50 protein-coding genes and 1 riboswitch (2 of these 51 cut by a window edge) are annotated in these 57,671 nt (G+C 65.5%); of the genes, 19 read left to right on the top strand and 31 right to left on the bottom strand.

Features of this window, described 5'->3' with window-relative positions; translation table 11 throughout:
• A protein-coding gene (locus tag AC5Y5W_RS11235; RefSeq protein ID WP_500022302.1) for a MaoC family dehydratase crosses the window boundary here: on the bottom strand, positions 1–443 show its 5' portion. Its footprint begins 13 nt before the window's first position; 443 of the gene's 456 nt are visible here — the first part of the coding sequence; it begins with the start codon at positions 441–443; its stop codon lies off the left edge, out of view.
• 124 nt (positions 444–567) lie between these two features.
• Between AC5Y5W_RS11235 and AC5Y5W_RS11240 the strand changes: the two genes are divergently transcribed.
• The 3 genes from AC5Y5W_RS11240 (at position 568) to ag85C (ending at position 2,457) form a co-directional block, all read left to right on the top strand.
• Positions 568–741 (top strand): hypothetical protein, encoded by a 174-nt coding sequence (locus tag AC5Y5W_RS11240; RefSeq protein WP_500022303.1) that lies wholly within the window; start codon positions 568–570, stop codon positions 739–741.
• Positions 686–1,234: a metallophosphoesterase family protein gene (locus AC5Y5W_RS11245; RefSeq protein ID WP_500022304.1), complete on the top strand. Its 549-nt coding sequence runs from the start codon at positions 686–688 to the stop codon at positions 1,232–1,234. Before AC5Y5W_RS11240 ends, AC5Y5W_RS11245 begins: the two co-directional genes overlap by 56 nt.
• A gap of 230 nt (positions 1,235–1,464) precedes the next feature.
• The gene (gene ag85C / locus AC5Y5W_RS11250; protein WP_499891023.1) at positions 1,465–2,457 is read left to right on the top strand and encodes a diacylglycerol acyltransferase/mycolyltransferase Ag85C; all 993 of its coding nucleotides are present in this window, start codon (positions 1,465–1,467) and stop codon (positions 2,455–2,457) included.
• A gap of 63 nt (positions 2,458–2,520) precedes the next feature.
• On the opposite strand, the gene AC5Y5W_RS11255 is transcribed toward ag85C, so the two are convergent.
• Complete coding sequence (locus tag AC5Y5W_RS11255) at positions 2,521–3,378, bottom strand: LLM class flavin-dependent oxidoreductase (protein WP_500022305.1); 858 nt, start codon at positions 3,376–3,378, stop codon at positions 2,521–2,523.
• Positions 3,379–3,515: 137 nt separating this feature from the next.
• Here AC5Y5W_RS11255 and AC5Y5W_RS11260 point away from each other — a divergent pair, with 137 nt between their 5' ends.
• Positions 3,516–4,514, top strand: coding sequence for an Lrp/AsnC family transcriptional regulator (locus AC5Y5W_RS11260; protein WP_500009467.1), 999 nt, complete (start codon positions 3,516–3,518; stop codon positions 4,512–4,514).
• 58 nt (positions 4,515–4,572) lie between these two features.
• On the opposite strand, the gene AC5Y5W_RS11265 is transcribed toward AC5Y5W_RS11260, so the two are convergent.
• The 4 genes from AC5Y5W_RS11265 to AC5Y5W_RS11280 all read right to left on the bottom strand — a co-directional run bounded on the left by AC5Y5W_RS11265 (position 4,573) and on the right by AC5Y5W_RS11280 (position 9,685).
• Positions 4,573–5,262 carry a DUF1275 family protein gene (locus tag AC5Y5W_RS11265; protein ID WP_500009468.1) on the bottom strand — a complete coding sequence of 230 codons (690 nt, stop codon included), beginning with the start codon at positions 5,260–5,262 and terminating at the stop codon, positions 4,573–4,575.
• 176 nt (positions 5,263–5,438) lie between these two features.
• Positions 5,439–6,752 carry a maltokinase N-terminal cap-like domain-containing protein gene (locus tag AC5Y5W_RS11270; RefSeq protein ID WP_500009469.1) on the bottom strand — a complete coding sequence of 438 codons (1,314 nt, stop codon included), beginning with the start codon at positions 6,750–6,752 and terminating at the stop codon, positions 5,439–5,441.
• Positions 6,749–8,524, bottom strand: coding sequence for a maltose alpha-D-glucosyltransferase (gene treS / locus AC5Y5W_RS11275; protein WP_500009470.1), 1,776 nt, complete (start codon positions 8,522–8,524; stop codon positions 6,749–6,751). The genes AC5Y5W_RS11270 and treS overlap by 4 nt, the downstream gene beginning before the upstream one ends.
• A 90-nt stretch (positions 8,525–8,614) precedes the next feature.
• Positions 8,615–9,685, bottom strand: a complete 1,071-nt coding sequence (locus tag AC5Y5W_RS11280; protein WP_500009471.1) for a S1C family serine protease — start codon at positions 9,683–9,685, stop codon at positions 8,615–8,617.
• A 213-nt stretch (positions 9,686–9,898) separates the two neighbouring features.
• Here AC5Y5W_RS11280 and AC5Y5W_RS11285 point away from each other — a divergent pair, with 213 nt between their 5' ends.
• Entirely contained in the window at positions 9,899–10,306 is a 408-nt protein-coding gene (locus tag AC5Y5W_RS11285) for a TIGR03668 family PPOX class F420-dependent oxidoreductase (protein WP_500009472.1), read from the top strand.
• Between the two features lie 81 nt (positions 10,307–10,387).
• A complete protein-coding gene (locus AC5Y5W_RS11290) occupies positions 10,388–12,523 on the top strand; it encodes an elongation factor G-like protein EF-G2 (protein WP_500009473.1) in 2,136 nt (711 codons plus the stop codon).
• On the opposite strand, the gene AC5Y5W_RS11295 is transcribed toward AC5Y5W_RS11290, so the two are convergent.
• Genes AC5Y5W_RS11295 through AC5Y5W_RS11305 form a run of 3 tightly spaced genes read right to left on the bottom strand, consistent with a single transcriptional unit; the run spans position 12,520 to position 14,563 of the window.
• On the bottom strand, positions 12,520–13,146 hold the full coding sequence (locus AC5Y5W_RS11295; protein ID WP_500009474.1) for a 3-oxoacid CoA-transferase subunit B: 627 nt from the start codon (positions 13,144–13,146) through the stop codon (positions 12,520–12,522). The genes AC5Y5W_RS11290 and AC5Y5W_RS11295 overlap by 4 nt on opposite strands.
• On the bottom strand, positions 13,143–13,916 hold the full coding sequence (locus tag AC5Y5W_RS11300; RefSeq protein ID WP_500009475.1) for a CoA transferase subunit A: 774 nt from the start codon (positions 13,914–13,916) through the stop codon (positions 13,143–13,145). The genes AC5Y5W_RS11295 and AC5Y5W_RS11300 overlap by 4 nt, the downstream gene beginning before the upstream one ends.
• Complete coding sequence (locus AC5Y5W_RS11305) at positions 13,913–14,563, bottom strand: cysteine hydrolase family protein (protein ID WP_500009477.1); 651 nt, start codon at positions 14,561–14,563, stop codon at positions 13,913–13,915. The genes AC5Y5W_RS11300 and AC5Y5W_RS11305 overlap by 4 nt, the downstream gene beginning before the upstream one ends.
• A gap of 224 nt (positions 14,564–14,787) precedes the next feature.
• Between AC5Y5W_RS11305 and AC5Y5W_RS11310 the strand changes: the two genes are divergently transcribed.
• Both AC5Y5W_RS11310 and AC5Y5W_RS11315 read left to right on the top strand, forming a co-directional pair.
• Positions 14,788–15,543: a L,D-transpeptidase gene (locus tag AC5Y5W_RS11310; RefSeq protein WP_500009570.1), complete on the top strand. Its 756-nt coding sequence runs from the start codon at positions 14,788–14,790 to the stop codon at positions 15,541–15,543.
• 129 nt (positions 15,544–15,672) lie between these two features.
• Positions 15,673–16,611, top strand: a complete 939-nt coding sequence (locus AC5Y5W_RS11315; protein ID WP_500009478.1) for an NADP-dependent oxidoreductase — start codon at positions 15,673–15,675, stop codon at positions 16,609–16,611.
• A 27-nt stretch (positions 16,612–16,638) separates the two neighbouring features.
• On the opposite strand, the gene AC5Y5W_RS11320 is transcribed toward AC5Y5W_RS11315, so the two are convergent.
• Positions 16,639–18,381: an NRAMP family divalent metal transporter gene (locus AC5Y5W_RS11320; RefSeq protein ID WP_500009480.1), complete on the bottom strand. Its 1,743-nt coding sequence runs from the start codon at positions 18,379–18,381 to the stop codon at positions 16,639–16,641.
• A 98-nt stretch (positions 18,382–18,479) separates the two neighbouring features.
• Positions 18,480–18,665 carry a hypothetical protein gene (locus AC5Y5W_RS11325; protein ID WP_500009581.1) on the bottom strand — a complete coding sequence of 62 codons (186 nt, stop codon included), beginning with the start codon at positions 18,663–18,665 and terminating at the stop codon, positions 18,480–18,482.
• Between the two features lie 244 nt (positions 18,666–18,909).
• A riboswitch (M-box (ykoK) riboswitch) is annotated at positions 18,910–19,083 on the bottom strand.
• Positions 19,084–19,155: 72 nt separating this feature from the next.
• On the opposite strand from AC5Y5W_RS11325, the gene AC5Y5W_RS11330 reads away from it, so the two are divergent.
• A complete protein-coding gene (locus tag AC5Y5W_RS11330; protein WP_500009481.1) occupies positions 19,156–19,809 on the top strand; it encodes an O-methyltransferase in 654 nt (217 codons plus the stop codon).
• Positions 19,810–19,820: 11 nt separating this feature from the next.
• Here AC5Y5W_RS11330 and AC5Y5W_RS11335 read toward each other — a convergent pair whose 3' ends face one another.
• The 8 genes from AC5Y5W_RS11335 to AC5Y5W_RS11370 form a co-directional block, all read right to left on the bottom strand.
• On the bottom strand, positions 19,821–21,854 hold the full coding sequence (locus AC5Y5W_RS11335) for an acyltransferase family protein (protein ID WP_500009571.1): 2,034 nt from the start codon (positions 21,852–21,854) through the stop codon (positions 19,821–19,823).
• Between the two features lie 241 nt (positions 21,855–22,095).
• Positions 22,096–23,262: a CaiB/BaiF CoA transferase family protein gene (locus tag AC5Y5W_RS11340; RefSeq protein WP_500009482.1), complete on the bottom strand. Its 1,167-nt coding sequence runs from the start codon at positions 23,260–23,262 to the stop codon at positions 22,096–22,098.
• Entirely contained in the window at positions 23,255–24,232 is a 978-nt protein-coding gene (locus AC5Y5W_RS11345) for an SDR family NAD(P)-dependent oxidoreductase (RefSeq protein WP_500009483.1), read from the bottom strand. The genes AC5Y5W_RS11340 and AC5Y5W_RS11345 overlap by 8 nt, the downstream gene beginning before the upstream one ends.
• Positions 24,233–26,065 carry a flavin-containing monooxygenase gene (locus AC5Y5W_RS11350; RefSeq protein WP_500009484.1) on the bottom strand — a complete coding sequence of 611 codons (1,833 nt, stop codon included), beginning with the start codon at positions 26,063–26,065 and terminating at the stop codon, positions 24,233–24,235.
• Positions 26,062–27,417 carry an aromatic ring-hydroxylating oxygenase subunit alpha gene (locus AC5Y5W_RS11355; protein ID WP_500009485.1) on the bottom strand — a complete coding sequence of 452 codons (1,356 nt, stop codon included), beginning with the start codon at positions 27,415–27,417 and terminating at the stop codon, positions 26,062–26,064. The genes AC5Y5W_RS11350 and AC5Y5W_RS11355 overlap by 4 nt, the downstream gene beginning before the upstream one ends.
• A 25-nt stretch (positions 27,418–27,442) precedes the next feature.
• Complete coding sequence (locus AC5Y5W_RS11360) at positions 27,443–28,297, bottom strand: SDR family NAD(P)-dependent oxidoreductase (protein ID WP_500009486.1); 855 nt, start codon at positions 28,295–28,297, stop codon at positions 27,443–27,445.
• Positions 28,298–28,306: 9 nt separating this feature from the next.
• Positions 28,307–29,740: an aldehyde dehydrogenase family protein gene (locus tag AC5Y5W_RS11365; protein WP_500009487.1), complete on the bottom strand. Its 1,434-nt coding sequence runs from the start codon at positions 29,738–29,740 to the stop codon at positions 28,307–28,309.
• Positions 29,740–31,443, bottom strand: coding sequence for a thiamine pyrophosphate-binding protein (locus AC5Y5W_RS11370; protein ID WP_500009488.1), 1,704 nt, complete (start codon positions 31,441–31,443; stop codon positions 29,740–29,742). Before AC5Y5W_RS11370 ends, AC5Y5W_RS11365 begins: the two co-directional genes overlap by 1 nt.
• Positions 31,444–31,719: 276 nt before the next feature.
• Here AC5Y5W_RS11370 and AC5Y5W_RS11375 point away from each other — a divergent pair, with 276 nt between their 5' ends.
• The 5 genes from AC5Y5W_RS11375 to AC5Y5W_RS11395 are packed head-to-tail and all read left to right on the top strand — an operon-like array spanning position 31,720 to position 37,916.
• Positions 31,720–33,327 carry an SMP-30/gluconolactonase/LRE family protein gene (locus AC5Y5W_RS11375; RefSeq protein WP_500009489.1) on the top strand — a complete coding sequence of 536 codons (1,608 nt, stop codon included), beginning with the start codon at positions 31,720–31,722 and terminating at the stop codon, positions 33,325–33,327.
• A complete protein-coding gene (locus AC5Y5W_RS11380) occupies positions 33,278–34,060 on the top strand; it encodes a GntR family transcriptional regulator (RefSeq protein WP_500009490.1) in 783 nt (260 codons plus the stop codon). The genes AC5Y5W_RS11375 and AC5Y5W_RS11380 overlap by 50 nt, the downstream gene beginning before the upstream one ends.
• A 43-nt stretch (positions 34,061–34,103) precedes the next feature.
• Positions 34,104–35,666, top strand: coding sequence for an AMP-binding protein (locus AC5Y5W_RS11385; protein ID WP_500009572.1), 1,563 nt, complete (start codon positions 34,104–34,106; stop codon positions 35,664–35,666).
• Between the two features lies 1 nt (position 35,667).
• Positions 35,668–36,441 carry an SDR family NAD(P)-dependent oxidoreductase gene (locus AC5Y5W_RS11390; RefSeq protein ID WP_500009491.1) on the top strand — a complete coding sequence of 258 codons (774 nt, stop codon included), beginning with the start codon at positions 35,668–35,670 and terminating at the stop codon, positions 36,439–36,441.
• Positions 36,426–37,916, top strand: coding sequence for an AMP-binding protein (locus AC5Y5W_RS11395; RefSeq protein ID WP_500009492.1), 1,491 nt, complete (start codon positions 36,426–36,428; stop codon positions 37,914–37,916). Before AC5Y5W_RS11390 ends, AC5Y5W_RS11395 begins: the two co-directional genes overlap by 16 nt.
• Here the strand turns inward: AC5Y5W_RS11395 and AC5Y5W_RS11400 are convergent.
• From AC5Y5W_RS11400 to AC5Y5W_RS11415, 4 genes are all read right to left on the bottom strand, one after another.
• Positions 37,901–38,365 (bottom strand): SRPBCC family protein, encoded by a 465-nt coding sequence (locus tag AC5Y5W_RS11400; protein ID WP_500009493.1) that lies wholly within the window; start codon positions 38,363–38,365, stop codon positions 37,901–37,903. The two genes, AC5Y5W_RS11395 and AC5Y5W_RS11400, sit on opposite strands and share 16 nt — an antisense overlap.
• A gap of 6 nt (positions 38,366–38,371) precedes the next feature.
• Positions 38,372–39,205, bottom strand: coding sequence for an alpha/beta hydrolase (locus AC5Y5W_RS11405; protein ID WP_500009573.1), 834 nt, complete (start codon positions 39,203–39,205; stop codon positions 38,372–38,374).
• 181 nt (positions 39,206–39,386) lie between these two features.
• Entirely contained in the window at positions 39,387–41,003 is a 1,617-nt protein-coding gene (locus AC5Y5W_RS11410) for an AMP-binding protein (RefSeq protein ID WP_500009494.1), read from the bottom strand.
• Positions 41,000–42,673, bottom strand: a complete 1,674-nt coding sequence (locus AC5Y5W_RS11415) for an AMP-binding protein (protein ID WP_500009496.1) — start codon at positions 42,671–42,673, stop codon at positions 41,000–41,002. The genes AC5Y5W_RS11410 and AC5Y5W_RS11415 overlap by 4 nt, the downstream gene beginning before the upstream one ends.
• Positions 42,674–42,743: 70 nt before the next feature.
• Between AC5Y5W_RS11415 and AC5Y5W_RS11420 the strand changes: the two genes are divergently transcribed.
• The 3 genes from AC5Y5W_RS11420 to AC5Y5W_RS11430 all read left to right on the top strand — a co-directional run bounded on the left by AC5Y5W_RS11420 (position 42,744) and on the right by AC5Y5W_RS11430 (position 49,252).
• Positions 42,744–43,664, top strand: a complete 921-nt coding sequence (locus AC5Y5W_RS11420) for an alpha/beta hydrolase (protein WP_500009497.1) — start codon at positions 42,744–42,746, stop codon at positions 43,662–43,664.
• An 8-nt stretch (positions 43,665–43,672) separates the two neighbouring features.
• Positions 43,673–44,311: a class I SAM-dependent methyltransferase gene (locus AC5Y5W_RS11425; protein WP_500009498.1), complete on the top strand. Its 639-nt coding sequence runs from the start codon at positions 43,673–43,675 to the stop codon at positions 44,309–44,311.
• A 114-nt stretch (positions 44,312–44,425) separates the two neighbouring features.
• Positions 44,426–49,252 carry a cation-translocating P-type ATPase gene (locus tag AC5Y5W_RS11430; protein ID WP_500009499.1) on the top strand — a complete coding sequence of 1,609 codons (4,827 nt, stop codon included), beginning with the start codon at positions 44,426–44,428 and terminating at the stop codon, positions 49,250–49,252.
• Here AC5Y5W_RS11430 and AC5Y5W_RS11435 read toward each other — a convergent pair.
• Genes AC5Y5W_RS11435 through AC5Y5W_RS11445 form a run of 3 tightly spaced genes read right to left on the bottom strand, consistent with a single transcriptional unit; the run spans position 49,249 to position 52,560 of the window.
• Positions 49,249–50,820 carry an AMP-binding protein gene (locus tag AC5Y5W_RS11435; protein WP_500009500.1) on the bottom strand — a complete coding sequence of 524 codons (1,572 nt, stop codon included), beginning with the start codon at positions 50,818–50,820 and terminating at the stop codon, positions 49,249–49,251. The two genes, AC5Y5W_RS11430 and AC5Y5W_RS11435, sit on opposite strands and share 4 nt — an antisense overlap.
• The gene (locus AC5Y5W_RS11440) at positions 50,817–51,686 is read right to left on the bottom strand and encodes an SDR family NAD(P)-dependent oxidoreductase (RefSeq protein WP_500009501.1); all 870 of its coding nucleotides are present in this window, start codon (positions 51,684–51,686) and stop codon (positions 50,817–50,819) included. Before AC5Y5W_RS11440 ends, AC5Y5W_RS11435 begins: the two co-directional genes overlap by 4 nt.
• Positions 51,670–52,560, bottom strand: a complete 891-nt coding sequence (locus AC5Y5W_RS11445; RefSeq protein WP_500009502.1) for an alpha/beta fold hydrolase — start codon at positions 52,558–52,560, stop codon at positions 51,670–51,672. Before AC5Y5W_RS11445 ends, AC5Y5W_RS11440 begins: the two co-directional genes overlap by 17 nt.
• 69 nt (positions 52,561–52,629) lie before the next feature.
• Here AC5Y5W_RS11445 and AC5Y5W_RS11450 point away from each other — a divergent pair, with 69 nt between their 5' ends.
• Positions 52,630–53,373, top strand: coding sequence for a methyltransferase domain-containing protein (locus AC5Y5W_RS11450; protein WP_500009504.1), 744 nt, complete (start codon positions 52,630–52,632; stop codon positions 53,371–53,373).
• Between the two features lie 5 nt (positions 53,374–53,378).
• On the opposite strand, the gene AC5Y5W_RS11455 is transcribed toward AC5Y5W_RS11450, so the two are convergent.
• Entirely contained in the window at positions 53,379–54,269 is an 891-nt protein-coding gene (locus AC5Y5W_RS11455; protein ID WP_500009505.1) for an SDR family NAD(P)-dependent oxidoreductase, read from the bottom strand.
• Between the two features lie 81 nt (positions 54,270–54,350).
• On the opposite strand from AC5Y5W_RS11455, the gene AC5Y5W_RS11460 reads away from it, so the two are divergent.
• Entirely contained in the window at positions 54,351–54,794 is a 444-nt protein-coding gene (locus AC5Y5W_RS11460; RefSeq protein ID WP_500009506.1) for a nuclear transport factor 2 family protein, read from the top strand.
• A 43-nt stretch (positions 54,795–54,837) separates the two neighbouring features.
• On the opposite strand, the gene AC5Y5W_RS11465 is transcribed toward AC5Y5W_RS11460, so the two are convergent.
• The 4 genes in view from AC5Y5W_RS11465 to AC5Y5W_RS11480 are tightly spaced (at most 32 nt apart) and all read right to left on the bottom strand, a layout consistent with a single transcriptional unit that may run on beyond the window.
• Positions 54,838–55,221 carry a type II toxin-antitoxin system VapC family toxin gene (locus tag AC5Y5W_RS11465; protein WP_500009507.1) on the bottom strand — a complete coding sequence of 128 codons (384 nt, stop codon included), beginning with the start codon at positions 55,219–55,221 and terminating at the stop codon, positions 54,838–54,840.
• The gene (locus AC5Y5W_RS11470; protein WP_500009508.1) at positions 55,218–55,481 is read right to left on the bottom strand and encodes a ribbon-helix-helix domain-containing protein; all 264 of its coding nucleotides are present in this window, start codon (positions 55,479–55,481) and stop codon (positions 55,218–55,220) included. Before AC5Y5W_RS11470 ends, AC5Y5W_RS11465 begins: the two co-directional genes overlap by 4 nt.
• A gap of 15 nt (positions 55,482–55,496) precedes the next feature.
• Complete coding sequence (locus tag AC5Y5W_RS11475) at positions 55,497–56,630, bottom strand: cytochrome P450 (RefSeq protein WP_500009574.1); 1,134 nt, start codon at positions 56,628–56,630, stop codon at positions 55,497–55,499.
• A 32-nt stretch (positions 56,631–56,662) separates the two neighbouring features.
• Positions 56,663–57,671, bottom strand: the 3' portion of a protein-coding gene (locus AC5Y5W_RS11480) for an NAD(P)H-dependent amine dehydrogenase family protein (RefSeq protein ID WP_500009509.1). It continues 65 nt past the right edge of the window; 1,009 of the gene's 1,074 nt are visible here — the last part of the coding sequence; its start codon lies beyond the right edge, outside the window; its stop codon occupies positions 56,663–56,665.

The raw sequence follows: 57,671 nt of genomic DNA on the forward strand, positions 1-57,671 counted from the left end.
CGAACGATGCTCTCAGCCACGCACGCCGGCTTTTCGGACCCCTCGATCTCGACGGTGGTCGACATTGTCGCCTGTACCGCACCCTTGCCAAGGTCCTCGACACCGACCAGCGTGCTTTGGGCACGAACCCTTGACCCGACCGGCACCGGTGCGGGGAACCGAACCTTGTTCAGGCCGTAGTTGACGGCGAGCTTGATGCCGTTGACCGTGTAAATCTGGTGTTGGAGCCGGGGCAGCAGAGCCAGCGTCATGAAGCCGTGGGCGATGGTTTTGCCGAACGGCCCACTGGCCGCTCGTTCCGGGTCGACGTGAATCCACTGATGGTCCCCGGTCGCGTCGGCGAACAGGTTGACGTCTTCTTGCGTGATGGTCACCCACTCGCTTTGCCCGATGCTTTGCCCCGTTGCGGCGGCGAGGTCGGCGACTGACTCGAAGGTGCGCATGCGGTGGTCTCCTCTGCTTGGCTGCCATTCAATACTGGCATCCCATGCTCTGGGTGTTTCGGTCGGATTCCGAGGCGGGTAGTCACGCTGTTGACTAGCGCTAGGGCAGTGGAAGGACGACGACATGGCCGAATCGAAGGGCCATAAGAACGAAACGGACGTGGAGCCTGAAGAGCACGAGGCTCGCTCACGCGCGGGCGACGACGAGGACGACGGCACGTATGTCGGGCGGACAGACCCCGATGACGCCCTCGACGTCGGCGAAACCGGAGCGGAGGCCCGCAGCGACGATAACTAAGCTACTGCTGCTCGCCGATACACATGTCCCAATGCGCGCCCGCGACCTGCCGGCACGGATATGGGAAGAGGTGAGAGCCGCCGACGTCGTCCTGCATGCCGGCGATTGGGTAGCAGTTGACCTGCTGGAAAAGCTGGAGTCGGCGGCCGCTCGCCTGGTGGGCTGCTGGGGAAACAACGACGGGCCGCCATTACGCGCGCGGCTGCCCGAACGTGCCGACGTGGTGCTCGGCGGCCTGCGGTTCACGGTGGTCCATGAGTCCGGTCCCACGGCCGGCCGGGAGGCGCGGATGTCGCGGATGTATCCGGACACCGACGTGCTGGTATTCGGCCACAGTCATATCCCGTGGGACACCACGACGAAAACCGGTCTGCGACTGTTGAATCCCGGTTCGCCGACGGATCGGCGCCGTCAACCGACATGCACATACATGACCGCCACCGCAAGCAACGGCGCCTTGACCGACGTGGTCTTGCACCCGGTGCACAAGTAACTCGGCGCGCCGTCTACCGAAAGACCTTGCCACCAGCTCGAATTGCGGCGGTCGTCAGCGCCGCTATGTAATCGTTATCTTCGAGTCCGCGCCGACGCTCAATCGTTAGTTAACCGCGACATCACACCCCGTGGCGACAAACCGGACACGCCGCATTGCTGTGTTTGACTGCGACGGACAGCTATTCGACCGCATATTGCGGCAGATAAAAGTTGGGATAGGTAGGAGCTATGAAGTTCGTTGAGAAGTTGCGTGACGCGGCAACACGTTTACCGCGTCGGCTGACGATCGCGGCCATCGGGGCAGCTCTGTTGCCCGGCCTGGTCGGCGCCGTCGGCGGCTCGGCGACCGCGGGGGCGTTCTCCAAGCCGGGCCTGCCGGTCGAGTACCTGCAGGTCCCCTCGCCGTCGATGGGCCGCAATATCAAGGTGCAATTCCAAGGCGGCGGACCGCACGCGGTCTACCTGCTCGACGGTTTGCGCGCCCAGGACGACTACAACGGCTGGGACATCAACACTCCGGCGTTCGAGGAGTACTACCAGTCAGGTCTTTCGGTGATCATGCCGGTTGGCGGAACGTCCAGCTTCTACACCGACTGGTACCAGCCGTCGCAGGGCAACGGTCAGAACTACACCTACAAATGGGAGACGTTCCTGACCCGCGAAATGCCGGCATGGCTGCAGGCCAACAAGGGTGTTTCACCGACTGGCAACGCGGCAGTCGGGTTGTCGATGTCGGGCGGTTCGGCGCTGATCCTGGCGGCCTACTACCCCCAGCAGTTCCCGTATGCAGCGTCGCTGTCGGGCTTCCTGAACCCGTCCGAGGGCTGGTGGCCGACGCTGATCGGGCTGGCGATGAGCGACTCGGGTGGGTACAGCGCCAACAGCATGTGGGGTCCGTCGAGCGATCCGGCCTGGAAACGCAACGACCCGATGGTCCAGATTCCGCGGTTGGTCGCCAACAACACCCGCGTGTGGGTCTACTGCGGTAACGGCACACCCAACGAGATGGGCGGCGACAGCATGCCGGCCAAGTTCCTGGAGAGCTTCACGCTGCGCACCAACGAAGCCTTCCGCGACAACTACACGGCCGCGGGCGGCAGAAACGGTGTGTTCAACTTCCCGACCAACGGAACACACGACTGGGGCTACTGGAACAGCCAACTGGTGGCCATGAAGCCCGACATCCAGGCGGTGTTGAACGGGGCACCAAACCCGGCCTGAGACAACCGCCTAACGATCGGCAGCAGCGCACCCCCGGCGCTGCTGCCGATCTATTTCTGGCGTTCACAGCACCGCGTCGGCCAGGTGCTCGAGCTGGTCGAGCGAGGCGACGCTCGGGTGAAACAGCAGCCTGTCGAAGCCGAGGTCGCGGTAGGCGCGCACGGTGCTCGCCGCGTCTTGCGCCGAGGTCAGCATGTCCGCAACGTTGCGCTCGGCATACTCGGGCACGAAGCCGTAGTAGCTGCGCAGATTGGCGTGCGCGGCTTCCACTGTCGCCGCGTCGCCGAATGCAAAATTCACACTGGCGTTCAGCCACGGCTTACCCGCGCGACCCGCCTCCTGCCAGGCATCGCGCACCTCGTCGGCGAATGACGACTGATTTGCATAGTCGCGGACAGCGCCCGCGGCCCAGCCATCCCCCACCGTCGCCACCCGCCGCAGAGTCGATGGTGACGCCCCGCCGAACAACACCGGAATCCGCACAGGCGCTGGGCACAGTGGTACGTCACCGGTGACCACGTCGGCGTGCCAGGCACGACGCATCAACTCGACGGTCCGGTCCAAAACTCGCCCGCGTTGATGGAAGTCCGCGCCGGTGGCGGTGTAGTCGTCGGTGCGACGGCCCACCCCTAGACCCAGCGTGAGCCGGTTCCCGGCAATGTCGGCCAAACTGGCCAGCTGCTTCGCCAACCATGCGGCGGGATACAGCGGGGCCAGTAGGACGTTGGTTACGAGGCCGATGTCGCGGGTAGCGCCGGCCGCAGCGGACAGGGCGACGATCGAGTCGAGGCTGGGATAAACCACGCGGTCGATGCTGGCCACGCTGGCGAATCCGCGTTGCTCGGCGCGGTGCGCCCATTCGGAGATCAACGAGCCGGGCACCGCCGCGACATGATTCGGCAAGCCGATTCCGATTTGCATAGCAGTCCTTTCGTTTTCACGCCGGCCTGGTTCGACCACCCCGCCCAGACTTGCAGCGACCGCCCCGTAATGCCTATATGCGAGCTCGAAACCGAGATAAATCATCTCGGAACTGGAAAACTCCGCATACTTTACGCATGGCAGATGCTTTAGACGCGCAAATCCTCCACGCGCTGGAGTTGTCGCCGCGGGTATCGTTTCGCCGCATCGCCAGGGTCGTCGGGGCATCCGAGCAAACCGTCGCCCGCCGCTACCAGCGGTTGCGTCGCGCCGGCGTGGTGCGCGTCGTCGGACTGGTGAATCCCCGGGTCTACGGGGAAGCACAGTGGATTGCCCGCATCCGCGCCAAACCCGACCGCATATCCCAGCTGGGCGACGCGCTGGCGCGGCGCCCAGAGGTCACCCATGCCAATATCCTCTCGGGCTGGACCGAGCTGGTGTGCGTCATCCGCGCGCCGGTCGGCGAGCGTCGGGAACGCCCGCTGCTGCAACAACTTCCACGGACCACCTCCGTGATCGACGTCAGCGTCGACCTTGTGCTGCACGCATTCGGTCAACCGGCGACAGCACAGTGGACCGGCTACGGTCACAAGCTGAGCAGCGAGCAGACGCGGCAGATTCTGGGCGAACCGGTCGGTCAGGTAGTGCCCGGGCGGCTGATCACCCCTACCGCGCAGGACCGTCCGCTCCTAGACGCGCTCGCCGAAGACGGTCGCGCCACCCAGGCACTCTTGGCCGAACGGACCGGATGGTCGATGGCACGGGTAGCTCGGCGCGTTGCGGCGCTGGAAGCCTCGGGCACGTTGGTCTATGACGTCGACGTGCTGGGTGAGCGACTCGGTTTTCACCTCAATGCGATGTTGTGGCTCACGATTGCACCACAACACATCCACCGTGTGGGCGAACAGATTGCAGCTCATGACGAGGTCGCTTTCGCCGCTGCCGTCAGCGGCCGCAATAACCTGATGGCCGTGGTGATCTGCCGCGACGCCGACGATCTCTACCGTTACCTGACCGAAAACCTCTCGGCCATCGCTGATGTCGACGGCTACGACATCAGCGTCCGAGCACAACGGCTCAAGCAATCCGCATCCCTCGTCACAGGCGGGCGATTGGTCACCCCACGCCGCACCTGACAATAGATACGGCACTCACCCGTACCGAATGTGCGTTGGCAGTGGCGATTTCGCGATTTTAGGTCCACAGAGCGCGACGGCCGGCATAGAAAAACGTGTATGCGGTGGCCAGCGCACACACCACGCTGGCGATCCCGAGCATGTAGGTACCGCCGGCGACCAGGCTGATAAACCCGCCCACCGCAGCGCCGATGATAAAGCTGGCAAAGAGCAGAAAGTATCCCAGCCAGTCGGTGAGCTGTCCCCCGTGGAAGTGCCGTTCGATTCCTTGACCCAGCTTGACCAGCGTCCCCGTCATATAGCTCAAGCCGATCGACGTTTCGCCGTCTTCGTTGACGAAGGTGGTGTTCAGCGCGCCGACTCCGAAGGTCACCAACAGGATCGGCGGAAAGGGCAATGGAAGCTCGGGGCCACCCAACAGGATGAGGTCGAGCACGGTAGCGAGCACGAGCGCCAGCGTGGTCAGCAAGGTGGCGCCGTGTGGCCGTCTCGGCCAGATGTAGCGCCGGCAGAACGACGCGCTGATCACACCGGCGACAAAGGCCACCATCAACAAGGTTGCCGATACTGCCAGCCACGGCGAGGACGCCGCCCACTGTTCTTCCGCGAAGTACCCCATCACCGCGCGCTGGGCGTTCCCCGTCATGAACGTGACGAAGTATCCGGCGGAATGGGAAAAAGCCGTGGCTCCCAGTAGTCCGGCCAGCGCGGCCAACACCCACGACAATTTGGCTTCGCTGTCGTACATCCGACGAAGTCCAACCATCACGTCGGACATTTTTCCAGATAAGTGAACTGCGTGCAGTGTGGGCGGATCAGGTTTTGCGGCGACCCGCTGCACTCGGCTCCGCCGAGTTTGCGATCGCCGCGTACGTTTAACGGCGACCCGCTGCACTCGGCTCCGCCGAGTTTGCGATCGCCGCGTCAGGCGGCGGTCAGCCGGGCGATCGACCGCAGCGGGATGGGTAGCCAGCCGGGCCGGTGCCGGGATTCATAGCCCGTCTCATACACCGCTTTGTCCAGCTCGTAGGCCGCCAGCAGCGCCGCCGAAGCGCGCGGGTCGACGCCAGACGCGGCCGCGTACCCGTCGCAGAACGCGCTGCGATTGCGCTCCACCCACTCGCGGGAGCGGGCGGCGAGCTGCTTGTCGTCGGCCTGATCGACCAGCGGACCGCAGGCGGCGTACTCGAATGACCGCAGCACACCTGCGATGTCGCGCAACGGGGAGTCCGGCGCCCGCCGCTCTTCCAGCGGCTGACCCGGCTCCCCCTCGAAGTCGATCAGCAGCCACGACTCCGGGGTACGCAACACCTGCCCCAGATGCAGGTCGCCGTGAATTCGTTGCACGTTGATGCTCTCCCCGGCGAGCTCGCGGAACTGCTGCTCGATCGCGGCGGCGTGCTGCTCCAGTTCGGGCACTGTCGCAGCCGTCGTCGCCAGCCGCCCAAGCACTGTCTCCAGCGGGAACGTCGCATGCGAGGTGCCGAGCTGCTCAGCCAGCGTGGCGTGTACCGACGCGACCGCCTCACCGAGCCGATAGGACTCGCCGGCGAAGTCGCCGCCGACCTCGTGGGCGTACAGGTCGCCTTCGGCAAACAGGTCACGCACGCTGGCGGTGGCCATCGCCCAACCTTCCGCGGAGTTGGCCGCGTAGGCGGTCAACATGCCCAGTGGACAGGGCAGCCCCTCCGATTCCGTTTCGTAGGAACCCAGCAATCGGGCTACGTGCGGATTGCCGGCGCGGCCCAGTACGCGGTTCAGCTCGATGTCGGGGTTGATGCCGCTGCTGACCCGGCGGAACACCTTCAAGATGGCGTCCTGCTCGAAAATCACGCTGGTGTTGCTCTGCTCCGCGTCCGCCACCCGTGGCCACGCCTCCAGGGGCAGCTTGACGTCGGGCTCTTTGGCGAAGGTCACCTTGCCGCGCGTCGCCGACGAATCGATCAGCGACAACAGAAATCGGCCCGCATCCGGATCGTAGAGCGCGTCGTAGGCGGTGCGATCGTTGTCGGTGCCGATGGTGGCCACCGCGCTGTATTCGGCAACCGGTCCGCTGCCCCAGTTGACGATCACCTGATAGCACTCCGACGAACCGTCGGTGTAGGTGACGTCGACGAGTACCAGGTCCAGGTCTTCACGCAGGCCGACGATCCGGCTGGGGTCAGCGGCGGCGATCTCGCGTCGACGTCCGGCATACCAGCGTTGTTGGGGAAGCCATTGGGCGAACGGCAAATTCATGGCGTCTCCTCTGACTCAGACAGCTGGAACCAATAGAACCCGTGGCCCGGCAAGGTCAGCAGATACGGCAACTGACCGATGGGGGGGAAATTCACCTGCCCGGTCAGTTCGACCGGCGTGTAGGAAGCCCAGTGCTGCAGGTTCAACTCGATGGGTTGCGGGAAGCGCGACAAGTTGTTGACACACAGCACTGTGTCCCCACTGCCGTCTTCTATTTCCCGCACATACGCCAGCACCGAGGGGTTAGACCCGCCCAACTCGTTGAAAGTCCCGACGGCGAAAGCCTTGTGACGCCGCCGCACCGCCAACATCGTGCGAGTCCAGTTGAGCAGCGACGTCGAGGTGTCCCGCTGTGCCTCGACGTTGACGGCTTGGTATCCGTAAACCGGGTCCTGGATGGGTGGCAGATACAGCCGGCCTGGGTTGGCGGCGGAGAAGCCGGCGTTGCGGTCCGGTGTCCACTGCATCGGGGTGCGCACCGCGTCGCGGTCCCCCAGCCAGATGACGTCACCCATGCCGATCTCATCGCCGTAATAGAGCACCGGTGAGCCGGGTAGCGACAGCAGCAACGCGGTGAACAATTCGATCTGATTGCGGTCCTTGTCCAGCAGCGGCGCCAGGCGGCGGCGGATGCCGACGTTGGCCTTCATCCGCGGATCCTTGGCGTATTCGGAGTACATGTAGTCACGCTCTTCGTCGGTGACCATCTCCAGCGTCAACTCGTCATGGTTGCGCAGGAAGATGCCCCACTGCGCCATGTCCGGGATTTGCGGCGTCTGCGCCAGGATCTCCGAAATCGGGAACCGCGACTCCCGCCGGACCGCCATGAAGATGCGGGGCATCAGCGGAAAATGGAACGCCATGTGGCACTCGTCGCCACCAGTGCCGGCGTCGCCGAAGTACTCGACGACGTCACTGGGCCACTGGTTGGCCTCGGCCAGCAGCACCCGGCCAGGAAATTCGTCGTCGACCACCTTGCGGACGCGTTTGAGAAAGGCGTGAGTTTCGGGCAGGTTCTCGCAGTTGGTGCCCTCCCGCTCGAAGAGGTACGGCACGGCATCCATCCGGAACCCGTCGATACCGAGGTCCAGCCAGAAACGCAGCACGTCGATCATCGCCTCTTGCACGGCCGGATTCTCATAGTTCAGATCTGGCTGATGGGAGAAGAATCGGTGCCAATAGAACTGGCGCCGTACCGGGTCGAAAGTCCAATTGGACTCTTCGGTGTCGACGAAGATGATCCGCGCATCGGGATATTTGTCGCTGGTGTCGTTCCAGACGTAGTAGTCGCCGTACGGGCCGTCGGGGTCGCGCCGGGACTCCTGAAACCATGGGTGCGAGTCAGAGGTGTGATTCATCACCAGGTCGGTGATGATCCGGATACCCCGCCGGTGAGCGGCATCGACCAACGTCACCACATCGTCGACCGTGCCGAATTCCGGGAGCACCTTGTAGAAGTCCCGGATGTCGTATCCGCCGTCGCGCAACGGGGAGTCGTAAAAAGGTGGCAGCCAGATGCAGTCGACGCCGAGCCATTGCAGGTAGTCCAGCCGGTCGATGAGCCCCCGCAGGTCACCGCAGCCGTCGGCGTTGGCGTCGAAAAACGCCCGTACCAACACCTCATAGAACACTGCATGCTTGAACCACGTTGGGTCAGCGGGCATCACCCGGGCGTCGGCGAAATCGTCAGCACTGGGATGCTCGACGACGCCCGCCTCGACGCGGCTGCCCTCGGACGGATCGTGTTCGTGTGCCTCTTTCGTCAAATCCACAGTCTTATGCGTACCCTCCGTCGGACGCACGGAATCATCTGCAGCGCCCCAGATTTGAGCCCCGCCGACGATGTGTCAGCTGCACTGATATCAGCCGGGCGGCCCTTCCCCCAGCGTCACGTTAGTCGTGCGCTGAGTACCACCATTCTGCAAACCCACACTGATGGTGTCGCCGGGATGATGCTGGTCAAGCAGATTCGTCAACGCGGTCGCCGAGTTGACCGGGGCGCCGTCGATCGAAGTGATCACGTCGCCCTGGCTGATCCCGGCTTGGGCGGCAGGACCATTCGACACCACCCGCAGCACCGCCGCACCCGCACCGCCGCTGGAGTCGTTGACCCCGACACCCATGAAACCCGTCGGGCCGATGTGCACGGTCGGCGACCCAGCCCCCGAGCGGATCTGCCCGGCGACGGCCATGGCCTGATTGATCGGAATCACGAAACCTTGACCGCCGCCGAGTTTGTAGTTGTCGGATGCGGCGGTGTTGATGCCGACCACCTGGTTATTGGTGTTGACCGTGGGGCCCCCGGAATCGCCGGGACGGATGGGAGCATCGACGTGGATCAAACCGTTGAGCGTCTCGGAGCTACCGGTCAACGAGTCGGACGCCGACACCGTTTGGTTCAGCGCGACAACTTTGCCGGACACGGCGCTCGGCGTTCCCCCGACACCACCGGCATTGCCGAGCGAGACGACCGGATCGCCGACCTTTACCGCCGACGAGTCACCGATATTGGCGACCGGTAATCCGGCCGCGCCGCCGAGTTGCAATACCGCAATGTCCTGGGTGCGGTCATAGCCGATCACCTCGACTGGATAGGTCTGCCCGTTGCCGATGGCTCTGGCGCTGATGTCGGTCGCACCCGCGATGACGTGGTTGTTGGTCAGCACCACACCGCTGGGATCGATCACGATGCCGGTCCCGGCGCCGACCGCGCTCTGGTATCCCAGCTTCGTGTCGATGTCGACGATCTGCGGCCCCACCTGCGAGACAGTCGCCAACGGGTCGGCCGGCGGCGCCGACGGACCGGGCGGCGCCAACGGCGCGGCGTAGGCCGGCGCTACCGGAGCCGCCAAGGCCACGACCAGTCCCACCACCGCCGCCACCTCGAGTAACCACGACCGCCACCAGGGCGTTCGGCGGTGTGATCCGCTCATCCCGCTACCTCCTGCAAGGTGGACACCCACCCGAATTCTCCGAGCGTCGGATTGCGACGGCGCGAACTAGTCCACTTCACCGTAGCCCGCATCCGGGTCCAGGACACGCGATAGGGAGTAACCACGGCACCGTCCGGGCAAACGGCCCAGGCCGGTCTCGGCGATCGCGACGGTTTGCTGGTGAGCGGCGTAGCCCACCCCTAGGCTGGCTTGGTGGTCGACTTCGACCCCAAGGCCCGCTTCGCGGGCGCGCCGGTAGCCCGGCTGGCCACGGTCGCACCTGACGGGACGCCGCACCTGGTGCCGGTGGTGTTCGCGGTGCGCGACGAGGTCGTCTACACCGCCGTCGACGCGAAGCCAAAGAGCACGATGCAGTTGCGCCGACTGGCCAACATCGAGAACAGCCCACACGTGAGTGTGCTCGCCGACCACTACAGCGACGACTGGGCACAGTTGTGGTGGGTCCGCATCGACGGAATCGCGGCGATCCACCGCGACGACGACACGCTACAGCTGGGCTACAACCTGCTGCGCGCCAAATACTCCCAGTATCAATCGGTTCCGTTGAACGGCCCGGTTATCGCGGTTGCGGTGAGCCGCTGGAGCAGCTGGCACGCCTGAATTCTCCTCTTGTGCTGCGCGGACGCAAAGAGAATGGTGACCTAGTAGGCCCGAGGCGCGGCGTATGAGGAGAAACCCGTCATGGCAGACAAGGCGAATACTTCCCAAGGAGCCGGATCCGCGCCCACCGCGGACAGTCCGGCCGCCGTACGCAATGTGGTGCTGGTCGGCCCGTCCGGCGGCGGCAAGACGACCCTCGTCGAATCCCTCCTTGTCGCGTCCGGTGTGCTGTCCAGACCCGGAACCGTCGCCGACGGCACCACCGTGTGCGACTACGACGAGGCCGAGATCCGCCAGCAGCGCTCGGTGGGGCTTGCCCTGGCGTCGCTGGAACACGACGGCATCAAGGTCAACCTCATCGACACTCCCGGCTACGCCGACTTCGTCGGCGAGTTGCGGGCCGGTCTGCGCGCCGCGGACTGCGCGCTGTTCGTGATCGCCGCCAACGAGGCTCTCGACGAGCCGACCAAGTCGCTTTGGCAGGAGTGCAGCCAGGTCGGTATGCCGCGGGCGGTGGTCATCACCAAGCTCGACCATGCCCGCGCCAACTACCAGAACGCGCTGTCGGCTGCTCAAGAAGCGTTCGGTGACAAGGTTTTACCGCTGTACCTGCCGGCCGGCAGCGGTCTTATCGGCCTGCTGTCCCAGACTCACTACGAGTATGACGGCAGCAAGCGAACCACCCATTCACCGGACCCCGCGTATGCCGATCAGATCGAAGAACACCGGGGTGCCCTGATCGAGGGGATCATCGAGGAGTCCGAGGACGAATCGTTGATGGAACGCTACCTGGGCGGGGAGACAATCGACGAGTCGGTGCTCATCGACGACCTGGAGAAGGCGGTCGCGAGGGGTTCGTTTTTCCCGGTGATCCCGGTGTGCAGCGCAACCTGCGTCGGCACGCTGGAGTTACTGGAGATTGCCACCCGCGGATTTCCGTCTCCGCTGGAACATCCGCTGCCGGAGGTGTTTACCCCGCAGGGCGCCTCGCACGTCACGTTGACCTGCGACGCCGATGCGCCGCTGCTTGCCGAGGTGGTGAAGACGACGTCGGACCCCTACGTCGGCAGGGTGAGTCTGGTCCGGGTGTTCTCCGGGACCATCAGGCCCGACACGACGGTTCACGTGTCGGGCCATTTTGCATCTTTTTTTGGTGACGGGAATAGCCACCTCGACCACGACGAGGACGAGCGCATCGGCACGCTGTCGTTTCCGCTCGGCAAACAGCAGCGGCCCGCGTCGGTCGTATTGGCCGGCGATATGTGCGCGATCGGCCGGCTCAGCCGGGCAGAGACCGGTGACACCCTCTCCGACAAGGCCGAACCACTGGTGCTCAAACCGTGGACGATGCCCGAATCACTGCTGCCGATCGCGATCCAAGCGCACGCCAAGACCGACGAGGACAAGCTCTCGGTCGGGCTGGGCCGACTGGCCGCCGAGGATCCGACCCTGCGCATCGAGCAGAACCCCGAGACCCACCAGGTCGTGCTGTGGTGCATGGGCGAGGCGCACGCCGGCGTCGTGCTCGACGGCCTGGCCAACCGCTACGGCGTGACGGTGGACACCGTGGCCTTGCGGGTGCCGCTGCGGGAAACGTTCGCCGGCAAGGCAAAAGGCCACGGCCGCCACGTCAAGCAGTCCGGCGGGCACGGCCAATATGCCGTATGCGACGTCGAGGTGGAACCGCTACCAGAGGGCTCGGGCTTCGAGTTCGTCGACAAGGTGGTCGGCGGCGCAGTGCCGCGTCAGTTCATTCCGAGCGTGGAGAAGGGGGTCCGCGCGCAGATGGAAAAGGGTGTGCATGCCGGATACCCGGTGGTCGACATCCGGGTCACACTGCTCGACGGCAAGGCACACAGCGTCGACTCGTCGGATTTCGCGTTCCAGATGGCCGGCTCACTGGGACTCAAGGAAGCCGCCGCGGCGACCAAAGTGGCTCTGCTCGAGCCGATCGACGAGATCTCGGTGTTGGTACCCGACGATCTCGTCGGCGCGGTGATGAGTGATTTGTCGGGACGGCGCGGCCGCGTACTGGGTACCGACACCGCCGGCAGCGACCGAACGGTCGTGAAAGCCGAAGTGCCCCAAGTGGAATTGACCCGCTACGCCATCGATCTGCGCTCGCTGTCGCACGGCGCTGCCTCCTTCACCCGGTCGTTCGCGCGGTATGAACCGATGCCCGAGTCAGCGGCTACCCGAGTGAAGGCCGCCGGCTAGCACACCGGCGCGTCGGTCTTGGCGACGACGTCGGCGATCTCCACGCCCGGCGCCAGTTCAGCCACCGTGAAGCCGGTGCCCGACACGTCCAGTACGGCGAGGTCGGTGATGATCCGGCTGACCACACCACGCCCGGTCAGTGGCAATTGACAGGTGGAAACCAGTTTGGCGGCGCCGGCTTTGGTGACGTGATCCATCAGGACGATGACCCGGCGGGCACCGGCCACCAGATCCATCGCACCACCCATTCCCTTCACCATCGACCCGGGGACCGCCCAGTTGGCCAGATCGCCGTTCATCGCGACCTGCATGGCACCCAGCACGGCGACGTCGACGTGACCGCCGCGGATCATGGCGAAACTGGTCGCGGAATCGAAGAATGACGCACCCGCAAGGACCGAGACAGTCTGTTTGCCTGCGTTGATCAGATCCGGGTCCACGTCCTCCTCGAACGGGAATGGGCCGACGCCCAGGATGCCGTTCTCGGCGTGCACTGTGATGTCGGCGCTGTCGGGAATGTGGTCAGCGATCAGCGTCGGCAGGCCGATGCCAAGGTTGACGTAATCGCCGTTGCGCAATTCCTGTGCGGCGCGGGCGGCCATTTCATCGCGGGTCCAGGTCATTGTCGTCTCGCCCGCCGGACAGTGCGTTTCTCAATGTACTTGCGCGCAGCCTGTTCTGGAGTCAGCGCGACAACCCGATGGACGAAGATGCCCGGCAGGTGCACATCGTCGGGGCGCAGTTCGCCGACATCGACGATCCGCTCGGCCTCGACCGCGGTGACACGGCCCGCCATTGCGACCGGCGGGTTGAAGTTGCGGGCCGCCGCGTGGAACCGACAGTTGCCGGCCTTGTCGGCAACTGCGGCGCGAATCAGCGCGTAATCGGTGACGATCGCCTCTTCGAGCACCATCTGCTTGCCACCGAAGCTGCGGACTTCCTTGGGCGGCGAGGCCAATGCGACACTGCCGTCTGCGCGATAGCGCCACGGCAGCCCACCGTCGGCGACCAGGGTACCGACGCCGGTGGGGGTGTAGAACGCGCCGCTGCCGCTGCCGCCGGCGCGCAACCGCTCGGCAAGGGTGCCCTGCGGGGTGAGCTCGACGGTGAGTTCGCCGGCCAAGTATTGGCGGGCGAACTCTTTGTTCTCGCCCACGTACGAGGCAATCACCCGGCTGATCCGATGCGCGTCCAACAGCAGCCCCAGGCCGGCGCCGTCGACACCGCAGTTGTTGGACACGATCGTCAGGTCGCCGGCGCCCTGGCTCAGTAGCGCCTCGGTGAGAAGCCATGGGATGCCGGCCAATCCGAAGCCGCCGACGGCCAGGCTGGCGCCGTCGGGGACGTCGGCGACCGCTTCGGCGGCCGAGCCGACCAGCTTGTTGCGAGTCACGGCAGCTCCCCGTCGAGCCACACCAACGCCGCCGACGAATCCCGAACATCAACAGCTATTCGACGGCATTCCTCGATGCCCTGGTCGTAGAGGCCAGACATTGCGTCACACACCAACATGACCCGGAAGTCGCGTTCGGACGCCTGGTACATGGAGGCCCTCGGACAGTTCGGAAAATTGCAGCCCGCGAAAACCACGGTGTCACTGCCACTGTCACGCAGGTGTTGTTCGAGGCTGGTTTGATAGAAAGCGCCCCACCGGGGTTTGTACATCACGTGCTCATAAGTGCCCAGTTGTTGGAGACCGCCGCGCAGCAACAGTTCATGGTCCAACTCAACAGCTTTGGGCAACAACTCCGGTGCGATCTGCGACCCCGCGCTACCGGGCGCCAAGAGTTGGGCACCGTGTTCGACCGACTGCCGCCGCACCAGGTCGACGTTGGAACCGTCCGGCCGATAAAGCCGAACGACATGGACGATCGGGAGCGAGCGTTCGCGAAACGCCGCAGCCAGCCGCGCCATTGCCGGGATCGCTTCCCGGGTTCCGTCGACGCGCAGTTGCCCGTCGTCGGCATAGGTGTCCCGCTGCACATCGATCAGCACCAACGCCGCTGAACCCGCCCGCGGACATGTGTACGGATCGCTCATAACCTTCGGTGTAACACAAGGCGTGCCCACTGCGACTATTCCGGCGGGTTCGATATCGGCTCCGCAGGCGGCCGTGACCTTGCGAACGGTTTACCGCCCAGCGGTCAGGCCTGCATAACGGCTGATGTCGGGCTTGTCTTGGGTTTGCTGGGTACCCTGGACGGGTAGATGTATGAAAACAAAATGCGGTGCGGTCGATCGCACCATCGCGGAGGGTGAAGACCGTGCGTAAAGCGGTTCGATATGTGTTGGCCACGGTGGCTGTTGCCGCGATGGGGGTGGCGGGCTCGGCCAGCCCGAGCATGGCCGCGATTGCGCCGCCCAACCCCGCCGTCGGGGTCGCGTCGATCCAGCCTGCCAACGGTCAAACGGTGGGTGTGGCTCATCCGATCGTCGTCACGTTCACCGGACCGGTCACCGACCGTGCCGCCATCGAGCGCACAATCAAAGTCAGTTCGCCCAGGCACACGAGGGCGCATTTCCACTGGGTGGACGACGACGTCGTCCAATTCATTCCCGACAGTTACTGGCCGTCGCACAGCCACGTGGCCGTCGACGTGCACGGCCTGTCGACCGGCTTCGAGACTGGCTCGGAAGTGCTGGCCGTCGCCTCGATTTCCGCGCATACATTCACGGTTAGCGTCGACGGCGAGGTGTTGCGCACGATGCCGGCGTCGATGGGCAAACCCAGCCGTCCGACGCCAATCGGTTCGTTCACCGCGCTGGGCAAAGAGCGTACCGTCGTGATGGATTCGCGCACCATCGGGATTCCATTGAGTTCGCCGGACGGCTACAAGATCACCGCCTCCTATGCGGTGCGCGTCACCTGGAGCGGCGTCTACGTGCATTCAGCGCCGTGGTCGGTGGACTCACAGGGATATGCCAACGTCAGCCACGGTTGCATCAACCTCAGCCCGGACAACGCCGCCTGGTATTTCGACACCGTGCACATCGGTGACCCGATCGAAGTGGTGGCTTGATCAGAACTGCCCGCAATTGGGTTCGATGGCAACACCGTTGAAGCAGTCCGCGACACCAGCGCCGGCATGGTGACGGCGCTGTAGCGGTTCCGGCAGGCTAGGAGAAAAGCCGTCAGGCAGGAGTCCACGATGCCATCTGAGAAGGCACACGCTGTTCGTTTCGACCGCTACGGCGGGTGCGAAGAGTTGTACGTGGCCGAGATCGATATGCCGTCGCCGGACAACGGCGAGGTGCTCGTCGAAGTGCGCGCCGCGGGGATCAACCCGGGCGAGGCCGGCATCCGGGTCGGAGCAATGCATGAGATGTTCCCCGCGACGTTTCCGTCCGGCCAAGGCAGTGACTTGGCCGGGGTGGTGGCCGGTCTGGGAAGCGGGGTGACCGACTTCGCGCTCGGTGACGAGGTGCTGGGCTTCAGCTTGCGCCGATCCAGCCAGGCCACCCACACCGTCGTCCCGGTGGACCAGTTGATCCCCAAACCCACCGAATTATCGTGGGAAATCGCCGGTTCCCTGTACGTCGCTGGTGTGACCGCCTATGCCGCCGTTCGGGCAGTCGCGCCGCAACCGGGTGAAACCGTTGCGGTGTCTGCGGCTGCCGGAGGAGTGGGCAGCCTGGTCGTACAACTGCTGGTGTTAGGCAAAGCGCAGGTGCTCGGTATCGCCTCGGAACGCAACGCCGACTGGCTACGCACCCACGGTGTCACTCCGATCCGATATGGCGAGGGGCTGGCCGCTCGGCTGCAAGACGCCGCGCCCAACGGAATCGACGCGTTCATCGACTTGTTCGGACCAGACTATGTCCAGTTGGCCGTCGATCTCGGTGTGGCACCGGAGCGGATCGAAACCATCATTTCGTTCGCTAAGGCAGCCGAAGTCGGCGCGAAAACCGAAGGCAGCATGGACGCGTCGACACGGGCGGTATTGGCTGAAATGGCGGACCTGGTCGTCAGCGGTGCGATCGACTTCGACATCGCATCGACCTATCCCCTCGACCGGGTCGCCGAGGCATACGAACAGCTCGAAAAGCGGCATACCCACGGCAAGATTGTGCTGCTGCCGCAGCAATGACCCCGCGCGATGCGTCCCGAGCGCTGCTCAGCCCATACCCGCCTGGGCGATTTTGACGACGACCAACGCCACCGCGACCACCAGGTAGGCGCGCAGGGTGAATAACCCGGCCCTCCTGGCCGGTGACATGACCGGACGCGCCAGCGTCGTCAATGCCGGTGTGCGCCAGTTCGCGCGGTACGCACGATGGACGGCGTTCCGTTCGGCGCGCGTCAGCGTACCGATGTCGTCGAGCTCCTCGACTTCGCCGGTGCTCAGCCCACCGAACGTGGCTGCCACCGATTCCGCGGTGCGTCGATCGGCGGAACGGCGCGCAATAGCGATCACCGTCGCGCCGCCTAAAACCCCGGCTACCGCGCCGACCAGCAAGCCGGCCTTCAGCACAGCAGTGGGCAGGCCCGGGAAAAGAGTCGAGGCCGTCAACGCCAGTGACAGCAACACCAAAGACCACACCGTCGTCCACGCGAAAATGTTCTGCCGCACACTGTTTACCCAGGGGCCAAGCACCGGCCGGTCATTGCACAACAGGACCAGGAAGACGGTCGCCGACGGCAACAAGACGCCGGCGAGCGCCTGCACACCCTGGGTGATCAGACCGAGGATATGGTCGGGACTGAACGCGACGGCAGCCGAAACCGCCAGGATGGCGGCATAGCCACCGTAGAACAGCGGCGCTTCGGAGATCTTCCAGTGCAGGGAGTGCCGCTTGCCGAATGCATCGCCGATGGCGTAGGTCGTGGACAACCCAATCGCATTGGCGCCGATCAGCGACGCGTCCAACAACACGATCGCAAACAGCACCCCGACCGTGCCGCCGACGTGGTGTGACAGGCCCGACGCGACCGCGCCCGCGTCGGTGAAGTGCCCGAAATGCTTGGTGCCGGCGAACCCGAATGCGGTGCAAGCCATCAGCGTTACCGCTCCGGCCATCACCACGACAATGCCCAGGATCAAATCCGCACGACCGTAACGGATCCAGCGGGGCGTGATGCGTTTGTCCACGACATTCGACTGCTGAAAGAACAGCTGCCACGGCGCCACGGTGGTGCCCACGATCGCGACGATCAGCAGCAACACCGTGGAGTCCATTCCACCGGGGAACTGCGGCACCAGTCCGCGGGCGGTGGTGTCCAGCGTGGGGTGCACCATCACCGCCATCGGGATGATCACGACGTTCACTGCGATCAGCACGAACATCAGCCGCTCCCACCGCCGAAACGAGCCGCCGGCCACCACCGCGAACAGCAACACCGCGGCGGCCGGGATCGCCACGGTTTTCGGGCAGCCCAGAAAACCGAGAGCCAATGCGACACCGATGAATTCGGTGACGATGGTCAACGCGTTGAGCAACAGCAGATCTCCGACGCTGAATGCGCCCCAGAACTTGCCGAACCGTTCGAAAATCAGCCGGGCATGGCCGACGCCGGTGACTGCGCCTAGCCGCAGCACCATCTCCTGATTCACGTAGAGCACCGGGATCAGCAGCACCAGAGTCCACAACAGGCCCATCCCGTAGTTCTGCCCGGCCTGCGCGTACGTCGCGACGCCGCCGGCATCGTTGTCGCCGACCATCACGATCAACCCAGGTCCGCTGATGACCATCAGCGTTCGCAGCCGCTGCCAGCGGCTGTGCCGAATTCCATTGTCGTGGTGGCCGATACGGCCGAACGCGCCGACGATGTCGCCGACATGCGCGGAGTCCAGCGCAGCGGTCTCAACGGCCACCGCGGCGCCGGTGTCGCGGCGTACCTCAGTGGAGGATGACGTCATCGCCGTCTCCCTTTCTGGCAGAACTGATCAGCTGAGTTGCAGGCAGCGCGCTAACCCGGCGGCTTCAATTGCCGCCGTAGCCGGTGCGATTCGACGTGTCAGCAGGCGTTGCCGTGGGACGGATGCCCACCCAAAGAGGCCGTGATGACGGCCGGGGCCATCCGCGATACATACAGGTTCGCCCGCTCCTGCGGGGTCAGGTTGCGGCGAGCCCGCCACCGAGCGGTCGCCCGCCGGCTGGCGTGCAGCATGGGCGAAATACGGTGTGCAACAACAAATGCCATGATCTTCTCCTGCCGGTAGCCCGGCCGGACCTCAGGCTGTCCGGCGGCCTGGAGTAGACCCCCACGGGGGAGGCTCAGGCTGCAGGAATGCCGCGACCGGGTCGGGACGAAATGGATATCGAATACGGATAAGGACTATCGCTGGGACTCATCTCGCCCTCACCTCCTCACGGCCAGGACACACGCGGGTGTCGCTACAGTGCACGCACAGCGAGGAAAGAACGCCCGACGGAAAACCCGCGGACGCGCATCCCTCTCGTCGGAGCTTCGGCACTGCACGGCGTATCCGGACCACCATCCGGAAGCCACTTGGGCTCAACCCTTAAGCCGGGAAGAGCTGTCCTGACCCGGGGCGTCTCTCGACGTTCGGGGTCAGTGGCCTATATCCGTGCAGACGCCTCACCTACCGAGATGCTGCCGTTCCATGGTGGCACCAACTCCGGTGCCCGTCAAACGGAGGGCGAAAAAGGTGTCGCCTACGCTCGTGGCCATGGCAACTACCCTGCAAAATCCCGGAGTCGCGGCTGCTCTCGACCGGATGTACACGGCGGCCAGCGATCAGCTGCCCACGTTGCGCGAACGCCGCGGCGACTTCGGGCAGTCCGCCGGCGCCCAGGAACGCGCGGACGCGATGAGCGAGTTCTACATCCCGGTGACACCGGAGGCAGGGCGGCTGCTGTATGCACTGGTGCGGGCGGCCCGGCCGGCGACCATTGTCGAATTCGGGATGTCTTTCGGCATTTCGGCGATTCACCTGGCGGCGGCGGTGCGCGACAACGGCGTCGGCCGAGTCGTCACAACCGAACTCAGTGTCAGCAAGATCGCGACGGCAAAGCGGACTTTCGCCGAAACGGGGTTAGACGACCTGATCACTGTTTTGGACGGCGATGCGCTCGAGACACTGAAGAGCCTCGACGGACCTGTCGATTTCGTCTTGCTCGACGGATGGAAGGAGCTCTATCTGCCGGTGGTCAAGCTGCTAGAACCACAGCTGTCACCGGGAAGCCTTCTCGTTGCGGACAATACCGACATGGCCGACACCCAGCCTTACCTGGATCACGTGCGAAACCCGGACAACGGCTACGTGAGCGTCAACTTCCTGGCCCGCGAGTCCGGCAGCATGGAGATCAGCTGCCGTACCTAGCTGAGTAGCGACTACCGCAGCGATTCCTCGAGCCACGGGATCAGCCACTCGACGCCCTCGGCGGTCAGGTGCACGCCGTCGCTACGCACCGGGATCCCGTCGACTTTGGCGGTGTAGACGCCTTCGGGGCACAGTTTCTTGTTCAGGTCGAGGATTCCGACACCGGCACGCTGCCCGATAGTGCTGCGCAGCAATGCGTTCCATTGGTCCACCCGCTCGGGCTGATCCTCTGGATGCAGGCTACCGTCCCGCTTTTCGCCCTGGCGGCTGTAGGGCAGGTTAGCTACCGTCAGCGGCGCATCGGTGGAGCTGAGAATGCCGATTGCGCGATCCAACTCACCGACGATATAGGCATCGAATGCCGGGTCACCGATATGGGTCCAACGTCCCTCATTCACCCGATCCACTGTTTCCCAACGCCCGACGACCAGCAAGATGGCATCCGGTTGGTCCTCGGCGATCTGGGCGGCCCATCTGCTCGGCCACGATTCGCATTCGCTTTTTTGATCGAGGGTCTGTTCGAGATACCGGTAGGGGCCGCCGCGTACCATGCTGCAGCCGATGACGGTGTGGTCGACGAAATCGAAGCCCGGCGTCTGGGGAAGGTAGTGCATCAACGTCCAGCCGATCGAGTCACCGAACACCGAAACGGTAAATGGCCGGTGCGGGTCTCGCTGCGCGACTGCGCGCGCGGGTCGGGTGCCACCCGGCGGTGACGGCGAAACGACCGCGACGGACGAAATACCGGGCGGCAGGCCGCTATCAGAAACTCCGCCGGTTTTGACACCGACCGGAACGACCAGCATCGTCACCGCGGCGGCGGTGGTGGCGGTAGCTCCGGCCAGTGGCAGTAGCGGCACCCGCAGCGGTCGCCAGTTGCGGATCGGTTGTTCGATCAGCCACCAGGATGCGGCCGACAACGCCACCGTGGCTGCGCACCGGACAGCGAACAGCGCAGGCCCCGACCAGCCGGTCCGCTCGCCATTGAGCACGAGAAAGATCGGCCAGTGCCACAGATAAACGCCGTAGGAGATGGTGCCCAGCCACACCAGGGGGCGCCAAGACAACACGGTTGCAACGGGCCCGCGCTGGTCCAATGCCACCGGTGCGACGACCAGGACGGCGGCCACTGCCACCGCGACCAGCAGACCCTTGCGAAACTCTTGGGCGCTGCCGGTCGCGTAGTGGACGGCTACCGCCAACGCGGCAAGGCCGATCACCGGCAACAGTCGGGCGGCCCATTTGCCCCAACGGGTCCGGATCAGCGACCAACCGCGGTTCAGCGACGACCAATCGCCCACCAGAAGCGCCGACGCGGCCGCGCCGGTCAACAGCGCCTGCGCCCGGGTGTCGGTGCCGAAATAGACCCGGTCGCGTGACGCATCCGAGGCGAGCAGGACGGCGAGGGCCGCAGATGTCAGTGCGCCGGCCGTGGCGAGCAGGACAACGGCCAGCCGAACGCCGCCCACGGTGGCCAACCTGCCTCGGCGGCGTGCGCGCGCCGCCAATATCACCGCCAGCCCTATCAGCAGCAGCGGCCACACGATGTAGTACTGCTCCTCTACACCGAGCGACCAGGCATGTTGCAAGGGTGAGGGCGGTGCGCCCTGGGTGAAATAGTCGGTCTGCTGCGCAACGAACATCCAGTTCGCCGCCCAGAAGAATGCGGCGACAGCCTCGTCGCGCAGCCCGGTGACCGCGTCGGGCGGAAAGAGATGCCGGGCGACCGCGACGGCCAGCACCATCAATACCAGCGCCGGCAATAGCCGTCGTGCCCGCCGAATCCAAAAGTCGCCCAGGCTGATACGGCCAGTTCGGCCGAGCTCGTCGAGCAGCAGCGAGGTGATCAAAAAGCCACTGAGCACGAAAAAGATATCGACGCCCAGGAACCCACCGGCCAATCCGGGAATGCCGCCGTGGTCGGCGAGCACCAATGCGACTGCTATCGCACGCAGGCCGTCCAGCGCCGGAATTCCCGGGCGGCGCTGTTCTCGTCGGCTGCGATCGCTACCGCGCATACTCGCCAGCCGCGCGGCGCGCCGGATTGGGGCAACCCAGCGAGGCCGCTCAGCACAACGAACCGGCCCAGGGCTTTCCCCGGCCGGTCGGTTGCTGGCCCCTTTTACGCGCCGACTGCCTGCCTCGTCGGTGCCGTCGTTGGCGCTGATACGTCGCTGCCCCTCCCTGCTGGATCAAGGTCAGTTTAGGTGCGACGGCAGCGCGTCACGGGAATGACACGCGTGGCCTCAACGTCCAGTTCAGGTCAACGCGAGGATGCGGTCGAGGCTATTTGGCGTCGGCGGCCAGGCCGAGTTCATCGAGCACGTCGGCGGTGTCGGCACCCAGTTGGGGGGCGGGGCCGGTGACCCGGCCCGGGGTACGCGAAAACCAAGTGGGCACACCGGGAAAACGCACCGGCCCATGTGGCGTTTCCACCGTCTGAAAAAATCCCGCCGTCCTCAGGTGTGGGTTGTCGAACAGGTCGGCGGGGGCACTCAGCGGCGCCGCGGGTATCTCCAGTTCCCGGAACAGCGTCAACCATTCGGCGGTTGTCCGCTCCCTGAGTGTTTCCGCCACCAATGCATAGACGGTGTCGATCTGACGTGCACGCCGCTCGAGCGTGGCGTATTGGGAGTCGGCCCACGGCGGTCGCACCGCGTTGATGAAGGCCGACCAGTGCTTGTCGTTGTAGATCAGCGCCGCGACATACCCGTCACTGGTTCGGTACGGCCGCCGATTGGGCGCCACCGTGCGGGGATAGACCGCCGGGCCGAGCGGAGGATCGAACATCGCGCCGTTGGCATGCTCGACGAGCATGAATGACGCCATCGTCTCGAACATGGCGATCTCGACTTCTTGTCCTTCACCGGTGCGTTCGCGGTGATACAGGGCCATCATCGTGGCGTAGAGCGCCGTCAGCCCGGCAACCTTGTCCGCCATGATGGTTCCCACATAGCTGGCCTCACCGGTCAGTTGTTCTTGAACGGCCGGCAGTCCGCAGGCCGCCTGGATGGTGTCGTCGTAGGCGGGTAAATCCCGGTCCGGCCCGCGCCGGCCATACCCGTAACAGTTGGTGTAGACGATGGCGGGGTTGATCGCAGCCACGTCGTCGTAACCAAACCCGAGCCGGGCAATCGCCTTGGACCGCATCGAGTGAACGAACACGTCAGCGGTCGCAACCAGCGCTTGCAGCGCTGACTTTCCGGGCTGTGACTGCAGGTCGAGCACGACGCTGCGCTTGCCGCGGTTCACGTTGACGAACACGCCGCTCATCGACGGTTCGGGCCCGACCGAGATGTAGCGGGTGTTATCCCCTTCCGGCGGCTCAACTTTGATCACGTCGGCACCCATGTCGGCCATGATCTGCGTGCAATACGGTCCCATCACCATCGCGGTCAGATCGACGACCCGCACGCCGGCCAGCGGACCGGTCCGGTTGTTGGCGCTAGGCATGACGCGCTCCTTGGGCTTGATTGTCCGGCTTCTCCTCAGGCCGCTGCGCGGCCTGCATCGTCGCCGGAAGTGCCATCGCGAAGCTGTAGCGAATGTGATCGACGTGGCCGTCCGGAACCACCGGAAACGTCACCGGCGCGGCTGCCTCGCCAATGGCGGCCATCTGGTCGCCGACGTCCTCGATCGACCACGACGGTCGGTATACGCCTGGGGTCTCGCTGATGACCGCCTTCGCTACCCGACCCGCGATGGCGATCAGCATTTCCCCGGTGATCGAGCAGGCTTCGTGAGCCAGCCACCCCACCACCGGCGCCACCAGCTTGGGATCCATCGGCGGGTAGGCCGAAATATCCAGGCCTTCAGCCATTCTGGTGACCGCGGACGGGACGATGACGTTGCAAACCACGTTGTCCGCGGCTCCTTCGAGCGCGACGACGTTGGATAGGCCGATGATGCCGGCCTTGGCGACGGCATAATTGGCGACGCCGTGGTTGCCGTACAGCCCGCCGATCGACGATGTCAACACGATGCGTCCGTAGTGCGCGTCGCGCATGAGCGGGAAGGCGGGCCGCACCACATGAAAGGCCCCCCGTAAGTGGACATCCAGCACGGCGTCGAAGTCCTGGTAGGTCATCTCGGCTAGTGATGCCCGACGAACGGTGCCCGCGTTGTGGATCAGAATGTCGATGCCACCGTAGCGCTCCAGTGCCGCCGCAACGATGGCTTGGCCGCCGGTGGCGGTTGCCACCGATTCGGTGCAGGCCACGGCCTCGCCGCCGGCTGCCCGGATTTCGTCGACCACCCCACCGGCGGGGCCAGAATCAGCGCCGTCGCCGGTCAAGCTGCTGCCGGTGTCGTTGACGACGATCTTGGCGCCCCTGCTCGCCAGCAGCAGGGCGTAGGCGCGGCCCAATCCGCGGCCGGCGCCGGTGACGACGGCCACCCGATCGTCGAATCTCAGTTCAGCCATTCACATTCCCAGCATGAGGCCGTCGAGATCGCCCTTGTCGCGCCATTGCGCCAACAGGTCACCAAAGGCGTAGAAGCCGGGTCCATAGGGTTCGCCGAGGTGTGACCGGATGCCTTCTCCCCCGCCGCCGCCTTCGTTGTTGTAGTAGCCGGGCGTGCATTGGGCGTCGAACGCAGAGTTGTCAATGGCGGTCTCGCGGATCGTCCTCCCCCAGATGTCCTGGGCTGCATGGCTCGGCTCTACCGTTGTGGCTCCGCGCGCCAGGGTTTCGGCGATGATGTAGGCGATGTGCTCGCCCTGTAGCTCGTAGTTGGCGGCGATGTTGGCGGAGATGCCCACCTGGGTGAAGCCGGTGAAGAACTGATTGGGGAAACCCGCGCTGGTCATCCCGTGCAGTGTCTTGTAGCCGTGATCCCAGTAGTCGAACAGCGACAACCCGTCGCGGCCTTCGATCGCATCGATCGAGTAGCGCCGACTGAGCTCGGTCGTGATCTCGAAGCCGCTGGCGTAGATGATGCAATCGACTTCGTACTCAACGCCATTGGCCACCAGCCCGTTATGGGTGATCCGTTCCACCCCTTTGGACGACGAGACGTCGACCAGGGTCACATTGGGCCGGTTGAACGTCGAGAGATACTCGTCGTTGGAAAGTGGCCGCTTGCAGAGGAACCGGTAGTAGGGCTTGAGCGCCTCGGCAGTCTGCGGGTCTTCGACGATGCTGTCGATGCGACGCCGCAGCCGCTCCATGACCTTGTAGTCTTCTTCCTCCCGAATTGCCATGAACTGCTCCGGAGTCATCGACGCCGGATCCTCCAGTGCCAGTACCCGTGCCGCGGTATTGCGACCGAGTTCGGTCCAAAAGTCGCAGACCAGATCGGGCTGTCCGAGTGCCATCCCTTCGAATGTCCAGGAGTGGAAGTTGCGCTGCCGTTCCTTCTGCCAGCCCGGCTGCAGGGACTTCACCCACTCGGGATCGGTTGGCGCATTGTCGCGCACGTCAACCGACGACGGCGTGCGCTGAAATACATACAGCTGCTGGGCATGGCGGCCCAGGAACGGCACGATCTGAATCGCCGTGGCGCCGGTGCCGATGACGGCGACGCGTTTGTCGGCCAGCTTGTCCAGTCCACCGGTGGTGTCCCCGCCGGTATAGCCGTAGTCCCAACGCGACGAGTGGAAGCTGTGGCCATTGAAGTCCTCGATGCCGGGGATGCCGGGCAGCTTGGGCCGGTGAAAGGGGCCCGAAGCCATCACGACGAAGCGCGCGCGGATGTCGTCAGCGCGGTTGGTGTTGATTCGCCAGCGCTTGAGCTCCTCGTCCCAGCGCAGCGCGCGCACCTGGGTGGAGAAGATCGCGGAATCGTAGAGTCCGAAGTGTTTGCCGATGCGCCGGCAATGCTCGTAGATCTCGGCGCCGTCGGCGAACTTCTTCGAGGGCATGAAGTCCAGCTCTTCGAGCATCGGGATGTAGCAGTAGGATTCGTTGTCGCACTGGATGCCCGGATAGCGGTTCCAATACCAGACGCCACCGAAGTCGCCGCCCAGCTCGACGATCCGGACGTCGTCGACGCCGGCCTTCTTCAGGTGGGCGGCCGCGAGCAAACCGCCGAAGCCGCCGCCCAGTACCGCGACGTCGATCTCTTCACTGATCGGATCGCGGGGCGTGATCGGCGTATACGGATCGGTTTCGTAGTAGCCGGCGAAGTCGTCTTCGAGCTCGATGTATTGCTTGGAACCCTCGGCGCGCAGCCGCTTCTCGCGCTCCTGCCGATACTTTTCGCGCAGCGCCGGGATGTCGATGTCATCCGGGGTGTCTGTCGACTCGCAGGTCACGCGAGCTCCTTTGGTTCGCCGGTGCCCATGTACTTCGACAGCTGGTAGTGCAGATTGACCGTGCTGCGTTCGCGATACGGGTTGGGTTTGGTGCCGGGGAAGCCAAGAGATTTCATGCCCTGCTGGACCGCGGCCATGTTGGAGAAGTCCTGCGGTAGCACACTGAGCCAGTTCGGGTCACCAACCGGCGTGTAGACCCATTCGGTCTGTGGCTCTTGGCCGTTCGGGAAGAGTTCGAACACCGCGACTTCGAAGATGCACTTGTTCGGGTCATAGCTCGGGTCGGGGCGGGCGCTGTAGCACAGTGCGCTGGTCAGACCCTGGCCGATCTGGAAGTTCGGGAAGATCTGCCATGCGGTTCCGCTCTGTCCCAGGATGTCGGGCGGGATCGTCGGCCAAACCACACCGCGGGCGGCGTCGTCACGGCGCGCCGACGACAACCAGTGTTCGAGGACCTGATCGGCCGGGGTATCTTCGGGCAACTCGTCGACCAACCGCAGGGCGGCATCCACCAGCGTCTGAGTGGTGGTGGCATTGGTTTCCTGCAGGGTGTAGAGCTGCATCTCGGCGGTCGACACCCGGGGGTCCGCGCCGGTGCCCAGCCGGACTTTGGACTTGGTCGCCTCGAGCTCTTCGGGAGCGTCGTAACCGATGTTGCTGTGCTTGCCCTGCGCCTTGGCCCAGCCTTTGAATTCGCCGAACTTGTTGAACTCCGGATGTGTTGCCGCAACGTGGTAGGTCTCGTTGAAGGCCTCCATCGCGACTTTCCAGTTGCAGTCGAACTGCAGCCATTTGCGCCACTTGTAGCGCATGTTCTCCAAGCCGAACGGGTCGAGGATTTTCGCGGCCGGATGCAGGTAGTCCATCAGCGACTCGCACTCGGGATCCATGTTGATCCACAGCCAACCGCCCCAGGTGTCGACCCGCACGCTTGCCAGATGGGTGCTGTCGGCGGTCAGCGCGTTCTGCCAGTCGGGTTGCTCGCGGATGTAGGTGCAGGCGCCGTCCAAGTCGTAGGTCCAGCCGTGGAACCCGCAGACGAACGACTTTCGCGTGCGCCCACAGCCGTTCTTCGCGCCCGGTGGAGTGTCGATCAGCCGGCGGCCGCGGTGCATGCAGACGTTGTGGTGGGCTTTGAACTCGCTCGCCCCGGTACGCACTACGATGATCGAATCGTCGAGGATGTCGTAGGTGAGGTAACTGCCTACCTCTGCCAGCTCCTCGACCCGGCCGACTTGCAGCCACACTTTCCGCCACAGCTTGTCGCGCTCGGCCCGCGCGTACTGTTCCGAGATGTAGGCGTCCACGCCGATCGTCACGGGCGCGGATAGCTCTTCGCCGTTGGTCGTCACTGCGTCCTCGCTTCTCGAACTCGTATCATGCGTCGTCCCAGCGCTTTATCGCTGCGCGGAACGATTCGTCCTTGAGGAACAGGGACGTGTTGTCCGCGTCGAGATGACTCCATTTGAGGCTCAGGCCGCCGTCGACGAGGAGTGTCTGCCCGGTGATGTAGCTCGACAGGTCGGACAGCAGAAACAGAATGGCGCCGGCTTGTTCCTCGGGCCGACCGCGCCGCCCCATCGCGATCGCCCGGCGATCGCGGTCTGGATCGTCGTCGACGTAGGTGCGTGATGCCGCCGTCTCGGTGACACCCGGCGCGACCGCGTTGACCCGGATGCCGTCGGCTGCCAGTTCGACCGCCATGGTGCGGGTCATCGCCGCCACCGCAGCCTTGGCCGTTCCATAGGCGATGTGGAACGGCGCGGTGTTCATGCCGCTGATCGAGGCGATCGAGACGATGGAACCGGGCCTGCTGTGTTTCTTCAGCTCCGCAGCCACCGCCTGGCTCATGAAGAACGTGGTTTCGAGGTTGGCGGCAAACAGCTCTCGCCAATCGGTTCGGCTCACCCGGGTCGACGGCATCCACGTCGACGGCGCCGCGCCGCCCGCGACATTGACAAGCCCATACAGCTCGCCCGGGATGAAACCCACCTGGTCGATGACTGTGGCAATGCCGTCGTCGGTCGACGCGTCGGCGGCCACCGGCACCACCGAAAGGCCTTGTCGTGCCAGCGGTGCGATGTGCTGATCGAGATTCTCCTTCGATCGGCTCACCGCGACCACCGTGGCTCCCGTCTCGGCGGCCATGGCGGTCACGGTGGTGCCGATGCCACCACCGCCGGCGCCGGACACCACGACGATGCGGCCCTCAAGATTCAGGAGGTTACCCATGGCTTGCTTTCAGCCGGCGGTTTCCGGTGCGTAGCCGAGGATCGCCTTGGTCTCCAGGTATTCGTCGAAGCCGAACTCGCCCCATTCGCGTCCGTTGCCGCTGCGCTTGTAGCCGCCGAAACCCGCGTGGAAATCGAACCCGTCGTTGATCACCACCCAGCCCGACTTGAGCCGGCGCGCGATTGCCCGAGCCTTCTCGACATCGTCGGCGGCAACGTAGCCGGCGAGACCGTAATCGGTGTCGTTGGCGATCTCGATGGCCTGGTCGACGCTGTCGTAGCCGAGGATCGACAGCACCGGCCCGAAAATTTCCTCACGGGCAATCGTCATGTCGTTGCCGACCTCGGCGAAAACCGTTGGCTTGACGTAGTAGCCCGTTTCCAGTCCGTCGGGGCGTCCGGTGCCGCCGGTGACCAGGGTGGCGCCCTCGTCGATACCCTTCTGGATCAGCGCCTGGATTTTCTCGTACTGGGCCCCGGAAACCACCGGACCCAACGCGGCATCTCCAGCGGGGTCGCCGACGGTGAGCTTCGACGTGGCCTCCCTGGCGATATCGATAGCTTCGGCAATCCGGGTGTTGGGCACCAGCATGCGCGACGGCGCACTGCAGGTTTGCCCGGAGTTACCCATCATGCTGGTGACGCCGGCGCTGACATGCTCGGCGAAGGCCGCGTCATCGAGAACGATGTTGGGTCCCTTCCCACCAAGCTCCTGGGTGACGCGCTTGACGGTGGGCGCAGCGTTACGGGCGATTTCAATGCCGGCGCGGGTCGAGCCGGTAAACGACACCATGTCCACATCGGGATGACCGGCAAGTGCCACGCCCACGCCCGGGCCGTCGCCCTGCACCAGATTGAACACGCCGGCGGGAACGCCTGCGGCATGCAGGATCTCGGCGAAGATCTGAGCCGAGAACGGTGCCATCTCCGAGGGCTTGAGCACTGTCGTGCAGCCGGTCGCCAGCGCTGGGAAGACTTTGACGGCAACCTGGTTCATCGGCCAATTCCACGGCGTGATCAGGCCGCAAACGCCGATCGGCTCCTTGACGATCAGCGTCGCACCGCGCTGCTCTTCGAAAGTGTACGACGTCAGCACGTCGATGGCGGTGTTCAGGTGCCCGAGTCCTAACCCGACCTGAGGACCGGCGGCGAGTGCGGCCGGTGCGCCCATCTCTTCGGTGATCGCCGAGGCGAGATCGTCAGCGCGCTGCTGGTATTCGGTGAGAATCCGAACCAGAACGTCGAGCCTTTCCTCTTTACTGGTTACCGACCAACTGGTGAAAGCCCGCCGGGCCGCCGCGACCGCCCGGTCGACATCAGCGCTTGAGCCGAGCGCTACCCGCCCGCAAACCTGTTCAGTGGCCGGGTTTTCGACGTCGACGGTCCGCGGCTCGGCCGGCTCGACCCACTGGCCGTCGATGTAGAGCTTGAGGTATTCACGCATCACTGGGTTCCTTCGGCGTACCAGGTCCGGAATTCGTCGTAGCTGGGCATCTCCTCGGAATTGACCTTCGGGTCGATCGGCACGTGGATGACACCGACTTTGCCGCTGGCGTAAGCCCGTTCGATCGCCGGCCCGATCTCCTCGGCGTGTTCGACGTATTCACCGTGGCAGCCAAAGCCCTCGGCGATCTTGTCGAATCGCACATCTTTGCTCCAGTGCACGCCGGTTTCCAGCGATCCCTGGCCGAAGGTGCGCTTGTACACGCCCACCTCCAGTCCCCACTGGTGGTCCACACCGACCACGCAGACCAGTGGCAGACCCAGGCGCGCAGCGGTTTCCAGTTCCGAGATATGGAACATGAAGGATGAGTCGCTGGTGAGCAGCATGACCGGCCGCTTTTTTCCGTCGGCAACCGACGCCCCGACGGCATACGGCAGGCCGGTTCCGATGTGGCCGAAATTCTGGTTCCAGATGACGTCGTGCGGCTTGGCCTGCGAATAGGTCCACTGAAAAATGACCGTGGCGCCGCCGTCACGGACCAAGATCCCGTCCTGGGGGAAGACCTTTGTCGCTTCGACCACGAAACGTGCGGTGTGCAACGGTGTTCCAGACGGGGCGGATTTCCCAAGCTCTGCGATGCGTGCGGCATCCCGCGCCACCCAGTCGTCGAGTTCGGCTGAGGCGCCGCGTGGTGAATCCTTGAGGGCCTCGACAAGCTGCGGAACGATTGCCCGCAGGTCTCCGACCAGCGGGACGTCGATGCGCCGGTTCACGCCGATAGCTTTGGGATCGAGTTCGACGCCGATCCACTTCCTGCTGCCGTCGTTGGCGGCCCAATGCCGGCCCTTGCCGTAGTGCACCGGCTCGCCGAGTTCGGTGCCGATAGCGATGCACAGATCGGATTGCACCACCGCCTCGACAGCCGACGGCGAGAACCCGTAGGGGAAGGTGCGATCTTCGATGCCCTTGATGAACGCGGTTCCGCCGGACGTCTGGATCACCGGGCAATTCACGAGTTTGGCGAGCGCCTCCACCGCTTCTCCGGCCCGGGCACATTGCACGGCGTGGCCGACCAACAGAATCGGCTGATCGGCCTTTCTGATCAGCTCCACCGCCTTGTCGACCATCTGCGCGCTCGCGCCCTGGTTGACCAGCCGGTAGGCGTCCGGCGGCAACGGCGCCGGCACGTCGAGTTCTTCGAGGATGACGTGCGCCGGGTATTCGATGTAGGCCGGGCCGGGTGTGCCCGTCTGTGCGCTGCGCAGCGCTTCGCGGACAATCTCGTCGGTCTGGTCGGCGTATTCGATGCTGGCCGCGTACTTCACCGACGGCGCCAGCAACGGGATCTGCGAGACGAACTGGATGCGGCCGCGTCGCACCCGCTGCTCGGTGATGCGGGCCCGCTGACCGCCCAAGAAGATGACCGGCGAATTCTCGACTTTTGCGCACATCATTGATCCGGCCAGGTTGGCCAGGCCCGGCCCCAGGGTGCCGATGCACAGGCCGGGCTTTCCGGTCATCCGCGACACCGCGTCGGCCATGAACCCGGCACATTCCTCGTGATGGGGCGCCACGACATCCCAGCCGCGCTCTTCCGCGGCATGAAACAGGTGAACGAAATTCGGGTCCGGGATGCCGAAGAGCGTGGTGATGCCCTCTGCCTCGAAAAGGTCGAGGATCCGCTCGTACACCTTCACGGCCATGGTCAGCTCGCTCCAGTTCGCCGGATTTTGACCGTCAATTGTCTGGACAAGATGCTTTCTCCCGCTACCTATTGAGAATCTAATTCTAAGTTACGCAGAACATGATTCATCAGTCGTGCTGCACGGTCAAGGATGCGGTTTTACGCCCGGTGGATGACGGTCGAATGCCGCCTCGGCCGGACAGCAGCGACATTAGGGCTCACCAAACGGGCCTCTTGTATGGACCAATTGCGGTTGCTAGCCTTCCAGCCACCGACTACCGGGAGAACATCGCCGATGACGTTGCAAGACGGCCGCTATCCGGCCGGTCCTGTGCCCGGCCTCGCCGAAGGCTGGACGCTGGACCGGCTCACGCCGCCGAGTCGACTGTTCGGCGCCAACGGCCTGCGCACCGGCCCCGACGGCCGGGTCTACATCGCGCAAGTGACCGGCAGCCAAATCAGCGCCCTCGACCTTGGGTCCGGGCAACTGAGCACCGTCAGCGCCAAAGGCGGCGACATCATTGCTCCCGACGATGTGGCCTTCGACCCGGGCGGCAATCTCTACGCCACCGAGGTCATGGACGGCCGGGTCAGTGCGCGCAGCACCGGCGGACGCACCCGAGTGTTGCGGGACGATATCCCGTCGGCCAACGGCATCACGTTCGATCAGGGCCGGCTGTTCATCGGCGAATGCCGCGAGGGGGGACGGCTACTGGAACTCGACCTCAACGGCGGTGCACCGCGAGTGCTGCTGGAGAATGTGCCGTCGCCCAATGCCATGGAGGTCGGCCCGGACGGCTTGCTGTATTTCCCGGTGATGGGCGCCAATGAGATCTGGCGGATCGACCCCGAGGGCGGCGAGGCGCAGCGAGTCGCCGCGGGTCTCGGCGTCCCGGATGCGGTGAAGTTCGACGGCCAGGGCCAGCTCGTCTCGACTCAGGTGCACAGCGGCCAGGTGCTGCGGATCGATCCGCGCACCGGCGATTCCACGGTGCTGGCCACGCTCAACCCGGGCCTGGACAACCTGACGTTTGTGGGCGATCGGCTGTTCGTTTCGAATTTCACCGGCGAGATCACTGAAGTCCTCGACGGTGGCCAGACGCAGACCGTGTTGCCCGGCGGATTGAATTGGCCGTTGGATCTGACCGTCGGCGCTGACGGGGAGCTCTACATCGCCGACGGCACGTATTTCTATGTGTTGGGCTGTGCCGGCGATTTGCGGACCGTCGGCATGTTGTTCACCCCCGGCTACCCGGGGTTCCTGCGCGGTGTGACGGCGACGGCACCGGGTGAGTTTGTCGTCACCACCTCGGGTGGACAGGTTGCGCGGTACCGGCCGGCCGACAGCGAAACCGCAGTGCTGGCTGACGGATTCGATCAGCTCTACGGCGTGGTGGTCGGCCCCGGTGACGACGTCGTGGTCGCCGAACTCGGAACGGGACGGGTGTTGTCGATCCGCGGCGACCAGATTGCGGTGATCGGCTCCGATTTGCGCGAGCCGGTCGGTGTGGCGATCGCACCCGACGGCGGTTACCTCGTCTCGGAAGCGGGTGCCGGGCGGGTGGTCAAGCTCGACGGATCCCGCGCCGACACCGTGCTGGACGGTCTACAGCGGCCCCAGGGCATCCTGGTGCACGATCGGCAGCTGTATGTCGTCGACGCCGGCGCGAAAGCGCTGATCGCGTTCGATCTCCAGGACCGCAGCCGTCGCACGATCGCCGCTGAGTTACCGGTCGGCGCGCCCGCGGGTGTGGTGCCCAAACCGCTGCGGGGCATGCCACCGTTCTCCGGCCCTCAGGGCCCGTTCGCCGGTATCGCCGCCGGACCCGACGGCACGCTCTATCTGTCAGCCGATGGCGACGGCAGTGTGCTGGCCTTACGCCGAGTGGGCCACCATGCCTGATGCGCAACCAACCGACCATCGTTATCTGCAGGTCGCACGGACCCTGCGCAAAGAGATCGTTGACGGGGTGTATCCCGTCGGATCGCAGCTTCCCACCGAACACCAACTGTGCGAACGGTTCTCGGTCAGCCGGTACACCATCCGCGAAGCGTTGAGACGGTTGCGGGACGACAACCTCGTCGCATCGCGGCCGCGAGCCGGCACTCTCGTCGTGCCCCGGGCGTCCTCGGACTCCTACATGCAAGACGTGGTGTCGATCAACGACCTGCTGGCGTTTGCGACGGGAGCGCAATTCGCCATCGATTCCACCAAGATGATGGTGATCGACGGCGACCTGGCAACCCGGACCGGCCTGATCAGCGGCGAAGAATGGCTGGCCGTGTACGGCTTCCGTCAGGTGGAGGGCGCCGAGTTCCCGGTCTGCCGGACCGAGTACTACATCAACCGGGCGTTCGCCGCCGTGGGCAGACTCTTGCAACGCCATACCGGTCCGATCTTCCCGCTGATCGAAGATCTTTTCGGGCTGAGCATCGTCGAGGTACGCCAAGAGATCGCCGCCGTGCTCATCTCACCGGCATTGGCCGGCGAACTCAGTGTCGCCGCCGGAACACCGGGGCTTGAAGTGCACCGCACCTACACCACGTCGGACGGCGATGTTGCGCAGGTGACCATCAATACCCACCCGGGGGCGCGCTTTCGTCACTCGATGACGATGCGACGTGTCCGGGGCTAAGGTGATTCGTCTGGTGAACGCAGAACTGATCGCTGGTCGAACGATCCGCCGGGACGACGCGCGCGCGGCCGACGCGTATGCCCGCGGGTGGTGGGTCTCGGGCACCCTGGCTGATTCGCTGGCCGAGGTCGCGCAGCGCACACCGTACCGAATTGTGGTGGTCGACGGTGAAACTCGGTTGGACTGCCGGACGCTCTACGCCGAATCGACGGCGCTGGCGCAGGCCATGGTGGAGCGGATGCCGGTCGGCAGCGTGGTGTCGTTCATGCTGCCCAACTGGCACGAGGCCACGGTCATCTACCTGGCCGCGACGATGGCCGGAATGGTGGTGAACCCCATCCTGCCGTCCCTGCGGGATCGTGAGCTGGCCTTCATCCTCGAAGACTGCGGCAGTCGAATGGTCTTCGTGCCCAGTGGGTCCGAGCGCCACGACTATCTGTCGATGCTGGATCGGGTGACGGCCCAGTTAGATTCTCCCCCGCAGGTGGTCGCGGTACGTGAGCGGGGCGACAGTGCTCACACCTCATTGGAGTCGTTGCTGCACCATCAGACATCACCGGCCGCGCTCCCGGCACTGAACCCAGATGCCGTACGCATGGTCCTTTACACCTCCGGAACAGCAGGTCGACCGAAGGGTGTTCTGCACAGCCATAACTCGATGCACGCATTGATCTGCCAGATCCGTGACTACTGGCAGGTGCGTGCCGGTGACACGTTTTTGGTGCCCTCACCGATCGCGCACGTCGGCGGTTCGATCTACGCGTTCGAATGCCCGCTGATACTGGGTAGCACAGCGGTGCTGATGGACCGCTGGAACGCCGACGCCGCCGTACAGCTGATGCAGTCCGAGCGCTGTACCCACATTGCCGGCGCAACACCGTTTTTGGAGCAGATACTCGTGGCCGCGCAGCGTGCCGGTACCCGACTACCGGATTTGAAACTGTTCGTGTGCGGTGGCGCGTCGGTGTCGCCACCACTGATCGCGAGCGCCGCAGCCTATTTCGAGCAGGCCGTCGTCACCCGGGTATACGGCTCAACCGAGGTCCCGGTGACCACGGTGGGCTCGCCACTCAACGCCCAGCAAGCCGCAGTTACCGACGGCCACGCCGGCTTCGCGGAGATCACGCTGCGCGACGGCGAAATCCGCGCACGCGGGCCGCAAATGCTGATCGGTTATCTGCATGCCGACGACGAGGCCGAGGCTTTCGATGCCGACGGCTACTTCCGCACCGGCGACCTCGCGCACTGGGTCGATGACGACTACCTGGTGGTGACGGGTCGCGCCAAAGACATCATCATCCGCAGCGGCGAAAACATCGCGCCCAAGGAGATAGAGGACATCCTGATCACCCATCCCGGCATCGCCGAGGTCGCCGTCGTGGGCCTTCCCGACGATCGCACCGGCGAGCGCGCCTGCGCCGTCATCGTGCCCTCCGATCCACCCGAGCCCGACGTCGCCACACTCCGCGACTTTCTGCAGCAGCAGGGGCTGGCGACATTCAAAGCGCCTGAGCAAGTGGTCAGCTGGCCGCAGTTACCCCGAAACGACGCGGGCAAGGTGTTGAAGCATCAGATCAAGGCGGCGCTGATGAATACGGAGCAGTGAGATGCGGGTTGCGATCGTCACCGGGGCGACCGGCGGTATCGGATTTGGCTGCGCGACCAAACTCGCCGAGATGGGCATGGCCGTGCTGGCGACGGGACGAAACGCCGACAAGCTCGCCGAATTGGCCACCGCCGTCGGGAATCCGGACCAGATCGCCACCGTTGCAGTCGACCTCACCGAGGACACCGCGCCGCGCCGCATCGTGGATAACGCCGTCGACCGATGGGGGCGCATTGACTTTCTGGTCAACAATGCCGGCGTGGGCAGCCCCACGCCGCTGCACGAAACCGATGACGCGACATTGGACTACTTCCTGGGCGTGATGCTGCGTGCGCCGTTCCGCTTGGCCCGCGATGTCCTGCCGCATATGCAGCCCGGCTCGGCCATCATCAACATCACCTCGACGTTCGCGGTCGTCGGCGGGCTTCGCGGCGGGCCCTACTCGGCGGCCAAAGGCGGTCTGACCGCGCTGACCACCCACATCGCCTGCCAGTACGGGTCGCAGGGAATTCGTTGCAATGCGGTGGCGCCCGGGGTGATCCAGACGCCGATGACCGAACAGCGGCTGGCCGACGAGCGATTCCGCCGAATGAACCTCGAGATGACGCCACATCAGCGGCTGGGCACGGTTGACGACGTTGCCAGTGCTGTCGCGTTCTTGTGCTCGCCCGGCGGCAGTTTCATCAACGGCCAGACAATCGTGGTCGACGGCGGCTGGTCCTCCACGAAATACCTGTCGGACGTCGCACTGACCTCGCAGTGGACGGCTCGGTGAACCTGTTCGCGCTGCTGGACCAAGCCGCGCTGCACTTTCCGGATCGCGGGGCGGTCTATCACGGCGAACAGTGCTTCTGCAGCTGGCGAGAACTGCGGCAACGCGCGTTGCGGCTGGCAGGTTCGCTGCGGGCACACTGCCCATCCGGCACCAGAATTGCGATTGTCAGTGAAAACCGTCCGGAGATCGTCGAACTGCTATTCGCGATTTGGGCCGCCGAGTGCATCGCTGTCCCGATCAACTACAAGCTGCACCCGCGGGAGATGGTGCAGATTCTCGACGACGGCGGCATCTGCCAGGTTTTCGCCTCGGCAGCCATCGCAGCCGAGCTTGCTCCGAGCAGCGATGTTCCCATCGAAACGGTTGGTAGCCAAGGCTATTCGGACCGGTTAGCGGCTGCAGCCGCGACGCCGCCGAACACAGATCCATCGGCATTGGCCTGGCTGTTCTATACCAGCGGCACCACCGGCCGGGCAAAGGGCGCGATGCTCACCCACCGCAGCCTGACCGCGATGACTCTGGCCCACCTCGCCGACATCGACAGCCCCGACGAGGATTGCAGCTTGGTGCATGCAGCGCCGATGTCACACGGCTCCGGGCTTTACATCCCGGCCTACGTCCTGCGCGGGGCCCGCCAAGTAGTGCCGGCAAGCGGCGGCTTCGACCCCGACGAGTTCCTGGATCTCTGTGACCACCATCCGGGTTGCAGCGCGTTTCTCGCGCCGACCATGGTGCAGCGGCTGACTGACACGGGCCGCGCACGCCCGAGTGAGCTGCGAACGATCATCTATGGCGGTGGCCCGATGTACGTGGAGGGCATCAAGAAGGCGATGGCGGCGTTCGGGCCGATCTTCACGCAGATCTATGGCCAGGGCGAATCCCCGATGACCATCACCGGCCTACGCCGCACTGACTACGAAATGGTCGACGACGCGGTATTGGGTTCGGTCGGATATCCGCGGTCGGGCATGGAAGTCGCGGTGCTGCGCGACGACGGCACGCCCGCGGATACCGGAGAAATCGGTGAGATCGTCTGCCGCGGCGACGTCGTCATGTCCGGTTACTGGAACGACGCGGCAGCCACTCGCGACACGTTGCAGAGCGGCTGGCTGCATACCGGTGACCTGGGTTCGTTCGATGAGCGAGGCTGCCTCACGCTGCGTGACCGCTCGAAAGATGTCGTGATCAGTGGCGGCAGCAACATCTATCCGCGCGAGGTGGAGGAGGCGCTCTTGGAGCACCCCGCCGTGTCAGAGGCCTGCGTCGTCGGCGCACCGGACCCGGAGTGGGGCGAGATCGTGGTCGCCTTCGTCGTCGGCTCGGCAGACGCCGACGAACTCGATGCACATCTGTTGCAGCGCATCGCGCGCTTCAAACGCCCGAAGCGCTATGTGGTGGTGGAACAGTTGCCGAAGAACAGCTACGGCAAGGTGCTGAAGCGCGAGCTGCGGGTGGCGTTTCAGGCCATTGACTGAAAGTGGTCGCGGATGCCTGCCAGCATCGCGATGTGCGCATTGACTGCCTCCCGCGTGGTGATCGCGGCCAGTGGGCGGGGCGCCGCGATCTGGATGCGTTCGATGACGCGGGTGCCCGTAGCCGTCGACTCAAAGGACACCCGGCCCCCCAGGCGAACCCGCGGGAACTGCCGCGCTTCGGTGATCACATCGCCCCGGCGGGGAACCTGGAGCCGTGCCCAGTAACTGACACGTAGATTCAACCGCCCCAGCGGGATTCGATCGCTCACCCGGTAAACCTGTTCGTAGCCGTCGTCGGTTTCGCGATGCAGTGTCGTGCGTACCGCAACGACCAGCGGGTGCACTGTTCTGATGTTGTTCAGATCCACATAAAAGTCGCGAACTTGCTCCGGCGTCGCCGGCACCTCTTCGGTCAGCGTCCGCTCGACCTGAGTGATCCACCAGCTCACAATGGGCTAACCTACCGCGGCGACGACGTGGCCTGCGATGAAGTCGTACATCTTGGCGGTGATGTCCGCTGAGTCACCAAGGATGTTGTAGCCGTGGTCGACTCCGCCGACATCGTAGTGTTCGACCAGCGAACCGGCGGACTCGAGTTTGCGCGCATAGTGGATAGCTTCGTCCCGCAGGCGGTCCAATTCCGCGGTGACAACAACTGCGGGCGCGATACCACCGATGTTGTCGGCGTTGGTTCCCCATCCTGGTGACGCCAGCCGATCACGCCGTTGCAGCGGGTCCGGGATGTACGCGGCGTCCAAGATGTCACCCATCCACGGCTGGAAGACCGCTTTGCGGCCCGCGGGTGTGTGCTTGTGTTTGGCCCGCGTCACCAGATCCACCGGCGCGTAGTGCAGCACTTGCAGTTTGATCTGCGGACCACCGTTTTCCAGTGCGAGGCGGGCGGCTGCGGCGGCCAGATTGCCGCCGGCGCTCTGGCCACCAACGCAGAGCCGGGTGCCGTCCCAATCCCGGTCGGGCGACGCCGCCCAGGCCACCACGTCGTAGATCTGTTCGACTGCAACGGGGAAGCGGTGCTGGGGCGCCAATGCGTAATCCGGGTTGATCACAACGACTTTGGCGTGGGCAGCCAGATAGCGACACCACGGGTCGTCCTGCTCGGGATGCGCGACGGCGAATCCTCCGCCGTGGACATTGACATGTACCGGCGGCCTGGTATCGGCATCGGCATCGGCATCGGCGGATGGAAGGTAGATCGTCGCCGGGAGTGGTCCATGGCGGGTGGGAATCGTCGCGTCCCTGGTGTGTCCCGCGATGTCGTCGAACCGCAGCTTCGCGGGCGGCGTGGTGCCACCGGCCACCGCGGCGAATAGTCGTGCCATGGGGTCGGCAATAAAGGGCAGCGACAGCAACGGCATGCCAGAAGTCAACCAAGCGAGCACCGCCAAACAGAAGGCAGGGTCGTGATCGGGGCCAGATCGCAGCCCTGGCTCCTGCTTCGCGGAAGGAGGCTTACTCCGAAGCGAACAACCGCACGCTCTGCTCGCGCATGTCGACTTTGCGGACCTTGCCGGTGACGGTCATCGGAAATTCGTCGACGACGTGGACGTATCGGGGGATTTTGTAGTGGGCCAGCTTGCCGGTGGCGAAGTCGCGGACGGCTGCGGCGTCCAGCGGAGCGCGTCCCGGCTTCATCCGGATCCAAGCGCAGATCTGCTCGCCGTATTTGTCGTCGGGCACGCCGATGACTTGCGCGTCCTCGATGTCGGGATGGGTGTAGAGGAATTCCTCGATTTCGCGGGGATAGACGTTCTCACCGCCGCGGATGATCATGTCCTTCAAGCGCCCGACGATGCGGCAGTAGCCGTCGTCACGCATGACCGCGAGATCGCCCGTGTGCATCCACCCGTCGGCGTCGATCACTTCGGCTGTCTTGTCCTGCTCGCGCCAGTAGCCCAGCATGACCGAGTAGCCGCGCGTGCAGAACTCGCCGGGCTGGCCCCGGTCGACGACGTCGCCGGTGTCGGGATCGACGATTTTGATTTCGACGTGCGGATGCGCACGTCCGATCGTCGCGGTGCGCCGGTCCAGATCGTCGTCGATAAGGGTCTGACACGACACCGGCGACGTCTCGGTCATGCCGTAGGCGATGGCGACCTGGGCCATGTTCATTTCAGCCATGCAGCGCTTCATCACCTCGACCGGACACACCGACCCCGCCATGATTCCGGTGCGCAGCGACGACAAATCCGTGCCAGGGAAGGCCGGATGAGCCAGCATCGCGAGGAACATCGTCGGTACGCCGTAAACACCGGTGCAGCGCTCGCGTTCAATGGCGGTCAGCGTCGCTTCGGCGTCGAAACCGGGTGCCGGAATGACGATCGTGGCGCCGTGGGTGGTGCAGCCCAGATTGCCCATCACCATGCCGAAGCAGTGGTAGAAGGGCACCGGAACGCATAGCCGGTCGGCCGGGCCCAGGCTGAGCAATTCGGTGACGAAGAATCCGTTGTTGAGGATGTTGCGGTGCGACAATGTCGCACCCTTCGGGAAGCCGGTGGTTCCCGAGGTGTATTGGATGTTGATCGGGTCGGTGTTGCGCAACGCGCGCAGCCGCGTCCGCAGTTCATGGTCGGCGCACCGTTCGGCCCCGTCCCGCAACCTTGTCCAGTCGTCGGTGTCGAGAAACAGAACGTCTTTCAGATCGCGGCATTGCGGGCGCACCTCCTCGACCATGCCGCGATAGTCGGAGCTCTTGGACGCCGTCGTCGCGATCAGGGTGCGCACACCGGACTGATTCAACGCGTAGCGGAGTTCGTGGGTGCGGTAGGCGGGATTGACGTTGACCAGGACGGCGCCGATCTTCGCTGTGGCGTACTGCACGATGACCCACTCGGCGCAGTTGGGTGCCCAGATGCCGACGCGTTCACCCTTCTCCACGCCCAGCGCCATCAATCCCCGTGCTATCAGGTCGATCTCGGCGTTGAGTTCGGCGTAGCTCCATCGCCGGCTACCCATGACGTCCACCAGCGCCTCGGCGTCGGGCTTCGCCGCAACGGTGCGCTCGAAGTTGGCCCCGATTGTCTCCTCCAGGATCGAGCCATCGGTCGGCCCGGCGTCATAGGCTTTCATCGGATCAGATCCTCGTAGCGGTATTCGGTCGTGATCGGCCCGCCCGCCAGGGCCTCTTCGCGGCGGCGTAGCTCCACTCGCCGGATTTTGCCGGAGATGGTCTTCGGCAGTTCGAAGAACTCGATACGCCGTACCTTCAGGTAGGGGGCGACACGGTCCCGCACATACTCCATGATCACGCGGGCCGTGTCGGCGCTAGCCTCCCATTCGACGGCCAGCGAGACATAGGCTTTCGGCACGCACAACCTGGTGTCGTCGGGCTGGGGTACGACGGCGGCTTCGACGACCTCCGGATGCTCGACGAGCACGCTTTCCAATTCGAACGGCGACACCTTGTAGTCCGACGATTTGAAGACGTCATCGGTACGACCGATGTAGGTGATAGCGCCGGTGACGTCGCGGCGCGCGACGTCGCCGGTGTGATAATAGCCGCCGGCCATCGCCGCGGTATTGCGTTGCGCATCACCGAGATAGCCGGTCATCAGATTAACCGGGTGAGCGCTCAGTTCGAGGCAGATCTCGCCCTCGTCGGCGGGCTGGCCGCTGACGGGATCGACCAACTCCACCGGCACGCCGGGCAGTGGGCGTCCCATCGAACCGGCCTTGACGGGTCGGCCCGGCAGGTTGCCGATCAACAGCGTGGTCTCCGTCTGCCCGTAACCATCGCGGATCGTCAGTCCCCAAGCGCGTTGCACGTGCGCGATCACGTCGGCATTCAGCGGCTCGCCGGCGGCCACAATCTCTCGCAGTCGGTCGGGCCTGGCACCCAGATCGGCCTGAACAAGCATGCGCCACACCGTCGGTGGCGCGCAGAACGTCGTCACATTCCCGCGCCGCATCTGAGTCAGCAGCGCAGCGGCGTCGAATCGGTGATAGTTGTAGACGAAGATCGACGCCTCCGCGATCCACGGCGCGAAAAAACAGCTCCAGGCGTGCTTGGCCCAACCCGGTGATCCGATGGCCATGTGCACATCGCCAGGCCGCAGCCCGATCCACGCCATCGTCGACAGATGCCCAACCGGATAGCTGACCTGCGAATGCTGCACGAGCTTGGGTGTGCTCGTGGTGCCGGAGGTGAAGTAGACCAATAGCGGGTCGTTGACGTCGGTGCGCGCCGTATAAGGGTGCACAGCGCCCAGATCCGAGGCTTCCGCATAGCACTGCCACCCGTCGAGCCGAGGGCCCACCGCTATCCGGGTGTAGTCGCCGATGGCGGCGTCGAACTTGACGGTGTCGGCGGCGTTGGCGATCACCGCCCGCGCCGCGCCGCGGCTCACCCTGTCAGCGACATCCGCCGGTCCCAGCGCGTTGGTGGTCGGCATGATGATCGCCCCGAGCTTGGCGACGGCCAGCATCGATTCCCACAATTCGATCTGGTTGCCGAGCATCAGGATGACCCGGTCCCCCTTGCCGATGCCGAGTCCTTCCAGCCATGTCGCGACCCGGTCAGAGCGTTCGGCCAACTCGGCGAAGCTGACCAGCTGCTCGGCACCGTGCTCTTCGACGATCCGCAGCGCGGCGCGATCGTTGCCCCGCGCGATGACGTCGAACCAGTCGGTGGCCCAGTTGAAGCGACCGGTGAGCTGCGGCCACGAAAAGGCGCCGCCCGGTGGGTCCCCGGCGAGGACCTGGTCCCGCGCGATGCGATAGCGATCGGTGTTGGTCGCCACACCCGATAGCATCCACCGCTGCGGGCACGGTGTCCGCTAGATTTGTCCACATCAATACCGTTGCCTCGCAGTGAACCGAAAATCTCAGCTGCGGCTCGACGTCAGCGCAGCCGTCGGCGAACCGGCCTCGTTGGCCGCAACCTATTACTCCACCGCCACACCAAACCCAACGGTGCTGGTCTGCCTGCCCGGCGGAACATACAACCGGGGCTATTGGCATCTGGACGTGCCCGGCCATCCCGGCTACAACTTCGCCGACTACGCCGTCCAGCACGGCTGCTCGGTGATAGCGATCGACCCGCTCGGCACCGGCGACAGTACCCGGCCGGCCCGTGACATCGCCCTGGCCGATATCGCGGCGGCGTTAAACTACGCGATTTCCGGTCTACCCGAAATCACCGGCAGCACAGCGCCTCCCGTTGCTGTGGCCCATTCGTTGGGCGGCTATCTCGCGATCTTGCAGCAGGCCGCCGCCGCCAGTTACGCGGCGCTGGCCATCCTCGGCTGCACCAACCAGCACGTCGCGCCGCTGAACCTCGACCCGGAATTCATCGCGGCGGCCGGCACCGCCCAAGGGCGCGCGATGCTCATCGAGCAATTCGCCGGAATGATTCCCGAGCAGTACATGGAAACCTCACGCGATTGGCTGCAGAGCTGGTTCCACCTCGCCGACGTCCCGGCAGCCGTGCTGACCGCAGATACCTCGACGACGTTATCGGTTGCACCGCGCTGCTTTTCGGCTGCGGCGATCCCGGGTGTGACCGCCGAGGAAGCGGCGTCGGTAGCGGTGCCGGTTTTCCTCGGCTACGGCGAGGTCGACGTCTCACCGGATCCGCGGGTCGAGGCGCAGTTCTACCGTCGCAGCCCCGACATCACCACGTTCATCGTTCCTGGCAGCGCGCACTGCCACAACATGGCATCTACCCGCCTGCTGTTGTGGCAACGGCTGCTGGCCTGGATCAGCGAGGAAGCGAGTTCGGCAGCTGGGTAGGGTGAATCATGGCCACGGCTCGACGACGCGGTTTCAACGAGACCGTCACCCGGTTCTGGAGTTTCGCAGCACCCGCCTACAACCTGCCAGTGCTGCAGCAGTGGGTCTACCGGCCGGCGCAAGACGAGGTGATCGAGCAGCTGGTTGCCCACGGTTCGCGTCGGGTGGCGGACATCGCCTGCGGTACCGGCGTTCTGGCTGATCGGATCGAGCGTGAACTGCGACTCGACGAGGTCTACGGCGTCGACATGTCCGACGGGATGCTCGCCCAGGCGCGGACGCGGTCGAACCGGGTGCACTGGCTGAAAGGCCCGGCGGAGCATCTTCCGTTTGACGATGGTGCGCTCGAGGCGGTCGTGACGACCTCGGCGTTTCACTTCTTCGACCAGCCGGCGGCATTGCGCGAGTTTCACCGGGTGCTGGCGCCCGGCGGGCTGGCGGCGGTCGCGACGCTGAGCCCGCGACAGCCGCTGCTGCTGCACAGCCTGTCGGCAAACCGGTGGAATCCCTCCCACAACCCGTCGCCGCCGGAGATGCGCGGGCTGTTCGAGAACGCCGGGTTCACCGTCAGTGAGCAGCACCGGGTGCGGCGGCCGAGGTGGACCAAGATCCTCTCGGATTTGATCACCGTGGGGGTCAAGAACTGACTCCGGTGTCGTGCTGTAACGGCACATGTGCTGCTCGAGGACTAGTTGTGGAGAGTGCGGGGTAAGCGTCGTGGGTTCTCACGGGCGCGGGAGACGTGATCTAGGGGTAGCGGGATGAGGGTTCCGGGTGTGGCCACTGTGGTTGGTGGCATGACCGATGGAGCAGGCCGGATGCTGCGGGCGGGAATGCAGGGTGCGGCGATGACGGCGGGTGCGGTCCAGATGCTCACCAGCCCGGTCGTGCGGTCTGTGGAGCAATCAACGAGCCGCCTGCTCGGGACGAACGGGTCCGGTAATGACTCGCAGACCAACCCGTCGGTGGCGTGGCACACCGGGCGGCGGCTACATCTCGACCTGGATCCGTTACTCCCGTTCACCCGCTGGCATGAACACGCCGCCGCAGTCGAGCAGGCCGTGCGCACAATCCCGGGTGTCGCTGCTGCCCATGTCGAGGGCGCCTTGGGGCGATTGGTCGTCGAACACGAGACATACGCAGACAGTGACCGCATCTGGGAAGCGGTGCGCGAGGCCCTCGCAACGTCCGTAGACGGCTCCGCGGCCGGTCCGCGGTCACCGCGCACCGCGCCGTTCGCCGATCCGGGTGACCCGCTGGCATTGCTGCTCCCGTTGACCGCCGCAGCGATGGATGTGGTGGCGCTCGGGGCGGCGGTGGCCGGGTGGTTGGGCCGCCTGCCCGCCGCCCCGCGAACGGCCCAGGCCGCGGCGGCCGTCATCAACCACCAACCCCGGTTGGTTTCCCTGCTGGAGTCGCGGCTGGGACGGGTGGGCACCGATATCGCGCTCAGCGCCTCGACCGCAGTGGCGCACGGGCTGAGCCAGTCGGTGGGCACACCCCTGCTCGATTTGGCGCAACGCGGGTTGCAGATCTCCGAGGCGGCGGCGCATCGCCGCACGTGGCGCGAGCGCGAGCCCGAGCTCGCCTCACCCGATCGGCCCCAGGCTCCGGTGGTTCCGGTCATGTCGTCGGCCGGATCCGGCGCACACGTCCCGCGGCACAATTGGGCGGCCGCGGCGGCGGGCGAGGCGTCACACGTCGTCGTCGATGCCGCCATCGACGCCGCGATCGACACCGCGAAGGGGGCCATGGGCGGGCCGGTCGAGGAATACGCCGATCAGGCGGCGAATGCCTCGCTGGTCGCCGCCGCCGGTGCCTTGTTGGCCGGCGGACGCGCCGAAGAGGTCGCCGACGCGATCCTGGCCGCCATTCCCAAAGCGGCGCATTTCGGCCGCCAGACTTTTGCCGCGATCCTGGGCCGCGGGCTGGCCAATGCCGGCCAACTGGTTCCCGACCCAGGTGCCCTGCGGCGGCTGGACCGGGTCAAGGTGATCCTCATCGACGGCGCGGCGCTGCGCGGTGACGCCCGCGCTGTATTGCGGGCGGAGGGCCATGCCGCCGGCTGGGATGACGACCGGGTCTATGAGGTGGCCGACGCGCTGCTGCACGGCGAGCGGGCTCCCGATCCCGACCCCGACGAATTGCCGGCCACCGGGGCGCGGCTGCGATGGCTTCCGGCCAGGGGGCCGTCGGCGGCACCGGCGGAGGGCTTCGAAAGTGCCGATCTTGTAGTGGACGGCGAGCAGGTGGGCAGCGTCGACGTGGCATGGGAGGTCGATCCCTACGCGATCCCGCTGCTGCAAACCGCGCAGCGGACGGGCACCCGGGTAGTGCTTCGGCATGTAGCCGGCACCGAGGACCTGGCCGCCAGCGTGGGTACCGCCCACCCATGCGGGACTCCGCTGCTGCCACTGGTACGTGAGCTGCGCGCCGACCGGGGACCGGTGTTGCTGGTCACCGCGCTGCACCGCGACTTCGCGTCGACCGACACGTTGGCGGCGTTGGCGATCGCCGATGTCGGGGTGGCTCTCGACGATCCCGCCGCGGCCACGCCGTGGACCGCCGACATCATCACCGGTACCGATCTGGCCGCGGTTGTCCGGATCTTGTCGGCCGTTCCCGCGGCGCGGCGGGCCAGCGAATCGGCGGTGCGACTCGCCAAGGGCGGCAGCACCCTGGCCGGGCTGCTGGTGGTCACCGGCGACCCGCGCGGCGGCAGCCCGCTTGCGGTACGGCGGTGGCTCAATCCGGTCAACGCTGCCGCTGCCACCGCGCTGATGTCCGGGGCCCTGGCGGCCGGCAATGTGCTGCGACTGCCCGATCCCACCCCGCAGCCGTTGACCGCCTGGCATGCACTGGACCCCGAGATCGTGTATTCGCGGCTGGCCAGTCGGTCGCGGCCGTTGACCGCCGAACCGGGCGCGCCGCCGTGGCGACGCGTTCTCGACGATCTGTCCTATCACCCGCTTCTCGCGCCGCTGCGCCAGCCGGCCCGTGGCCTGGGACGGTTGCTGGCCGCGACGCGCAGCGAGCTGTCCGATCCGCTGACACCGATCTTGGCGGTGGGAGCCGCAGCGTCGGCGATCGTGGGCAGCAACGTCGACGCCCTGCTGGTCGCGGGGGTGATGACGGTCAACGCGCTCGTCGGCGGCGTGCAACGGTTGCGCGCCGAGGACGCGGCCGCCGAGTTGTTCGCCGAGCAGGACCAGTTCGCGCGTCGCGTCGTCGTCCCGGTGGTGGCGACGTCGCGGCGCCGGTTGGAGGCCGCGCGCCACGCCGACCGGACCGTCACCGTGCCCGCAAGTTCGCTACGGCCCGGCGACATCATCGACCTGGCCGCTCCGGACGTCGTGCCGGCGGATGCGCGTCTGCTGGAGGCCGAGGACCTCGAGGTCGACGAGTCGTTGCTCACCGGTGAATCGCTGCCGGTCGACAAGCAGGTGGAACCCGTCGCCGCGGCCGAGCAGGACCGGGCCAGCATGCTGTTCGAGGGCAGCACGATTGTGGCCGGACATGCCCGCGCAATCGTCGTGGCCACCGGTGTCGCCACTGCCGCGCATCGCGCTCTCGCGGCGGTCGCCGACGTCGAATCCGCGGCCGGGGTGCAGGCACGGCTGCGGGAGCTGACCAACAAGGTGCTGCCGCTGACGCTGGCCGGTGGAGCCGCGGTGACCGGGCTGGCGTTGTTGCGCCGGGCATCGCTGCGCCAAGCCGTCGCCGACGGCATCGCGATCGCCGTGGCCGCTGTCCCGGAAGGTCTGCCGTTGGTGGCCACGCTCGCCCAACTCGCGGCGGCGCGCCGGCTGTCGGCGCGCGGAGTGCTGGTCCGAGCCCCGCGCACCATCGAAGCGCTGGGCCGCGTCGAGACGGTCTGCTTCGACAAGACCGGCACGCTCACCGAGAACCATCTGCACGTAGTCCGCGCCGTACCGGCCGCCACTGACCCGCAGGGCCCATTCCCGGACGCCGCCGACCCGCTGGCTGCCGGCGTGATCCGGGCCGCCGCGCGGGCCTGCCCGACGCCCCAGAACGGGCAAGGTCACGCCCATGCCACCGACGAAGCGGTGCTATCCGCGGCGAATTCGCTTCCAGAGCAGGCGAATTCCGAATGGATCACGATCGCGGAGGTGCCGTTCGAATCCAGCCGCGGCTACGCTGCCGCGATCGGCACCATGAACGGGGATGCGCCGACACTCGTGCTCAAGGGAGCACCCGAGCAGATCCTGCCGCGTTGCCGCTTCGACGACCCTGACAATGATCGCCGCCATGCCGAGTCGCTGGTGCACAACCTTGCCGAGCAAGGCCTGCGGGTGCTGGCGGTAGCGCGACGGCACTGGGACGCCGACGCGATCGACGACGCCGATACCGACGCCGACGACGTCGATGCCGCCGCACGCGACTTGGAGTTGATCGGCTATGTCGGCCTGGCCGATACCGCACGACCGTCGGCCCAACCACTGATCGAAGCTCTGCAGGAGGTCGGGCGCAAAGTCGTGCTGATCACCGGCGACCATCCGGTCACCGCACGTGCAATTGCCCGCCAGCTTGGTCTGCCAGAGGACGTGCGGGTGGTCACCGGCGCCGAACTGGCCGCTCTCGACGAGGATGCCCGCGCTGAATTCGCCGCGGATGTCCAGGTTTTCGCCCGGGTCAGCCCCGAACAGAAAGTGCAAGTCGTCACCGCACTACAGCGCGGCGGGCAGGTGACCGCGATGGTCGGCGACGGCGCCAACGACGCTGCGGCGATTCGCGTCGCCGACGTCGGCATCGGGGTCAGCGGACGCGGATCGTCGGCCGCCCGCGGCGCCGCCGACATCGTCTTGACCGAAGACGACCTGGGTGTGCTGCTCGACGCGTTGGTCGAGGGCCGCGGTATGTGGGGCGCGGTGCGCGATGCGCTCACCATCCTGGTTGGCGGCAATGTGGGGGAAGTGGTCTTCACGATCATCGGGACCGCGTTGGGCACCGGGCGTGCGCCGGTCGGGACCCGCCAGCTGCTACTGGTGAATCTGCTCACCGACATGTTCCCCGCCCTTGCGGTGGCTGTCACCCCGCAGTACCCGCAGCCCGAGGAAACCGTCGATCAAAGCGACCAGGACCTGGACGCTACGCGGCGCGCGTACCAGCGCGCGATACTCACCGAGCCGACACCATCGCTCGACGTGCCGCTGATGCGGCAGATCCTGACCCGCGGCGGCGTGACCGCCGCCGGTGCCACCGCGGCGTGGGCGATCGGACGCTGGACACCCGGCACTCAACGACGCACCGCCACAATGGGTTTGACTGCCCTGGTGAGCACACAGTTGGCGCAGACGCTGCTGGCGCGCCGGCACAGCCCGCTGGTGGTGGCGACGGCGCTGGGCAGCGCGGCCGTGCTGGTCGCCGTGGTCCAAACCCCCGGCGTCAGCCACTTCTTCGGCTGCACGCCATTGGGGCCGGTGGCGTGGACGGGCGTGGCCGGTGCCACCGCGGCGGCCACCGCTGTCTCGGTGGTGGCCCCCAATTGGCTGATCAAGACCACCGATGACGAACTGGCGGTTGACGACGACGAGGCGTCCCCGCCGCCGCTGCGCGTCGTCGACTAGACCTGCGGCAGTTCGTTTCGCAGCACCTTGCCGGCCGGATTACGCGGAATGGCGCCGACGACGCGAATGTCCCTCGGCTGCTCGAAACGAGAGACCTTGTCTTTCAGATACTCCCGCACCTCTGGCTCGTCGATGGCACTGTCGTCGCGCGGCACCACGAATGCGGCCAGCCGCTGACCGAACTGTTCGTCCGGCACGCCGACAACCGCGATGTCGGCGATGCCGGGGTGTTCGGCAAGCGCGTTTTCCACCGCGCGGGGATAGACGTTCTCTCCTCCCGACACGATCATGTCGTCTTGCCGGCCAACGATGAACAGCCGCCCCGACTCATCGAAATAACCCATGTCGCCGGTGCTCGTCATGCCGTCCAGCACGGCTTTGCTCGCCCCGCCGGTGTAGCCCTCGAAGGTCAGCTCGCCGCCGACGTAGACCCGCCCGATGACCTGTGGACCGACGGGCTTGTCGTCGTCGTCGAAGATGCGGACCGGGCAGCCGATGGACGGCCTGCCCACCGTCTCGGGGTTGTCCCGTAAATCGGCCGGTGTTGCCAGTGCACCGATGCCGACCTCGGTGGACCCGTAACCGTTGTAAAGCACGTCGCCATACTCCTTGCTGAACCGGCGCACCAGCCCCGGTTCGAGCCGCGCTCCGCTGGACACCACCACTCGCAGCGACGGCAGCGGATTTCGCGCCCGCACGGCTCGCGGCAGCTCCAGAATGCGCGCCAGCATGATCGGCACGACGGTAAACGCATCTGCGCGATACAACGACGCCTGCGCCAACATTGCCTCGGCATCGAAGCGTCGGTGGGTGAGGATCGTGCCGCCGAGGGCCACAGTCAGTATCACCATGCCGAAACCCAGCCCGTGAAACATGGGTACGGCCACCGCCATTCGCGAGCCAGTGTGCAGCCCGGTGCGATCGAGAATCGTCACGCCTACGCCCAGCACCCCTGGATTGATCCGCGGGGCCCGGGGCACACCTTTGGGTTTGCCGGTCGTGCCGGAGGTCAGCAATACGATCTGGCCGGCCCGCGCCACTGGGGGCCGCGAACCAGACCCGTGAGCTTGAATCGCCGTCGGGTCGACCGCCGTGATCGACTCACCGGTAGCGCGCAGTTGTTCGATGAATTCGGCGTCACAGACCATGGTTTGGATGTCGTGTGCACTCAGCGCGGCGGCAAGCGCCGCACTGCGGAATTCGGTGTTGACGAGCACCACGTCGGCGCCGACCAGCGCGACCGCGAACACCGACTGGACGAATCGGCGGCCATTGCGGCACAAAACCCCGACTGCCTCACCGGGCTGCACACCCCGGCGATACAGCTCGGCGGCCAACGCCTCGACGCTGGAACGCATTTCGCGATAACTGACCGGGCCGTCGTCATCGATCACCACGGTCCGGTTCGGCCACCGCGCTGCCGTGACCGCCAGCAGCGTGAAGGGGTTCGTGCCGCCTCGCCGCGCCTCGTTGAGCAACCGGGCCGCGGCGACCGGTCCGGGCGGGATCAGCAACCGAGAACGCAGCAACGCGCGACCGGCGCCCGCGACCAGACCTAGCGCCGTCATGGCCGGCTATGCCCCGAGTCGACCACATAGCGAGACCACAGCCGCGCGGCCCGATCGATCGGCCCGGCCAACGCCACCGACGCCAATTCGGCGGGCCCGGTCCAGGCCGGCGCGATCGTGCGGGGCCGTTGGATCACGGCTTTTGCGATCACGTCGGCGGCCTGGTCGGGGTGCAGCCCCGGAAGCCTGCGCAAAATCGGTGTCGGCTCGATCATCCTGGTACGAACCAACCCGAAGTAGACGGAGGTCACCTCCACGCCGTCCGCGTGCAATTCCGGTGCGACGCTGCGCAACCAGAGGTCGAACGCTCCTTTGGACGCCTGGTAGGCGCCCCACTGCGGCCCGGGCGGGACGCGGACGCCGACGCTGGACACGTTGACGATATGCCCGCCGCCGGCTTCACGCATCGCCGGAAGCACCGCCAACAGAAGCAGAATCGGGCCGAGGTAGTTGATTGCGATGGTGCGCTGGAAATCATGCGGTCGGTCGTACTGGTGGTGCAGCGAGCGGCGCAGCGATTTACCGGCATTGCTCACCACGATGTCCAGCGCACCATGTTCGTCGGCGATCTGTTTCCCGAGCCTGCCGATGGCCGCCTCGTCGGTCAGATCGGTCGGGTAGGCGCATGCTCGTCCACCGCCGGCGGTGATCGACGCGACGAGGCCGCTCAGCCGTTCCGCCGAGCGGGCAACCACCAGCACGGTCGCTTGGGCGGCGGCTAGCCGCCGGGCGGTGGCCTCGCCCACGCCGTAGGACGCCCCGGTCACCAGGACGGTCTTCCCCGATACGGCGCTGCGCAACCTGTCGAGATCCGTAATGCGCGTCGGGTTGGCCAGCCGATCGATGGCCTTAGCCGCCACGTTCATCGGTCCTCCGCTCGATGAACCGATGCACCCCGACCGCGATCTCTTCCGGGCAGTCTTCCTGCAGAAAGTGCTTGGCGGGCAACAATGTCACGCTCTGGGCGCCGGTTGCCAGCTGGGCCTGTACACCATGTTGGCGCCAACTGAGCATGCGGTCCCGCACGCCCCAGATGATCTGGACTGGATACCCGACATTGCGCACGGCGCTCAGGTAGCGGCGCTGGGCTTCTGGGGTCAGTTCGAAGCCCCGCATGATCTTCAGAAACGCCTGGCCGCCGTCGTCGCCGAGCAATAGCGGCTTCCAGCAGGCGATTTCGCTGATCGGTACATGCCGACTGACCCCGACCAACCGCATGATCGACTCGAAGGCGCCCGGTATCCGCATCGATTGCAGCCAGGCTTCGCCGAGACCGCGGTGCGCGAACGGCTCCATCGGCCACGGTCGGTGAAAGGTCTCCACGGCGATGATGGTGTTGAGCAACGTCATCGACAGCACCCGGTTCGATGCCGCGTGCGCCACTTCGAAGCCGACAGGTCCGCCGATGTCGTGGAGCACCAAATGGAAGCGGTCCAACTCGAGCGCGTTGATCGCCGACAGCAGCCACCGGCCAAGTCCGCTCCAGCTGTAGTCGAAATCGTCCGGCCGGTCGGCCAGACCGAGCCCGGGCAGGTCGACGGCGACGCCGCGCAACCCCTGCCGCGCCAGCGCGGGTATCACCTTGCGATACAGATACGCCGACGCGGGCACTCCGTGCACGCACACCACGGGCGGCGCATCCCCGGGACCGTCGTCGAGCACGAACGACGAGATTCCATCCGCGGCGAAGACGCGTCCGGAGGTCCGGTACTCGTCGAGCAGCCGAGACACCGCGGTCATGTTGTGAGTCTGGCAGAGGCCGGCCCCGCGCGTAGGCTGCGAACGAGTTTCTTTTTCGAAGGATTGCCGATGGCCGATTCCAATAACGCCTTGTCGCCGGCATTGCGCCGGGCGCTGGAGTTGCTGATCGATCCCCCAGCCGAACCCGACGTCGGCAACGGTTATCTCGATCTGCTCGGCAACCAACCGGCGGCAGCGGTCGCACCGAAGAACACCGGTGTGATCCAGGCGGTGTGGGCGTCACGGATCGGGTCAATGCTCTATGACAACGCTCAGGCGGTGGCACGTCGGCTGCTCACAGCCTGGCAGCACCCGGTCGAGTGGTTGAACATTCCGCCCGGCGGGACTGCTCTGGACGTCGGTAGCGGCCCGGGCAATGTCACCGCCTCGCTGGCCCGGGCCGCCGGCCCCGGTGGACTGGCGCTGGGGATCGATGTGTCCGAGCCGATGCTGACGCGCGCGGTGCGCGCCGAATCCGGCCCACAAGTCGGGTTTCTGCGAGCCGACGCACAGCGACTGCCACTGCGCGACGACACGGTGGACGCGGTGGTTTCGATGGCCGTCCTGCAGTTGATACCGGACCCGGCGGCGGCCTTGGCGGAGATGGGCCGCGTGCTGCGGCCCGGCGGGCGACTCGCGGTGATGGTCCCTACCGCCGGGCGGGCCGGCCGGCTGTTGCGGATGCTGCCCACTGCCGGGGCCCACGGCTTCGACGACGACGAGCTCGGCGACCTCCTGGAAGACCGCGGGTTCGTCAGTGTGCGGACCAAGAACCTCGGCACCATCCAGTGGGTGCGCGCGAAGCTCGGCTAGCTTGGTCAGACCGGTAGCTTGGTGCCGGTCTCCTGCTCGGCGAATTCGAAGACCCGGGCGGCCGCCTTGTAATCACACGCCACGGCCGAGCGGCCGATCAGCACCGGGCCACCACGCAGTCCGAATCTGCCGTCGACACCGACGTAGCTTCCGGGTGGGATCGGTTCGCTGATGCAATACAGCGTGGGCGCCGCGCCCGCGTCGATATCGTTGCCGAACACGCCGGCGACCGCCTTGACGGCGCGATCCGCCAGTGCCAGCAGCGGTTTGTCAGAGACCTGCGACAGGTTTGACGACACCCAGCCGGGATGGGTCAGTTGGGTGACAATCGGTGAATCGGCCGCGCGCAGTTTGCGATCCAGTTCCAAGCCCCACAGCATGACCGCGAGTTTGGATCGGGCGTAGGCGCCCATCACCGTCCACTTGTGGTGTCGCAAATGCATGTCCCCGACCCGCAGTTGGGCGCCCCGATGAGCATCCGAGCCCACGTTGATGATCTGTGACCGCAGTCGATCGAACAGCAAATTGGTCAATGCGAAGGGACCCAGAAAGTTTGTGCCGATGGTCATTTCGAAGCCGTCGGCGGTTTCGGCCCGGTGGTCGGTCAGCGCTCCGGCGTTGTTGATGAGCACGTCGATGTCGCCGTCGAGCAGTGTGGGGAATGCCCGTACCGAGGACAGGTCGGCCAGATCGAGCTTGAGCACGGTCGTCGAGCCGCCGATCTCCGCGGCGCGTTGTGCGCCCAACTCGGTGTTGCGCACCGCCATGATCACGTGCGCGCCCGCGTTGGCGAGGGCCCGGGCGGTACCCAGGCCGACGCCGCTAGTTGCGCCCGTCACGATGATCCGCTTGCCGGTCAGATCTCCAAGTCGCGTCGGCGACCACTGCGCAGCCACGTGTCGAGAGTAGCTGCGTCGCTTCGAGCCACTGACGCGGGATTGACAGAGCGTTCTGTCGCTGGTTAGTTACGTCGGGACATGACCGACAGCGCCCGTCTTATCGAGAACCTGATTTATACCTATGCCGAGCGGATTGACGCGGGCGATCTGGACGGGGTGGCGGCGTTGTTCGCCCACGGGCGGGTCTGCGGTATCGAGAACGGTCCGCCGGAGAGCGTGTTCACCGGCGCCGCCGAGGTGCGGAAGATGTACGAGATGGCTGTCCGCATTCATGACGACGGCACCCCTAAGACGAAGCACATCACCAGCAATGTGCAGATCCTCGTCGACGAGGCCGCCGGCGTCGCGGAGAGCCGCTCCTACTACAGCGTCACCCAGGCCACCGCGACTTTGCCGTTGCAGGTGATCGTCACCGGCCACTACCACGACACCTTTCACCGGCTCGACGGAGTGTGGTGGTTCGACACCCGGATCATGTTCATCGATCAGGTCGGCGACACTAGCCAGCACCTGAAGTTCTGACTGGCCGTTACGGTTTCGCGCTCGGCCAGCCCTCCAATGGGCGTCAATGCAATGCGAATGGCGGGCGAAGGTCGTCGAACATCGGGAAGTGTCGCACGTTGAGAGTCGCCAACTCCATGCCCTTGACGTCTGCCGTCGCGGCAATCAAGTAATCGCCCAGCCCGATTGCGCTGTGGCTGCGGCGGTAACGACGCATCATCTCCCCTGCGCGCCGTGCCACGATTTCATTTGCTGGCTCGACGTGGAACGCCGAGAACAGCCGCCACACCTCACGCCGCTCACCCGATCGCATGCCACCGATGATTTCGGCGATCGACACCACACTGATAGCCACCGGGCCGCGCCGCCGCGTATCGGTTAGCCAAGTCCGCGCCGCCGAAACTCCTCGCAGGTGCGCGATCAAGACATCGGAATCAACGAGTATCACCGTGCGCGACGCCCAATTCGCGCGAGGTGCTGCTCGCGGTCGCTGGGCCGGCGAGGGAGATAGTCAAGGTCGGGCATAGCGCCGAATGAATCTTCGATTGCGGCGAGATCCGCATCCGCGGTGCCGCCCTCATGAGCGCCGGCAAGGGTGCGGTCGATCAGTCGACGGATCAGCTCGGCGCGTGAGATCCCTTCCTGCTCCGCCAACTGGTCAAGGCTTGCGGTTTGCTCCTCGTCGAGATAGATGTTGGTGCGTCGCATACATCACACTATACATCATAATGTAGTGTTAGTTCGCGAGAGGATTCGCAGCGGTAGCCTCGGCAACGTGCAGGTGGCGGATGGCCATCTGATCTCGGGACGGTATCCCGGTGCGAGCTCGAATTCGGGGATGCGCCTGAGCCATTCGGTGACCACGAGGTTGAGTTCCATCCGTGCCAGATGTGATCCGAGACAGCGGTGCGGACCGCCACCGAATCCCCAATGTTTGTGCACCCTGCCGTCGAGCACCAAGTCGTCACCGGAGACCGTGTCGCTGCCATCGCGGTTGATCGCGCCCAGACACAGCCGCACCTCTGCCCCCGCCGGCAGCCTGACGCCGGCGACGGTCACCGGCTGGGTCGTGACTCGCCCCACCACCGGTGCGGGCGGCTCGAGTCGGATCATCTCCTCGACGAACATCGGTACCTGGTCCGGCTTTTCACGCAGCTCTCCGCGTAAGCCGGGGCACCGCGCCAATTCCAGCATCGCCGCGCCGATGGCCGAGGTCACAGTATCCAGGCCGGCGAGCATGAACACGAACGAAAGTCCGATCGCCTCGGCGTCGGTGAGCGGCGCGTCGCCCCGCAAAATCTGCGACAAAATGCCGCTGCCGGGGCGTTGGCGTTGGGCCTCGACTGCTTCGGTGAGGTAGGTGTACAAGTTGACCGCCGGAGCCAAATCGACACTCCCCGGGTCGGTTTCCAGACCGAGACCGATGATGGCGTCTTTCCATTCGATGAGCTGTTCACGATCCTCGAGCGGCAGTCCGAACAAGGTGAGGAAGACCTGCGACGGGTAGGGTGTGGCCAGATCAGTCATCACCTCGCACTCGCGACGATCCGCGATCTGCTCGATGATGCCGGCCGCCTGCGCCTGTAGCGCGGGCAGCCTCGCACCAAGCGTCTGCGGACTGAAGAATGGATGCAGAATCTGGCGGAAGCGGGTGTGTTCCGGCGGGTCGAAGGCCAGCGGAACCAACGGCACCGGGCTGATCATCGCGTCGAAGGATCGCTTCGACGAGAACACGACCGGATCACGCAGGGCCGCAAGCACATCCTCGCGACGGGTGAGGATGTACCAGCCGTCGCCGTAGAGAACGGGCCCGCTGTCGCGCAGCTTGGCCCATCCCGTCCCGCGGTCGAACGACATCGGCAGGTCTGCATAGGACACCTGCGGAACAGTCAACGTCTTGACCCTCGTGACAGGACGCCGCGGCCCACGATCGTGGGCAGATCGAGGAACGTGCGTATCCCGGGGTCCGCGGCGCAGACTGGCGCGATTGCGTGCACCGCGTGCATGGCAGTGCCCAGGCAGCCCTGGTCGGTGTCGTCCTCGTCGTGGATGGCGATGCGCGAATCCAACACCATCGACGGAAGCCCCTCGACGGTGACTTTCCAGCCCCGCCCATTCGGCCAATGGGGCGCCTGGTCGGCGCCCAGCCGGGTGATGTGCTCGACGGTCAGCGCCGCACGACCCTCGATGATCGCGCTGTAGGCGAACCGCTGCGCAGAGACGGTGCCGGCTTCGATACGGCCGGCGGTGATGTCGATCGGTGTGTCGGTGACGGCGACCTCCCGCTCCCAGACGTAATCGTCGATGGTCGCGCCGAGCCCGTCGGCCAACAGCATCAGCGGAGCCTTGAACGACAAGCCCCCGATCGCCGGCTCGTCCATGGGAACCCGCTCGTTGGGATCTTTGCCGAACCCCATCACGTCGAACAACACGAACGGAACGTTGTAGGTGGTGTAGTCCATCAGCTCCTGCACCCGCAGCGAGTCGACCCGACGGAACAAACCCGACATCGTCAGCGGCAGGACTTCGGCGGCCCACCCCGGTTCGATACCGGTGCCGTGGAAGGAGGCCTGTCCCTCCTCGCACGCGGCTTCGAGCCGTTCGACCACGTCGTCGCTGCTGCTTTCCGGATAGATCCATGCCGTCACCGCCGTCGACACCACGTTCTTGCCGGAGGCCAGCAGCCGACACACGTCGTCGAGCGCGGCCGACGGATTCCACTCACCCTGGGCCATGTAGAGCACACAGTCGGCATCGAGGGCAAAGATCTGCTCGGGGTCTTTGGTTGCGGTGACACCGATCTCACCGATACCGCAGACTTCGCCGACGTCGCGACCGGCCTTGGCGTCGGTATAGACCAGCGCCCCAATCAGTTCCAGACCGGGATGCTCGTGCACT

Source organism: Mycobacterium sp. NGS51 (genome assembly GCF_059812525.1).

Coding starts and splice junctions, on each gene's coding strand:
- AC5Y5W_RS11240 (WP_500022303.1), top strand. CDS start 568: ATGGCCGAATCGAAGGGCCATAAGAACGAAACGGACGTGGAGCCTGAA.
- AC5Y5W_RS11245 (WP_500022304.1), top strand. CDS start 686: ATGACGCCCTCGACGTCGGCGAAACCGGAGCGGAGGCCCGCAGCGACG.
- ag85C (WP_499891023.1), top strand. CDS start 1,465: ATGAAGTTCGTTGAGAAGTTGCGTGACGCGGCAACACGTTTACCGCGT.
- AC5Y5W_RS11255 (WP_500022305.1), bottom strand. CDS start 3,378: ATGCAAATCGGAATCGGCTTGCCGAATCATGTCGCGGCGGTGCCCGGC.
- AC5Y5W_RS11260 (WP_500009467.1), top strand. CDS start 3,516: ATGGCAGATGCTTTAGACGCGCAAATCCTCCACGCGCTGGAGTTGTCG.
- AC5Y5W_RS11265 (WP_500009468.1), bottom strand. CDS start 5,262: ATGTACGACAGCGAAGCCAAATTGTCGTGGGTGTTGGCCGCGCTGGCC.
- AC5Y5W_RS11270 (WP_500009469.1), bottom strand. CDS start 6,752: ATGAATTTGCCGTTCGCCCAATGGCTTCCCCAACAACGCTGGTATGCC.
- AC5Y5W_RS11280 (WP_500009471.1), bottom strand. CDS start 9,685: ATGAGCGGATCACACCGCCGAACGCCCTGGTGGCGGTCGTGGTTACTC.
- AC5Y5W_RS11290 (WP_500009473.1), top strand. CDS start 10,388: ATGGCAGACAAGGCGAATACTTCCCAAGGAGCCGGATCCGCGCCCACC.
- AC5Y5W_RS11295 (WP_500009474.1), bottom strand. CDS start 13,146: ATGACCTGGACCCGCGATGAAATGGCCGCCCGCGCCGCACAGGAATTG.
- AC5Y5W_RS11305 (WP_500009477.1), bottom strand. CDS start 14,563: ATGAGCGATCCGTACACATGTCCGCGGGCGGGTTCAGCGGCGTTGGTG.
- AC5Y5W_RS11315 (WP_500009478.1), top strand. CDS start 15,673: ATGCCATCTGAGAAGGCACACGCTGTTCGTTTCGACCGCTACGGCGGG.
- AC5Y5W_RS11320 (WP_500009480.1), bottom strand. CDS start 18,381: ATGACGTCATCCTCCACTGAGGTACGCCGCGACACCGGCGCCGCGGTG.
- AC5Y5W_RS11325 (WP_500009581.1), bottom strand. CDS start 18,665: ATGGCATTTGTTGTTGCACACCGTATTTCGCCCATGCTGCACGCCAGC.
- AC5Y5W_RS11330 (WP_500009481.1), top strand. CDS start 19,156: ATGGCAACTACCCTGCAAAATCCCGGAGTCGCGGCTGCTCTCGACCGG.
- AC5Y5W_RS11340 (WP_500009482.1), bottom strand. CDS start 23,262: ATGCCTAGCGCCAACAACCGGACCGGTCCGCTGGCCGGCGTGCGGGTC.
- AC5Y5W_RS11345 (WP_500009483.1), bottom strand. CDS start 24,232: ATGGCTGAACTGAGATTCGACGATCGGGTGGCCGTCGTCACCGGCGCC.
- AC5Y5W_RS11360 (WP_500009486.1), bottom strand. CDS start 28,297: ATGGGTAACCTCCTGAATCTTGAGGGCCGCATCGTCGTGGTGTCCGGC.
- AC5Y5W_RS11365 (WP_500009487.1), bottom strand. CDS start 29,740: ATGCGTGAATACCTCAAGCTCTACATCGACGGCCAGTGGGTCGAGCCG.
- AC5Y5W_RS11370 (WP_500009488.1), bottom strand. CDS start 31,443: ATGGCCGTGAAGGTGTACGAGCGGATCCTCGACCTTTTCGAGGCAGAG.
- AC5Y5W_RS11375 (WP_500009489.1), top strand. CDS start 31,720: ATGACGTTGCAAGACGGCCGCTATCCGGCCGGTCCTGTGCCCGGCCTC.
- AC5Y5W_RS11380 (WP_500009490.1), top strand. CDS start 33,278: ATGGCGACGGCAGTGTGCTGGCCTTACGCCGAGTGGGCCACCATGCCT.
- AC5Y5W_RS11390 (WP_500009491.1), top strand. CDS start 35,668: ATGCGGGTTGCGATCGTCACCGGGGCGACCGGCGGTATCGGATTTGGC.
- AC5Y5W_RS11410 (WP_500009494.1), bottom strand. CDS start 41,003: ATGAAAGCCTATGACGCCGGGCCGACCGATGGCTCGATCCTGGAGGAG.
- AC5Y5W_RS11425 (WP_500009498.1), top strand. CDS start 43,673: ATGGCCACGGCTCGACGACGCGGTTTCAACGAGACCGTCACCCGGTTC.
- AC5Y5W_RS11430 (WP_500009499.1), top strand. CDS start 44,426: ATGAGGGTTCCGGGTGTGGCCACTGTGGTTGGTGGCATGACCGATGGA.
- AC5Y5W_RS11435 (WP_500009500.1), bottom strand. CDS start 50,820: ATGACGGCGCTAGGTCTGGTCGCGGGCGCCGGTCGCGCGTTGCTGCGT.
- AC5Y5W_RS11440 (WP_500009501.1), bottom strand. CDS start 51,686: ATGAACGTGGCGGCTAAGGCCATCGATCGGCTGGCCAACCCGACGCGC.
- AC5Y5W_RS11445 (WP_500009502.1), bottom strand. CDS start 52,560: ATGACCGCGGTGTCTCGGCTGCTCGACGAGTACCGGACCTCCGGACGC.
- AC5Y5W_RS11450 (WP_500009504.1), top strand. CDS start 52,630: ATGGCCGATTCCAATAACGCCTTGTCGCCGGCATTGCGCCGGGCGCTG.
- AC5Y5W_RS11460 (WP_500009506.1), top strand. CDS start 54,351: ATGACCGACAGCGCCCGTCTTATCGAGAACCTGATTTATACCTATGCC.
- AC5Y5W_RS11470 (WP_500009508.1), bottom strand. CDS start 55,481: ATGCGACGCACCAACATCTATCTCGACGAGGAGCAAACCGCAAGCCTT.
- AC5Y5W_RS11475 (WP_500009574.1), bottom strand. CDS start 56,630: ATGTCGTTCGACCGCGGGACGGGATGGGCCAAGCTGCGCGACAGCGGG.